At 65.2% G+C, this 56759-nt stretch carries 50 protein-coding genes and 1 tRNA gene (2 of these 51 cut by a window edge); 19 read left to right on the forward strand and 32 right to left on the reverse strand.

The genetic code is table 11. The features are described from left to right. The 3 genes from ASF77_RS14940 to ASF77_RS14950 all read right to left on the reverse strand — a co-directional run. Positions 1-231 carry the 5' portion of a phosphoheptose isomerase gene (locus tag ASF77_RS14940; RefSeq protein WP_056340902.1) on the reverse strand. Its footprint begins 366 nt before the window's first position, so 231 of the gene's 597 nt are visible here — the first part of the coding sequence; it begins with the start codon at positions 229-231; its stop codon lies beyond the left edge, outside the window. Positions 232-309: 78 nt separating this feature from the next. Continuing rightward, on the reverse strand, positions 310-666 hold the full coding sequence (locus ASF77_RS14945) for a YraN family protein (protein WP_056340903.1): 357 nt from the start codon (positions 664-666) through the stop codon (positions 310-312). Position 667: 1 nt separating this feature from the next. Further along, positions 668-1936, reverse strand: a complete 1269-nt coding sequence (locus ASF77_RS14950) for a penicillin-binding protein activator (RefSeq protein ID WP_056340905.1) — start codon at positions 1934-1936, stop codon at positions 668-670. A gap of 19 nt (positions 1937-1955) precedes the next feature. Here ASF77_RS14950 and rsmI point away from each other — a divergent pair, with 19 nt between their 5' ends. After that, positions 1956-2861, forward strand: a complete 906-nt coding sequence (gene rsmI / locus ASF77_RS14955) for a 16S rRNA (cytidine(1402)-2'-O)-methyltransferase (RefSeq protein ID WP_056341241.1) — start codon at positions 1956-1958, stop codon at positions 2859-2861. A gap of 56 nt (positions 2862-2917) precedes the next feature. On the opposite strand, the gene ASF77_RS14960 is transcribed toward rsmI, so the two are convergent. Further along, the gene (locus ASF77_RS14960) at positions 2918-3538 is read right to left on the reverse strand and encodes a hypothetical protein (RefSeq protein WP_056340907.1); all 621 of its coding nucleotides are present in this window, start codon (positions 3536-3538) and stop codon (positions 2918-2920) included. 83 nt (positions 3539-3621) lie between these two features. On the opposite strand from ASF77_RS14960, the gene ASF77_RS14965 reads away from it, so the two are divergent. Next, positions 3622-3698 (forward strand) — tRNA-Pro (locus ASF77_RS14965). 132 nt (positions 3699-3830) lie between these two features. Here the strand turns inward: ASF77_RS14965 and ASF77_RS14970 are convergent. The 14 genes from ASF77_RS14970 to ASF77_RS15035 all read right to left on the reverse strand — a co-directional run bounded on the left by ASF77_RS14970 (position 3831) and on the right by ASF77_RS15035 (position 21130). After that, the gene (locus tag ASF77_RS14970; RefSeq protein WP_056340909.1) at positions 3831-4751 is read right to left on the reverse strand and encodes a hydroxymethylglutaryl-CoA lyase; all 921 of its coding nucleotides are present in this window, start codon (positions 4749-4751) and stop codon (positions 3831-3833) included. Position 4752: 1 nt separating this feature from the next. After that, complete coding sequence (locus tag ASF77_RS14975) at positions 4753-5691, reverse strand: glyoxylate/hydroxypyruvate reductase A (protein WP_056340911.1); 939 nt, start codon at positions 5689-5691, stop codon at positions 4753-4755. Then, complete coding sequence (locus ASF77_RS14980; RefSeq protein WP_056340912.1) at positions 5691-7742, reverse strand: acetyl/propionyl/methylcrotonyl-CoA carboxylase subunit alpha; 2052 nt, start codon at positions 7740-7742, stop codon at positions 5691-5693. The genes ASF77_RS14975 and ASF77_RS14980 overlap by 1 nt, the downstream gene beginning before the upstream one ends. A 43-nt stretch (positions 7743-7785) precedes the next feature. Further along, positions 7786-8817: a biotin synthase BioB gene (gene bioB / locus ASF77_RS14985; RefSeq protein ID WP_229445453.1), complete on the reverse strand. Its 1032-nt coding sequence runs from the start codon at positions 8815-8817 to the stop codon at positions 7786-7788. A 21-nt stretch (positions 8818-8838) separates the two neighbouring features. After that, positions 8839-9630, reverse strand: coding sequence for a dethiobiotin synthase (gene bioD / locus ASF77_RS14990; RefSeq protein WP_056341243.1), 792 nt, complete (start codon positions 9628-9630; stop codon positions 8839-8841). Positions 9631-9668: 38 nt separating this feature from the next. Then, complete coding sequence (gene bioF / locus ASF77_RS14995) at positions 9669-10850, reverse strand: 8-amino-7-oxononanoate synthase (protein WP_056340914.1); 1182 nt, start codon at positions 10848-10850, stop codon at positions 9669-9671. Then, positions 10850-12193 (reverse strand): adenosylmethionine--8-amino-7-oxononanoate transaminase, encoded by a 1344-nt coding sequence (bioA, locus tag ASF77_RS15000; RefSeq protein WP_056340915.1) that lies wholly within the window; start codon positions 12191-12193, stop codon positions 10850-10852. The genes bioF and bioA overlap by 1 nt, the downstream gene beginning before the upstream one ends. A gap of 20 nt (positions 12194-12213) precedes the next feature. Then, the gene (locus ASF77_RS15005; protein ID WP_056340917.1) at positions 12214-12999 is read right to left on the reverse strand and encodes an enoyl-CoA hydratase/isomerase family protein; all 786 of its coding nucleotides are present in this window, start codon (positions 12997-12999) and stop codon (positions 12214-12216) included. 12 nt (positions 13000-13011) lie between these two features. Then, positions 13012-14619 carry a carboxyl transferase domain-containing protein gene (locus tag ASF77_RS15010; protein WP_056340919.1) on the reverse strand — a complete coding sequence of 536 codons (1608 nt, stop codon included), beginning with the start codon at positions 14617-14619 and terminating at the stop codon, positions 13012-13014. 34 nt (positions 14620-14653) lie between these two features. After that, on the reverse strand, positions 14654-15100 hold the full coding sequence (locus ASF77_RS15015) for a YchJ family protein (protein ID WP_056340921.1): 447 nt from the start codon (positions 15098-15100) through the stop codon (positions 14654-14656). Between the two features lie 56 nt (positions 15101-15156). Next, positions 15157-17220 (reverse strand): PAS domain S-box protein, encoded by a 2064-nt coding sequence (locus ASF77_RS15020; protein ID WP_056340923.1) that lies wholly within the window; start codon positions 17218-17220, stop codon positions 15157-15159. 114 nt (positions 17221-17334) lie between these two features. Next, complete coding sequence (locus ASF77_RS15025; protein WP_056340925.1) at positions 17335-18393, reverse strand: AI-2E family transporter; 1059 nt, start codon at positions 18391-18393, stop codon at positions 17335-17337. Positions 18394-18445: 52 nt separating this feature from the next. Then, positions 18446-19687: a D-amino acid dehydrogenase gene (locus ASF77_RS15030; protein ID WP_056340927.1), complete on the reverse strand. Its 1242-nt coding sequence runs from the start codon at positions 19685-19687 to the stop codon at positions 18446-18448. A gap of 117 nt (positions 19688-19804) precedes the next feature. Next, a complete protein-coding gene (locus ASF77_RS15035; protein ID WP_056340928.1) occupies positions 19805-21130 on the reverse strand; it encodes a serine hydrolase in 1326 nt (441 codons plus the stop codon). A 121-nt stretch (positions 21131-21251) separates the two neighbouring features. On the opposite strand from ASF77_RS15035, the gene ASF77_RS15040 reads away from it, so the two are divergent. The 10 genes from ASF77_RS15040 (at position 21252) to ASF77_RS15085 (ending at position 31584) form a co-directional block, all read left to right on the forward strand. Further along, positions 21252-21989 carry a GntR family transcriptional regulator gene (locus ASF77_RS15040; protein WP_056341245.1) on the forward strand — a complete coding sequence of 246 codons (738 nt, stop codon included), beginning with the start codon at positions 21252-21254 and terminating at the stop codon, positions 21987-21989. Between the two features lie 136 nt (positions 21990-22125). After that, complete coding sequence (murQ, locus tag ASF77_RS15045; RefSeq protein ID WP_056340930.1) at positions 22126-23007, forward strand: N-acetylmuramic acid 6-phosphate etherase; 882 nt, start codon at positions 22126-22128, stop codon at positions 23005-23007. 58 nt (positions 23008-23065) lie between these two features. Next, positions 23066-24331, forward strand: coding sequence for an MFS transporter (locus ASF77_RS15050; RefSeq protein WP_056340932.1), 1266 nt, complete (start codon positions 23066-23068; stop codon positions 24329-24331). Then, the gene (locus ASF77_RS15055) at positions 24328-25473 is read left to right on the forward strand and encodes an acyltransferase family protein (protein ID WP_056340933.1); all 1146 of its coding nucleotides are present in this window, start codon (positions 24328-24330) and stop codon (positions 25471-25473) included. Before ASF77_RS15050 ends, ASF77_RS15055 begins: the two co-directional genes overlap by 4 nt. 15 nt (positions 25474-25488) lie before the next feature. Beyond that, positions 25489-27093, forward strand: a complete 1605-nt coding sequence (locus ASF77_RS15060) for a glycoside hydrolase family 10 protein (RefSeq protein ID WP_056340936.1) — start codon at positions 25489-25491, stop codon at positions 27091-27093. A 158-nt stretch (positions 27094-27251) separates the two neighbouring features. Further along, entirely contained in the window at positions 27252-28175 is a 924-nt protein-coding gene (locus ASF77_RS15065) for an N-acetylglucosamine kinase (protein WP_056340937.1), read from the forward strand. Positions 28176-28196: 21 nt separating this feature from the next. Beyond that, positions 28197-29147, forward strand: a complete 951-nt coding sequence (locus ASF77_RS15070; protein ID WP_082493796.1) for an N-acetylmuramoyl-L-alanine amidase — start codon at positions 28197-28199, stop codon at positions 29145-29147. A gap of 78 nt (positions 29148-29225) precedes the next feature. Next, positions 29226-30131 (forward strand): LysR family transcriptional regulator, encoded by a 906-nt coding sequence (locus ASF77_RS15075; protein ID WP_056340940.1) that lies wholly within the window; start codon positions 29226-29228, stop codon positions 30129-30131. Beyond that, complete coding sequence (locus ASF77_RS15080) at positions 30128-30745, forward strand: M15 family metallopeptidase (RefSeq protein ID WP_056340942.1); 618 nt, start codon at positions 30128-30130, stop codon at positions 30743-30745. Before ASF77_RS15075 ends, ASF77_RS15080 begins: the two co-directional genes overlap by 4 nt. A gap of 215 nt (positions 30746-30960) precedes the next feature. After that, on the forward strand, positions 30961-31584 hold the full coding sequence (locus ASF77_RS15085; RefSeq protein ID WP_156648906.1) for a hypothetical protein: 624 nt from the start codon (positions 30961-30963) through the stop codon (positions 31582-31584). A gap of 66 nt (positions 31585-31650) precedes the next feature. Here the strand turns inward: ASF77_RS15085 and ASF77_RS15090 are convergent, their stop codons facing one another. The 3 genes from ASF77_RS15090 to ASF77_RS15100 all read right to left on the reverse strand — a co-directional run bounded on the left by ASF77_RS15090 (position 31651) and on the right by ASF77_RS15100 (position 37128). Beyond that, positions 31651-34152 carry a TonB-dependent siderophore receptor gene (locus ASF77_RS15090; RefSeq protein WP_056340946.1) on the reverse strand — a complete coding sequence of 834 codons (2502 nt, stop codon included), beginning with the start codon at positions 34150-34152 and terminating at the stop codon, positions 31651-31653. Between the two features lie 211 nt (positions 34153-34363). Next, positions 34364-35866: a D-alanyl-D-alanine carboxypeptidase/D-alanyl-D-alanine-endopeptidase gene (gene dacB, locus ASF77_RS15095; protein ID WP_056340948.1), complete on the reverse strand. Its 1503-nt coding sequence runs from the start codon at positions 35864-35866 to the stop codon at positions 34364-34366. A gap of 23 nt (positions 35867-35889) precedes the next feature. Then, the gene (locus tag ASF77_RS15100) at positions 35890-37128 is read right to left on the reverse strand and encodes a nucleoside recognition domain-containing protein (RefSeq protein WP_056340950.1); all 1239 of its coding nucleotides are present in this window, start codon (positions 37126-37128) and stop codon (positions 35890-35892) included. A gap of 245 nt (positions 37129-37373) precedes the next feature. On the opposite strand from ASF77_RS15100, the gene ASF77_RS15105 reads away from it, so the two are divergent. The 3 genes from ASF77_RS15105 to ASF77_RS15115 all read left to right on the forward strand — a co-directional run bounded on the left by ASF77_RS15105 (position 37374) and on the right by ASF77_RS15115 (position 43303). Then, positions 37374-39173 (forward strand): ABC transporter substrate-binding protein, encoded by a 1800-nt coding sequence (locus ASF77_RS15105; protein ID WP_056340952.1) that lies wholly within the window; start codon positions 37374-37376, stop codon positions 39171-39173. A 187-nt stretch (positions 39174-39360) separates the two neighbouring features. After that, positions 39361-42132, forward strand: a complete 2772-nt coding sequence (locus ASF77_RS15110) for a TonB-dependent receptor (protein WP_082493797.1) — start codon at positions 39361-39363, stop codon at positions 42130-42132. An 82-nt stretch (positions 42133-42214) separates the two neighbouring features. Then, positions 42215-43303, forward strand: a complete 1089-nt coding sequence (locus tag ASF77_RS15115; RefSeq protein ID WP_056341247.1) for an LD-carboxypeptidase — start codon at positions 42215-42217, stop codon at positions 43301-43303. A 95-nt stretch (positions 43304-43398) separates the two neighbouring features. Here ASF77_RS15115 and ASF77_RS15120 read toward each other — a convergent pair whose 3' ends face one another. The 7 genes from ASF77_RS15120 to ASF77_RS15150 all read right to left on the reverse strand — a co-directional run bounded on the left by ASF77_RS15120 (position 43399) and on the right by ASF77_RS15150 (position 50749). Next, a complete protein-coding gene (locus tag ASF77_RS15120) occupies positions 43399-43953 on the reverse strand; it encodes a GNAT family N-acetyltransferase (RefSeq protein ID WP_056340954.1) in 555 nt (184 codons plus the stop codon). Further along, the gene (locus tag ASF77_RS15125; protein ID WP_056340955.1) at positions 43953-45080 is read right to left on the reverse strand and encodes an acyl-CoA dehydrogenase family protein; all 1128 of its coding nucleotides are present in this window, start codon (positions 45078-45080) and stop codon (positions 43953-43955) included. The genes ASF77_RS15120 and ASF77_RS15125 overlap by 1 nt, the downstream gene beginning before the upstream one ends. Positions 45081-45119: 39 nt before the next feature. Continuing rightward, the gene (locus ASF77_RS15130; RefSeq protein WP_056340957.1) at positions 45120-45788 is read right to left on the reverse strand and encodes an SDR family oxidoreductase; all 669 of its coding nucleotides are present in this window, start codon (positions 45786-45788) and stop codon (positions 45120-45122) included. Between the two features lie 109 nt (positions 45789-45897). Continuing rightward, a complete protein-coding gene (locus ASF77_RS15135; RefSeq protein WP_056340959.1) occupies positions 45898-47097 on the reverse strand; it encodes an acetyl-CoA C-acyltransferase in 1200 nt (399 codons plus the stop codon). Beyond that, on the reverse strand, positions 47094-48914 hold the full coding sequence (aceK, locus tag ASF77_RS15140; RefSeq protein ID WP_056340961.1) for a bifunctional isocitrate dehydrogenase kinase/phosphatase: 1821 nt from the start codon (positions 48912-48914) through the stop codon (positions 47094-47096). The genes ASF77_RS15135 and aceK overlap by 4 nt, the downstream gene beginning before the upstream one ends. 104 nt (positions 48915-49018) lie before the next feature. Continuing rightward, positions 49019-50203: an isovaleryl-CoA dehydrogenase gene (locus tag ASF77_RS15145; RefSeq protein ID WP_056340963.1), complete on the reverse strand. Its 1185-nt coding sequence runs from the start codon at positions 50201-50203 to the stop codon at positions 49019-49021. Positions 50204-50317: 114 nt separating this feature from the next. After that, positions 50318-50749: a MerR family DNA-binding transcriptional regulator gene (locus ASF77_RS15150; RefSeq protein WP_056340965.1), complete on the reverse strand. Its 432-nt coding sequence runs from the start codon at positions 50747-50749 to the stop codon at positions 50318-50320. Positions 50750-50892: 143 nt separating this feature from the next. Here ASF77_RS15150 and ASF77_RS15155 point away from each other — a divergent pair, with 143 nt between their 5' ends. The 3 genes from ASF77_RS15155 to ASF77_RS24690 all read left to right on the forward strand — a co-directional run bounded on the left by ASF77_RS15155 (position 50893) and on the right by ASF77_RS24690 (position 52940). Then, positions 50893-51945: an MBL fold metallo-hydrolase gene (locus ASF77_RS15155; protein WP_056340967.1), complete on the forward strand. Its 1053-nt coding sequence runs from the start codon at positions 50893-50895 to the stop codon at positions 51943-51945. A gap of 292 nt (positions 51946-52237) precedes the next feature. After that, positions 52238-52651, forward strand: a complete 414-nt coding sequence (locus ASF77_RS15160) for a hypothetical protein (RefSeq protein WP_056340968.1) — start codon at positions 52238-52240, stop codon at positions 52649-52651. A gap of 115 nt (positions 52652-52766) precedes the next feature. Further along, positions 52767-52940 carry a hypothetical protein gene (locus ASF77_RS24690; protein WP_200934186.1) on the forward strand — a complete coding sequence of 58 codons (174 nt, stop codon included), beginning with the start codon at positions 52767-52769 and terminating at the stop codon, positions 52938-52940. A 109-nt stretch (positions 52941-53049) separates the two neighbouring features. On the opposite strand, the gene ASF77_RS15165 is transcribed toward ASF77_RS24690, so the two are convergent. Beyond that, positions 53050-53634, reverse strand: coding sequence for a UbiX family flavin prenyltransferase (locus tag ASF77_RS15165; RefSeq protein ID WP_056340970.1), 585 nt, complete (start codon positions 53632-53634; stop codon positions 53050-53052). After that, the gene (grxD, locus tag ASF77_RS15170) at positions 53627-53944 is read right to left on the reverse strand and encodes a Grx4 family monothiol glutaredoxin (protein WP_056340972.1); all 318 of its coding nucleotides are present in this window, start codon (positions 53942-53944) and stop codon (positions 53627-53629) included. Before grxD ends, ASF77_RS15165 begins: the two co-directional genes overlap by 8 nt. A gap of 158 nt (positions 53945-54102) precedes the next feature. Here grxD and ASF77_RS15175 point away from each other — a divergent pair, with 158 nt between their 5' ends. Next, complete coding sequence (locus ASF77_RS15175) at positions 54103-54411, forward strand: hypothetical protein (protein ID WP_056340974.1); 309 nt, start codon at positions 54103-54105, stop codon at positions 54409-54411. Positions 54412-54417: 6 nt separating this feature from the next. Here the strand turns inward: ASF77_RS15175 and ASF77_RS15180 are convergent, their stop codons facing one another. Further along, positions 54418-54864: a GNAT family N-acetyltransferase gene (locus ASF77_RS15180; protein ID WP_056340976.1), complete on the reverse strand. Its 447-nt coding sequence runs from the start codon at positions 54862-54864 to the stop codon at positions 54418-54420. A gap of 3 nt (positions 54865-54867) precedes the next feature. Continuing rightward, a protein-coding gene (locus ASF77_RS15185; RefSeq protein WP_056340978.1) for a Tex family protein crosses the window boundary here: on the reverse strand, positions 54868-56759 show its 3' portion. It continues 463 nt past the right edge of the window; only the last 1892 of its 2355 coding nucleotides appear in the window; its start codon lies beyond the right edge, outside the window; it ends in the stop codon at positions 54868-54870.

A 56759-nucleotide genomic window follows, 5' to 3' on the forward strand; every position in this document is an offset into this window, starting at 1 on the left:
GGCGGGCAGCGGAAAGCGCTCGCGCTCGAAACGGCCGACCAGCTCGGCAGCGAAGTGCTGGCAGTCGGCGGCGGAACCGCCGTTACCGCAGGCCAGGATCTTGTTGCCGTTGGACAGGGCGCCGAACATCAGTTCGATCGCCTGCGAAATAGGTTGCGACAGAGCCGCGGCCGACTTCAGTTTCAAATCGGCGCTCTCCTGGAAGTGCGCGAGGATGCGTTGAGTATTCATAGCCGAAGATTATAGTGCAGTAGGGAGTGCGGGCGGCAAAGCAACGTAAAGTTTGCTTACAAAGTAGGCGGCGGATGCTCAGACCTGAATCGCGTCGCGCAGCCAGTCGAGTTCCTCGCCGTCGATGGCGACGACGTCGAAGCGGCAGGGCGGCAATGTCGGCAGGCGCTGCAGGTAGACCTGGGCGGCCCTGATCAACCTGCGAATTTTGTTGGGGGTGATGCTGGCGGCGGCTCCGCCGTGGCGGCGGTCGGCGCGCTGGCGCACTTCGACGAAGACGAGCGACTCGCCGTCGCGCATGATCAGGTCGATTTCTCCGCCTTTACAGGTGAAATTCGCTTCGACCAGGGTCAGGCCATGGCGGCGCAGGTAGCGCAGCGCCGTCTGCTCCCAGTCGCGGCCTTGCGCCTGCTTCTCGGACAGGTGCGAACCCATCTCATTTTCCGGCAACCGCTTCGTAGCCGATGCCGTCGCGGTAGACGGCGGCCGCTTCCATGCGCCGCAGCGACCAGGCGCCATTTTCCTGGCGCACCGTCAGGCGCCCGGTGACGCCATCGAGCTCGAACCCCGTGCCCGGCCGCTGCGCCAGCGTGCGCGCCACCTGGAAGGCGTCGATACCGAGCGCATATAAACGCTGCATGTCGAGCGATTCGGCCTCGACCGGGCGCGGGTAGACCATCACTTGCGGATGATCCGGCTGCACCGTCCAGGGCAGGTCGACCAGGCGCACGCCGTCCAGTTCCGGCACCGACAAACCGGGAGAACGGCCCGGATTGGCGGCCGAGATCGCATAGGTCGGCAGCGAGGTGCCGAGGGCGCTGCGTACCTGGCGCAGGGCGCCGGCGTCGAGCGCGGCGAAGACCAGCTGGGGACGGTCGATCTCCATGCGCGAGCGCAGTTCCGCCAGCGCGTTGGCGTCGACATAGCCGTCGACGATCGGCAGTTCGACGCTCGCGTTGTTGTGGCCCAGACGCGCCCAGCGTGCGGTGAAGGCGCCGGCGGCGCGCTGTTGCCAGGCCGCTTTGCCGCCCAGCACCAGGGCGCGTCCGCTCGGGTGTTCCTGCGCGGCCCAGTCGGCCACTTGCCGCGCTTCTTCTTCCAGCGACAGGCCCACCACCAGCAGTTGCGGCGGCAGCGGACGATCCGTTTGGGGGTGGTTCAATGCCAGCGTCGGTTTTGTCACCACATTGCCGGCAATCAGGGCGGCTACGCTCGAGCGTGCCAGCGGGCCGACGACGATGTCGTTCTGCCCGACGGCGCGGGCATAGGCCTGCAAGGTCGATTCAGGGGAATCTCCGCTGGGAATGACGTCGACCTCGATCCCGGCGCGGTCGCGTTCGTGGCCGGCGAGAAAACCCGCGCGCACGGCTTCGGCGGCCTGGCCCAGGCCGGGCGACTGCAGCGGCAGCAGCAGGGCGATGCGCGCCGTGCCGCCGGCCGGTTGAGACTGTGCTTGCGGCGTGCCCGTGCCCGGATACAGTTCCACCGGCGACGTCCGGGTTTCCGATTCGGCCGGCCGCGGCGCTGGCGGCGGCGAGACCGGCTCCTCGGTGCGCGCCCTTGTGTTTGGTTCAAGGGGCGCGCACAATCCGCCCGGTACGCCGCACCCCAGATCGGGCGGCATGGGTGAAGTACAGCCCGCGGCCAGGGTCGCGGCAGCGGCGGCCAGCAGGCCCTTCACAAGATTGAATGTAAGACTTTTCATGAGCACCGACTCCTCCAACATGACCGACAACCAGTCCATCGATATCGCCCAGCTCCCCGTGATGGCCGAGGCAGCTCAACAGTCTTATCCTACAGCAACTTTATATGTGGTGGCCACTCCCATCGGGAACGCCACCGACATCACGCTGCGCGCGCTGCACCTGCTGGCGCTGGCCGACGTGGTCGCCTGCGAGGATACCCGCAAAACCGGCGCCCTGCTCACCCGTTACGGCTTGAACAAGCAGATGGTCGCGGCGCATCAGCATAACGAGCGCGAAGCGGCCGACAAACTGGTGGCACGCCTGCGCGCCGGCGAGCGCGTGGCCCTGGTGTCGGACGCCGGCACCCCCGCCGTCTCCGATCCCGGCGCGCGCATCGTCGACGCCGTGCGGGAAGCCGGCCTGCGCGTGCTGCCGCTGCCGGGCGCCTCGGCCTCGGTCACCGCCCTGTCCGCCTCCGGCCTGGTCAACGACCGTTTCAATTTTGTCGGCTTTTTACCCGCCAAGGCCAAGCAGCGCGAAGCGGCCTTGCAGGAACTGGTGCGCGAACCGGCCACCCTCGTCATCTACGAGGCGCCGCACCGCATCGTCGATTGCGTCGAAGGCTTGATGGCCGTGTTCGAAGGGACGCGCCAGGTGGTGTTCGCGCGCGAACTCACGAAACTGTTCGAAGAGGTGCACCGCTGCCCGCTGCACGAAGCGCTGGCCTGGGTGAAAGCCGACCAGCACCGCGAGCGCGGCGAATTCGTGGTGCTGGTCGAAGGCGCGAGCATCGAGACCGATGCCCAGGATGCCGAGGCCGAACGCATCCTGAACATTTTATTGAGCGAATGCAGCGTCAAGCAGGCGGCGAACCTGACCGCGCAGATTACCGGGCGCAAGAAGAACGCCTTGTACGAGCGCGCCTTGCAGATCAAGGGAGAATGATCCACGCCGGCCACGGATGTAGGGTCGACTCCCGAGTCCACGCGCTAGGCTGGAGGTCACCACTTGCACCCGCTATCCTTCTTGTCCGCCAACAGGATCAGCGGCGCCAACAGCCCGCCGGGAATGCCGTCCTTGCAATTGCGGCGCTTGGCCGCCCCGATCGCGCGCGCGGCGCGGGTTTCCGTTTTCAAAGGGGGATCGGGGAACTGGCCGATCGCCGTACCTTCTTTCGCCGGATCGCGGATATTGGCCAGCGAGCGCGCCATCCGGCGTGCGCCCTCGCGGTCGAAGCGTGGCGTTTCCGGTTCCGATTCCGATTCCGATTCCGGCGCAGCTTGCGGGGTTTGCTCCACGGTGAACGGATCGGGTTGCGCCGGTGTCGGCGCCGGATCGACGGCGATCACGGGCCGCGCCGTTTTGCGCACGCGGCGCGCAGGCTGCGCGGCCGGAGCAGCAGGCGGCGGCGCTGCTTCGACCCGCGGCGCTGGCGGCGGACGCAGGCGCACGGCGAGCGGACGCGGCGCCGCTGCGGGTTCCCGCTGCACGCTGCCGCGCTGCATGCCCAGCACCAGCACATGCAGCAGCAGCGACAGCGCGACACCGGCCGCGATGCGCCGGTGCGTGGCGCCGGCATCGGCCGCAAAGGCCAGGCTGTCCGCGCTTGTCGATCTCACCATTCGCGCTCCCGCTGCACGAAAAATCCACAAAATGAAAACCCGACCTTGACCAAAGGAATCTCAACCGCTATGATGCGTGTCTTCGGAGTGTAGCGCAGCCCGGTAGCGCACCTGGTTTGGGACCAGGGGGTCCAAGGTTCGAATCCTTGTACTCCGACCAGTATGAAGAGAAAAGCCGACAACATCAGTTGTCGGCTTTTTTCGTTTACAAAGCCGGATTCGGATCGCCGATGATCACGCGTGGACGGCAGAGCCGCCCATGCTACGTTCGATTCGCGACGATGCCGATGGTTCAGCCCAAGCGCTTGGCGGCGAGCGCATTCCCCGCGCGGCTGGCGCCTTTGCGGCCGAGCTGCTGCGAGATGAACTGGCCGGCGTCCACCACCTGGTCGAGGTCGATCCCGGTCTCGATGCCGAGGCCGTGCAGCAGGTACAGCACGTCTTCGGTTGCCACGTTCCCGGTCGCGCCCTTGGCATATGGGCAGCCGCCCAGGCCCGAGACCGACGAGTGGAAAATCTGCACGCCGACTTCCAGGCTGGCGTAGATGTTCGCCAGCGCCTGGCCATAGGTGTCGTGGAAGTGGCCGGACAGTTGTTGCAACGGGAATTCGCGCGCCGCTGCCAGCATCACCTCTTGCGTCTTGCGCGCGGTCGAGACGCCGATGGTGTCGGCGATGTCGATCTCGTCGCAGCCGAGGTCGCGCATGCGGCGCACTACGTCGGCCACGGCGTCCAAAGGCACCTCGCCCTGGTAGGGGCAGCCAAAGGCGGTGCTGATGCTGCCGCGCAGGCGCAAACCGTTCGCCTTGGCCGCTTTCGCCACTGGCTCGAAGCGCGCGATCGATTCCGCGATCGAGCAGTTGATGTTCTTTTGCGAAAAGGCTTCCGAGGCCGAGCCGAAGATAACGACTTCATCCGCCTTGGCCGCCAGCGCTGCCTCGAACCCCTGCATGTTCGGCGTCAGCGCCGAATAGATGGTGCCGGGCAGGCGCGTGATCTTCGCCATGACTTCGCTGCTGGTGGCCATCTGCGGCACCCATTTCGGCGACACGAAGGACGCCGCTTCGACATTGCTGAAACCCGCGCGCGAGAGGCGGTCGACCAGCTCGATCTTCACCTCGGCGCTGATGGTTTCCTTTTCGTTCTGCAGGCCGTCGCGCGGACCGACTTCGACCAGTTTGACCTTCTTGGGCAGGCTAGTGTGGCTGTTCATCTCAGTATCCCAGGTTGCGGTCGACGATATCGTCCACCGGTTGATCCGCCTCGAAGGCGGCGATTTTATCGGCGATCTGGCGCACCGCCTCGCTCCGTACCGTCAGCGCCGAGATGTGCGGCGTGATCGTGATGCGCGGCTCGTCCCAGAACGGGTGCGGCGCCGGCAGCGGCTCGTTGCGGAACACGTCGAGCGTGGCGCCGGCGATGTGGCCGCTGCGGATCAGGGTCAACAAATCCGGCTCGGCCAGCTGCGCGCCGCGCGCGACGTTGATCACATACGCGCCTTGCGGCAGGGTGGACAAGCGCCGGCGGTCGAGCAGGTTGTTGGTTTCGCTTGTGAGCGGCAGCAGCGAGACCAGCACCCGTGTGCCGCGCAAAAAATCGTCGAGCTGTTCCATGCCGGCGAAGCAGTCGACGCCATGTAGCTCTTTCGGCGTGCGGCTCCAGCCGCGCACTGGAAACTCGAAGGCGCGCATGGTCTCCACCACGCGCAGTCCCAGCTTGCCGAGGCCCATCACGCCCACCGTAAACTCTTCCTTGGCGTAGACCGGCAGCGGCGACCACAGGCCGTGCCTGGCCTGCTGCTCGTATTCGTCGAAGCGGCGGAAGTAGCGCAGCGTCGCATGGGCGACATATTCCGCCATCTGCACCGCCATGCCGGTGTCGCCCAGGCGCACGATCGGCGCGCTGGGTAGGGCGTCGCCGAATTTCAGGATGGTGTCGGCACCGGCGCCCATCAGGAAGATCGCCTTCAGTTGCGCCGCTTGCGCGAGCTGGGCCAGCAGGCCATGCGAGGGGTTCCACAGCACCGCGTAGTTGCAGGCGCCGAGCTGCTCGCCCTCCTGCCAGCCGAGCGTCTGCACGCCCGGCATGGCGCGCGCCAGACCCTCGGCCCAGGCCGCAATCTGGCCGTCGCCGCGGTACAGCAGCACGCGCATCAGGCAGCCTTGAAGGCCAGCAGCGGCGCCCCGTCCGCGACCTGGTCGCCCACCGCATACAGCACCTCTTCGACCAGGCCGTCGCTCGGCGCGGCGATGGTGTGCTCCATCTTCATCGCTTCCATGATGACCAGCGCCTCTCCCTTTTTCACCGTCTGGCCGCCCTCGACCATGACGGCCACGACCTTGCCCGGCATCGGCGCGGTCAGACGGCCACCGGCGGCTTCGGCTTCGCCGGCATGGGCCATCGGGTCGTTGTAGGCCAGCGTGTGGTGTTCGCCGTTCGTGAACACGTGGAACAGGTCGCCGTCGCGGCGCACGGCGCCGTGCATCGACTGCTCGCCCAGGCGCACCGACAGCGTCGCGCCGTCATGGCCGCTGACGGTCAATGGCTGCTTGAGGCCGTCGATCTCGAGTTCCCAGCCCTGCGGGTGGTACACCACGCCGACCTGGTAGGCACCGCCCGGAAGCGTGGCTGCGTACTCGTCGCCAAAGGAGAGCACGCGGCGGTAGTCGCCGTTCAGGCGCCAGCCCTGCGCCTGGCCCCATGGGTCGGCCGCGTTCGCGGAGGCGCCGGCCGATTGGCGCTTTTCCGCTTCGATCAGCGCCACCGCCGCCAGCGCCAGCGCGCCAGGCGACGCCGCCTTCGAGGGCGGGAACAGGGTCGCGCCATTGCGCTCGATGAGACCGGTGTCGAGATCGGCCGTCGAAAACGCTTCGCCCTCAACCAGGCGTTTCAAGAAGGCGATATTCGTCGCCAGGCCGACGATCTGAAATTCGGCCAGGGCCTGCGACAGGCGCGCCAGCGCTTGCGTGCGATCCACGCCCCAGACGATGAGTTTCGCGATCATCGGATCGTAGAACGGAGAAATCGCATCGCCTTCGCGCACGCCGGAATCGATGCGCACGGCGGCCGGTTCGGTACCCGTCGCACCGGCCACGCCGCCCAGCTCGAAATTCACGGCGGCTGGCGTGTCCATGTGGCGCAGCGTGCCGATCGACGGCAGGAAGCCCTTCTCGGGATTCTCGGCATAGATGCGCGCCTCGATCGCATGGCCGTGGATCGCCAGTTCCGATTGTTTTTTCGGCAGCGGCTGGCCGGCGGCCACGCGCAGCTGCCATTCGACCAGGTCAGTACCGGTGATCATTTCGGTGACCGGGTGTTCCACCTGCAGGCGCGTGTTCATCTCCATGAAGTAGAACGAACCGTCCTGGTTGGCGATGAATTCGACGGTGCCGGCGCCGACATAGCCGACGGCGCGCGCCGCATTCACCGCCGCTTCGCCCATCGCCGCGCGGCGATCGAGCGTCATGCCCGGCGCCGGCGCTTCTTCCAGCACCTTCTGGTGGCGGCGCTGCACCGAGCAGTCGCGCTCGTGCAGGTAGACGCAGTTGCCGAGCGTGTCGGCGAATACCTGGATCTCGATGTGGCGCGGACGGGTCAGGTATTTTTCGACCAGCACCTTGTCGTCGCCGAAGGAACTGATCGCCTCGCGCTTGCAGGAGCCGAGCGCGGCGACGAAGTCCTCGCTGCGCTCGACCACGCGCATGCCCTTGCCGCCGCCGCCGGCGCTCGCCTTGAGCAGCACCGGATAGCCGATGCGGTCGGCCTGCTGGCGCAGGAATTCCGGATCCTGGTTCTCGCCGTGGTAGCCCGGCACCAGCGGCACGTTGGCGCCTTCCATCAACTGCTTGGCGGCCGATTTCGAGCCCATGGCGCGCATCGAGGAACCCGGCGGGCCGATGAAGACCAGGCCGGCGCGCGCGCAGGCTTCGGCGAATTCCGCGTTCTCGGACAGGAAGCCATAGCCCGGGTGGATCGCCTGGGCGCCGGTGGCGAGCGCCACCTCGATGATCTTCTCGCCGCGCAGATAGCTTTCCTTGGCCGCGGCCGGCCCGATCGCCACTGCCTCATCGCAGACCGCAACATGCTTCGACCCGGCGTCCGCTTCCGAATACACGGCGACGGTGCGGATACCCATGCGGCGCGCGGTGGCGGCGACACGGCAGGCGATTTCGCCACGGTTGGCGATGAGGATTTTGGTGAACATGCGTGTGGTCTCGCTTAATTATTAGTGTTTGTCGAATGAATGCTCAGCAGCCGCAAGCTTCTTTCGGCGCCGATTCCAGCGTGGCCGAACGGGTCTTCAGGCCCAGTTTCGCCAGCAGCGCGCGGTCGTCCTCGGCTTCCGGATTGCCCGTGGTGAGCAGCTTGTCGCCGTAGAAAATCGAATTCGCGCCGGCCATGAAGCACATCGCCTGCACGGCTTCGCCCAGCTGGCGCCGGCCGGCTGACAGGCGCACGCGCGCCTGCGGCATGGTGATGCGCGCGACCGCGATGGTGCGCACGAATTCGAGCGGATCGAGCGGATCGAGGCCGTGCAGCGGCGTGCCCTCGACCTGCACCAGGTGGTTCACCGGGACGGACTCCGGATACGGATTCAGGTTCGCCAGCTGCGCCAGCAAACCGGCGCGCTGCTCGCGCGTCTCGCCCATGCCGACGATGCCGCCGCAGCAAACCTTCAGCCCGGCCTGGCGTACGCGGCCCAGGGTATCGAGGCGATCCTGGTATTCGCGGGTCGAGATCACGTTGTTATAGAAGTCCGGCGCGGTGTCGATGTTGTGGTTATAAAAATCGAGGCCGGCGTTTTTCAGCTGTTCGGCCTGGCCCTCTTCGAGCATGCCCAGCGTGGCGCAGGTTTCCATGCCCAGCGCCTTTACTTCGCGCACCATCTCTTCGACCTTGGCCATGTCGCGCTCTTTCGGGCTGCGCCAGGCGGCGCCCATGCAGAAGCGGGTGGCGCCGTTGGCTTTCGCCTGGCGCGCGGCATCGAGCACGGTGTCGATATCCAGGATCTTCTTCGCTTCGACGCCGGTGTCGTAGCGCGCCGCCTGCGGGCAGTAGCCGCAGTCTTCCTCGCAGCCGCCGGTCTTGATCGACAGCAGGGTCGCCAGTTCGACGTCGCCGTCCGGGAAGTGGGCGCGGTGCGCTTCCTGGGCGCGGAACATCAGGTCGTTGAACGGCAGTTCGAACAGGGCCAGCACGTCGGCCAGCGGCCAGGTGGCGTCAAGCCGTTCCTTGATGGCGGTCGGGCGGTGCAGGGCGACGGTATGGGGAGCATTCATGGTAGTCCTTCAGCTTGGGTGTTACGGAGCCCGCGTCGACGGCCAGCCCGGCAGTCCCGCGAGATCGATGAATCGGGCCGCGTTGGCGGCGGTCGCTTGTTCGAGGCGCGGCACGATGCCGAGCAGGGGCGCGGGAATGCGCGCGGCCAGCGCCTCGATGTTCTCGTCAAAAAAGCGCATCTCCGGATCGGCCGTGTTCGCGACCCAGCCGGCCAGCACCAGGTTGCGGGCCACGATCGCCTCGACGGTGAGCAGCGCATGGCTGATGCAGCCCAGGCGCATGCCGACCACCAGGATCACCGGCAAGTTCAGCTGCTCGGCCAGTTGCGCGCTGTCGAAGCTGTCGGAGAAGGGCACGCGGAAGCCGCCCACGCCTTCGACCACGACGGCGTCCGACGCGCCCAAAATTTCGGCATAGGCGGCGATGATCGGCACCGGCTCGATGGTGACGCCTTCCAGCCCGGCCGCGATATGCGGAGCGCAGGCCGCGCGCAGCATGTAGGGCGTGGTGATGTTCTGCGGCAGGTGCACGTTGCCGGCGGCGGCCAGCATGTCGGCGTCCTCGTTGTGCAGCTCGCCGTCGACGATCTCGGCGCCGGCCGCGACCGGCTTCATGCCGCAGGCGCGCTGGCCGCGCTCGACCAGTTTATGCAGGATCGCGCTCGAGACCAGGGTCTTGCCGATCTCGGTGTCGGTGCCGGTGACAAAGCAGCAAAAGCGGGTCGGCAGGCCTTCGCCGGCCAGCGCCTCGGCGGGCGCTGCGGCCGGTTCCGTCGCCGGTTTCGGCAGGGTCGTCGTGCGGCCGGCCACCATTTCGGCGGCCGGTTCCAGGGGCTCGTTCAGGTTCTTGATCACATGGCCTCCAGTTCGTTCAGTGCGTTCGCCAGTTGCGCGACCTCGTCGTGGGTGTGCGCGGCCGACAGCGTCACGCGCAGGCGCGCCGTGCCCTGCGGGACAGTCGGCGGGCGGATCGCCGGCACCCACAGGCCGCGCGCATGCAAGGCCGCGGCCACACGCAGCGCCTCCTCGTTGGCGCCGATCAGGATCGGCTGGATCGGCGTCGCCGATACCGGCCGCTGCCAGCGCGTCAGCTTCAGTTCGGCGTCGAGCTGGGCGATCAGCACGGCCAGGTGGCTGCGCAGGCCCGCGCCTTCGTCGCTGGTGATGATGTCCAGGCTCGTTAACAGCGCATGGGCCAGCGCCGGCGGCGCCGCCGTCGTGTAGATGTAGGGACGCGCGCGCTGGATCATCAGCTCGATCACGCTGGCGTGCGCCGCGATGAAGGCGCCGCCCACCCCAGCCGCTTTACCGAGGGTACCGACGTACACGAGGTTCGGTGAGCGCAAACCGAAGTGTTCGAGGGCGCCGCGTCCCTGCGCGCCGAGCACGCCGAAGCCGTGGGCGTCGTCGACCACCAGCCAGGCGCCGTGGCGCTCGCACAGGGCCAGCAGTTGCGGCAGCGGCGCGAGAATGCCGTCCATGCTGAAGACGGAATCGGTGGCGACGATTTTGACGGGCGCGCCGCTGGCCGCCAGCAAGGCGTCGAGCGCCGCCACGTCGCCGTGCGGATAGACGGTGACGCCGGCACGCGCCAGGCGCGCACCGTCGATCAGCGAGGCGTGGTTCAACGCCTCGGAAAAGATCATCGCATCGGCATCCTGCCCGAGCGCGGTCAGGACGGCCAGATTCGCCATGTAGCCGGTGCTGAAGTACAGCGCGCGCGCATCCTCGATATGGGGCGCGGCGAATTCGGCCAGGCGTTCTTCCAGGATGGCGTGGGCGCGGCTATGGCCGCTGATCAGGTGCGAGGCGCCGCTGCCGGCGCCGTAGAGTTGGGCGCCGGCGCGCAACGCTTCGACCACGCGCGGGTGCGCGGCCAGGCCAAGATAGTCGTTGCTGCAAAAGGCCAGCATGGCGCGGCCGTCGACCACCTGCAGCGGCGTGCAGCGGGTGTCGGCGATGCGCCGGCGCCGGATCAGGCTACCCTGTTCCAGCGCGGCCAGCTTGCGGTTGACGCTGTCGATCAAGTCCATCATGACCCTGCGATCACCGATTCGAACACCGATTTCACCCGCACGCCGAGCAGCTCGATTTCTTCCTCGTCGAGCACGTAGGGCGGCATCACGTAGACGGTGCGGCCGATCGGGCGCAGCAGCAGTTCGTTCTCGACGGCGCTGGTAAAGAAGCGGCGCGCGAAGGCGGCGGCGCGCGCCGGATCCGGCTCGATCGCGTCGAACGCGAAGATCATGCCGCGCTGGCGGAAATGATGGGTGCGCTCGTGCTCGGCCAGCGGCGCCATGGCGATGGTCAGCTTGGTCGCCAGCTCGCGGTTGCGGTTCAAGACGTCGTCGTCGCGGAAGATCTGCAGGGTCGCCAGAGCCGCGCGGCAGGCCAGCGCATTGCCCGTGTACGAGTGCGAGTGCAGGAAGCCGCGCGTGATGTCTTCGCTGTAGAAGGATTGGTAGATGGCGTCGGTGGTCAGCACCAGGGATAGCGGCAGGTAGCCGCCGCTGATGCCTTTCGACAGGCACAGGAAGTCCGGCCAGATCGCCGCCTGTTCGCAGGCGAAGAAGGTGCCGGTGCGGCCGCAGCCGACCGCGATCTCGTCGGCGATCAGGTGCACGTGGTGGCGGTCGCACAGTTCGCGCAGCAGTTCCAGATACAGCGGGTCGTACATCGCCATTCCGGTCGCGCACTGCACCAGCGGCTCGACGATCATGGCGGCGATCTTGTTGCCGCGCTCTTCGAACAGGCGTTCCACGTCTTTCAAGGCGCGGCGCGCCACGTCCTGGCTCGATTCGCCCTCAACGGCGTTGCGCGCGTCGGGCGAGGCCACCACGTGGGCGGCGCGCAGCAGCGGGCCGTAGGCATCCTTGAACAGCGGGACGTCGGTGACGCTGAGTGCGCCGATGGTCTCGCCGTGGTAGCTGCCCTGCAGGCAGACGAATTCCTGCTTGTCGCTGAAGCCGGCATTGCGCCAGGCGTGAAAACTCATCTTCATCGCGATCTCGACCGCCGAGGCGCCGTCGGACGCATAGAAGGCGTGGCCGAGCGCGTGGCCGGTGAGGGCGGCCAGCTGCTCCGACAGTTCGATCACCGGCTCATGCGTAAAACCGGCCAGCATCGCGTGCTCCAGCGTGTCGAGCTGCTCCTTCAGGGCCGCGTTGATGCGCGGATTGGCATGGCCGAACAGGTTCACCCACCAGGAGCTGATCGCGTCCAGGTAGCGTTTGCCTTCATGGTCGTACAGCCACGGCCCCTTGGCCCGCTGCACGGCGATCAGCGGCACCTCTTCGTGGTGCTGCATCTGCGTGCAGGGATGCCACACGCTGCGCAGGCTGCGTGCGATCCAGTCGGACGATGTCTGGTGCTTCACGATGAATCCTCAATACCTTGCTAGTTGAGCCAGTTCGGCTTGCGTTTCTCGAGGAAGGAAGCCACGCCTTCGCGTCCTTCGGTCGAAGCGCGGATGGCCGCGATGCGCTCGGCGGTGTCTTGCAGCAGCGCGTCGGTGACGGGCTGGCCGACGACCTCGCGCACCAGCTTTTTCGCTTCCACGACGGCGTTCGGGCTGTTCGCGACCAGCGCTTTGACCAGGCCCGCCACCGTCGTATCGAGCGCGTCGGGCGCGACCACTTCGTGCGCGAAACCCATGCGCAGCGCCGCGGCGGCGTCGAAACGCTCGGCCGTCAGGAAGTAGCGGCGCGCGGCCTGTTCGCCCATCGCCTTGATCACATACGGCGAGATCGTCGCCGGGATCAGTCCGAGTTTGACTTCGGACAGGCAGAAGTTTACTCCTTCGGCCGCGACCACGATGTCGCAGGCCGCGACCAGGCCCATGCCGCCGGCATAACAGTCGCCCTGGACTTTCGCCACGGTCGGCTTCGGGCACAAATAAATCGTGCGCAGCATGTCGGCCAGGCGCGAGGCGTCGGCGCGGTTCTCGTCATGCGAGTAGCCGGCCATCTTCTTCATCCAATTCAGGTCGGCGCCGGCGCAAAAGGCCGGGCCGTTCGCGGCCAACACCACGGCGCGCACCAGTTCGTTGCGGCCGAGTTCATCGAAGGCCAGCGCCAGCTCGGCGATCGCCTGTTCATTAAAAGCGTTGCGCAGATCCGGACGGTTCAGGGTGACGGTGGCGACCTTGTCGGCGATGCCGACCGTGAGGGTTTCGTAGTTCATTTTTTACTTCCCTTACATCCGGAACACGCCGAACTTCGTCTCTTCGATCGGCGCGTTCAGCGCGGCCGACAGACCCAGGCCCAGCACCATGCGCGTGTCGGCCGGGTCGATGACGCCGTCGTCCCACAGGCGCGCCGACGCGTAATACGGGTGGCCCTGGTGCTCGTACTGTTCCTTGATCGGCTGTTTGAACGCCGCCTCCTCGTCGGGCGACCATTGGCCGCCGCGCGCTTCGATGCCGTCGCGTTTCACGGTGGCCAGCACCGAGGCCGCCTGGTCGCCGCCCATCACCGAGATGCGCGCGTTCGGCCACATCCACAGGAAGCGCGGAGAAAACGCGCGGCCGCACATGCCGTAGTTGCCGGCGCCAAACGACCCGCCGATGATGACGGTGAACTTCGGCACCGAGGCGGTGGCCACCGCAGTCACCATCTTGGCGCCATTGCGGGCGATGCCCTCGTTTTCGTATTTGCGGCCCACCATGAAGCCGGTGATGTTCTGCAGGAACACCAGCGGGATCTTGCGCTGGCAGCACAGCTCGATGAAGTGGGTGCCTTTTAAGGCCGACTCCGAGAACAGGATGCCGTTGTTCGCGATGATGCCGACTTTGACGCCGTAGATATGGGCGAAGCCGCAGACGAGCGTAGTGCCGTAACGGGCCTTGAATTCGTCGAATTCGCTGCCGTCGACCACACGTGCGATCACTTCGCGTACGTCGAAAGGTTTGCGGGTGTCGACCGGAATCACGCCGTACAGCTCTTGCGGCGCATATTTTGGTTCGATGGACTCGCGGGTGGCGCCCTGCACCAATTTGGTGCGATTCAGGTTCGAAACGATGGTACGGGCCAGCGACAGCGCATGCAGATCGTTCTGGGCCAGGTGGTCGACCACGCCAGATAAACGGGTGTGGACGTCGCCGCCACCCAGGTCTTCGGCGCTGACGACTTCGCCCGTCGCCGCTTTCACCAGCGGCGGGCCGCCCAGGAAGATGGTGCCCTGCTCCTTGACGATGATCGACTCGTCGCTCATCGCCGGCACGTAGGCGCCGCCCGCCGTGCACGAACCCATCACGACGGCGATCTGCGGGATGCCCTTGGCGGACAGGTTCGCCTGGTTATAGAAGATGCGGCCGAAATGGTCGCGATCCGGGAAGACGTCGTCCTGGTTCGGCAGGTTGGCGCCGCCAGAGTCGACCAGGTAGATGCACGGTAAATTGTTCTGCTCGGCGATTTCCTGGGCGCGTAGGTGTTTTTTGACCGTCATCGGGTAGTAGGTGCCGCCCTTGACCGTGGCGTCATTACAGACGATCACGCATTCCTGGCCGGCGACGCGGCCGATGCCGGTGATGATGCCCGCCGCCGGCGCCGCATTCTCATACATGTCGTAAGCGGCCAGCTGGGAAAATTCGAGGAAAGGCGTACCCGGATCGAGCAGCATCTGCACGCGGTCGCGCGGCAGCAGTTTGCCGCGTGCGACGTGCTTGGCGCGGGCCGCTTCGCCGCCGCCCTCGCCGATCGCCGCGACTTTCGCGCGCAGGTCGTCGACGATGGTTTGCATGGCTGCGGCGTTGGCTTTGAAATCCTCACCGCGCGGGTTGAGTTTGCTCTCGATATGGGGCATGCCGTCCTCTATGTTGATCTGTTCTTGCTGTCTCTTACTTCGGAAATGTGCCGTCCAGATAGAACCAGCGCGGCTGGCCGCCGAGATCCGGGTCGGGTTCGCGCTGGAAGCGGCTCAGCTCGTGCAGCCGGTGCGCGCGGCCACCCACTTTATAACGCGCGACGAATTCCACAGTATCGCTATCTGGATGATCCGGCAATTCTGCTTTACGTTGACGTAAACGTAAAGCAGATTTTATCTCCAAGCCGAGCCAGCGCAGCTGTTCGTCGGGGTCGAGGATGGCGTCTTGCGGGCGGGTGCTGGGGTGCCAGGTGGCGCGCAGATAGGCCTCGTCCCGCTGGGTATAGGCCGTATAGCGCGAACGCATCAGGGCCTCCGCTGTGGGCGGCAGCGCGTCGCCGGCGATGTACGGGCCGCAGCAGCTGGCCAGCGCGCCGCCGCCGCAGGGGCAGGGGGCGGAAGAGTGGGTCGGTGTGGACATCCCGCGATTATCCGCGATTTTGGCAGGCGCCGACGTGGCTGCGAACCCGGCGCTGCCTACAATGTGTGCAGCGACACCGTAAACGTGCTGCCCTTGCCTGCACCTTCGCTATGGGCCGTCACCGTGCCGCCATGCAAACCAACCACGTTTTTCACCAGCGCCAGGCCGATGCCGAGTCCGCCCTGCGAACGGTCCGGCGTGCGTTCCGCCTGCGTGAACAGGTCGAACACCTGCGGCAATAGCAGGCTGTCGATGCCGATCCCGTTGTCCTGTACGCGGATGCGCACCTGGCTGCCCTCGCGCTCGACGGCCAGCAGGATGCGCCCGCCGCGCGGCGTGTACTTGGCCGCATTGTTGAGCAGGTTGGCGACCACCTGCACCAGCCGGTTCGGATCGCCCATGACCCTGGCGTCATCGGCCGCCTGGTGGATGACCAGGGCGTGTTCGCGCGCCTCGATCAGGGGCCGCGACTGTTCGACGGCGCTGCGGATGGTGGCGTCGATGTCGACCTCGACCTGCTCCAGCTGGATCAGGCCGCGCGTCACGCGCGAGATGTCGAGCAAATCATCCACCAGCGAGGTCATGTGCCTGACCTGGCGGCTGATGACTTCACTGGAGCGGCGCACCCGGGCCTCGTCGAAGCTGCCGATTTTCAGCAGTTCGGCGGCCGAGGCGATCGGCGCCAGGGGATTGCGCAGCTCGTGCGCGAGCATGGCGAGGAATTCGTCCTTGCGCCGATCCTGCTCTTTCAGCGAACTGTAGAGACGGGCGTTTTCGAAGCCGTTGGCGGCGATCGAGGCCAGCTGCACCAGGATCGCTTCGTCCTGTTCGGTGAACTCGCCCTCGCACCTGTCCGAGGCCTGGATCAGGCCGATGTTCTTGCCCTTGCGGTCGACCAGGGGCACGGCCAGCCAGCCGCGGATCGGCGGATGCTGCGCCGCGTGCGCACCGAAACCCTTCCAGGCCGGATGGGCTTCCAGCTCGGCCTGGGTCAGGCGCAGGGTCTGGTTGGTTCGGCACACATGGGCATAGATGCCGCTGCCGTCCGGTTTGACCTCAAAGCTGCGGTAGCGCGCGTACTTGTCCGACATCGAGATCGCATTGATCTCCTGGGCGCCGCCGACGTTGAGCGACACCACCGCCTGGTGCACTTCGAGGATGTCGCGCACCACCTCGACCAGCCCGGCGGCGATGTCCTGGCTCGAGAGCGCGCTGCCGAGCGTGCGCGAAGCCTGCGCCACCTTCACCAGCAAGGCCGAATGGCGCTGCTCGCGTCCCAGCCGCTCGGCCAGTTCGGCCTGGGCCGTGACCATCTCGTGGATGTCCTTGTTCGAGCCGATCCACTCGCGCACCGCGCCGTCGGCGTCCAGGATCGGCACGCCCTTCACCGCCGTCCAGCGGTAGCTGCCGTCGCGCTGGCGCAGGCGGTAGTTGATCTCGTAGACGGAACCGGTGGCGGCGCAATCGAGCCAGGTGCGGCGCGCCAGTTCGCGGTCGTCGGGGTGCACGGCGTCGAGCCAGCCGTATTCCTTCCACTCCGCGTAGCTCTGGCCGGTGACTTCGCGCCAGGTCGGCGAATCCTCCAGCACGCGGCCGTCGGGCGTGGTGCTCCAGATGATCTGGGACGTCGCCATCACGAGCGAGCGGAAGCGCTCTTCACGCTCACGCAGGGCTTGTTCGGCTGCCACCCGTTCGGTGATGTCCTCGTGCATCAGCATCAGTTCGAGGATGCGGCCATCGGCATCCTTGATCGGGTGCGCGCGCGCCGTCACCCAGCGCGCGCGGCCGCTGCCGCCGAGGACGACGACGTCGTAATAAATGGCGGGAATTTCGACCGATTCCCCGGCCAGTGCGCGCCGCAGGTAGCCGACGATGCCGCTGTCGATCAGCTGCTGGTCGCTCAGCAGGTTATAGGCGTCGCTCAGGACAAAGGCGTGCAGATCGGTGCCGGCGCGGATCTCCCACAGGTCTTCCCAGGCCTGGTTCACGCGCAGGGTGCGGCCGTCGGGGCGCACGATCTGGATGCTGGTGGGCGCCTGCTCGAACAGTTCCCGGAACCGCGTCTCGGAACTGGGATGCTGGTCGAGTCCTGGCAAGGTGGGTGTGGAGTTGATCGACATGGAGTCCGGGCACCGCGACCGCGCGGGCCGTCAGGGAATTATTGTTATGCGCGGCATGATGTCATAGTTTTACGCCGCCTGCTCGACTATTACGGCGGGCGGCGCTCCCCGTGCTCAGTGCAATTGAAACTCGTCGGTCGCCACGAATAGATCCCAGCACGCGATGAACAGGGCGGCGATCACCGGGCCGATCACGAAGCCGTTCAGCCCGAACAAGGCCATGCCGCCGATGGTCGACAGCAGCACCAGGTAGTCCGGCATCTTGGTGTCCTTGCCGACCAGGACGGGACGCAGCACGTTGTCGACCAGGCCGATCACGATCACGCCGAAAGCGATCAGCACCACGCCCTGCCAGACGGCGCCCGTCACCAGGAAATAAATCGCCACCGGCGCCCAGACGATGGCCGCGCCCACCGCCGGCAGCAGCGACAGGAAAGCCATCACCACCGCCCACAGCAGCGGCGCCTGCACGTCCAGGAACCAGAAGATCAGCCCGCCGAGCGCGCCTTGCGCGGCCGCCACCAGCACATTGCCCTTCACGGTGGCGCGGATCACGGTCGTGAAATTGGTGAACAGGCGCTGCTTGTACTTGCTGCCCAGCGGGAAGGCGTGCTTGATGCGGGTCGCCAGCGACTGGCCGTCGCGCAGCAGGAAGAACAGCAGATACAGCATCACGAACAGCCCGACCAGGAAGTCGAAGGTTTTACTGCCGATGTTGAGCGCCTGGCGCGCCACCGTCTGGCTGACTTGCGCCGCGCCTTCCGACAGCTTTTGCTGGAGCGAAGCGAGATCGGTCAGCTCGAAGCGCTCGAGCAGATTGACCATCCACTGCGGCAGCGAATGCACGATGCGCAGGAAATAGGCGCCGAAATCGATCTGGCCCGAACCGATCATCGCGTAGACGGCAAGCGCCTGCTTGACCAGCGAGGCCGTGATCAGCGACAGCGGCAGGATCACCATCACGATGATGAGCAAGAGCGCGATCAGGGCCGCCGGCGTCGGCTTGTACTTGGTGGCGCGCAGCAGGCGCCGGTACAGCGGCGCGAACAGGATCGCCAGCACGACGCCCCAGAACACGGCGCCGGAATACGGCAGCAGGATCCAGCCGAAGGCGAGGGTGACGAAGGCCAGCAGGAACAGGAAGACTTTTTGCTGCAGGGTGTACTGGGTCATGATGCCGATGCTCTTTTTATAATGTTGGGCTCATGATAGTGCATCGCACCGGTCAGCGCCTCAGCGCCAGCATCTCGAGCGCAAACGGCGGCGCTTTCCCTTGCATCAGATCGGCCAGCACGCGCGCCGTGCCCGCGGCAAACGTAAAACCAAGCGGCCCGTGGCCGACGTTCAGCCACAGGTTCGACAGCGAGGTCGCGCCGATGAGGGGCGCGCTGTTGGGCGTGGCCGGACGCAGGCCGGCCCAGGCCGAAATGCGTTCGTAGTCGGCCGCGTGCGGCATGGTCTCGCGCACCTGCCGCGTCAGGCTGCCGATGCGTTTCGGGTTCAGGCGCAGGTCTTCGCCGACCATGTCGACCATCGCCGCCACGCGCAGCTTGTCGCCGATGCGCGCATACAGGACTTTGCGCTCGAAATCGGTCACGCTGATCTCGGGCGCGGTATCGCCCGCACGGATCGGCGCCGTCAGACTATAGCCTTTCAAGGGATACAGGGGCAGCTTGACGCCGGCATGCGCGGCCAGGTTGCGGCTTTCGATGCCGGCCGCCAGCACGAAGGCGTCGCCGCCGATCGCCCCGACGTTCGTGTCCAGGCCCACGACCTTGCCGCCGGTGGCGGCAATGCCCAGCACCTCGGCCTGCACGAAGCCTTTGAATAAGGGATGGGCGCGCACGCGCTCGGCCAGCTTGAGGCAGAAGGCGTGGCAGTCGGCCACCGCTTCGCCGCCGTTATAGATGCCGCCGGCCAGCTGCGAACGCGCCGCGCCCAGGGCCGGTTCGCGCGCTGCGCATTCGGCGCCGCTCCAGATTTCGCCGGCAGTGGCCTTGCCGGCCGCCTGCTCGAACACCTTCGAGGAACGGTAGACGACCAGTTTGCCGGCGTCGCGCCAGGCGAAATCGTCGGGAGAGACGATGTTGTCGAGCTGCTTCATGCCGGCGCGCGAGAGTTCGCCCAGTTCCAGCAGTTTCGCCGTGGTGCGGCGGTTCGCCGCCGCCGTGCACTGGCCGAGGAAGCTGGCCAGCCAGCGCCACTGGCGCAAGTCGAACTCCGGCCTGAAGCGCAGCGGGCCGTGTTCCTGGAACAGCCAGGAAATCGCCTTCAGGGGCACGCCGGCATCGGCCAGGGGCGAGACATAGCGGTAGCTCAGCTGGCCGCCATTGGCGCCGCTGGCCCCGCTCGCCACCTGCGGCGCGCGCTCGACCACGGTCACGCCGAAGCCCGCTTCCAGCAGCCACCAGGCCGAGGTCAGGCCCACCACGCCGCCGCCGATGACGATTACTTGCTGCTTCCCCATATGTTATTTGCTGACATTAGCTGACATAAGGGAAGAGCTTAGGGGCAGGCGGCGCCGGGGGCCAATGAAAGTGGAAGGTCACGCCATAACCAACGGTGATGAGGATTTTGGTGAACATCAGCCCTGGGCGGCGATCGTATGCCGGTACAGGCTCGTCAGGATGCGTTCCTCGAAGCGCGCCAGGGCAGAGTATTGCCCCGGCTCCAGGGCCGGGTCGACCGAGCTGCCGCCGACCAGCACGATCATGCCATTTCTCCGTTGGGCATCGAAGGCGAACACCGAGCGCAGGCCGTAGGCGTCGCCCAGGTGGCCGGCCGCATCGAAACCCTCGACCAGGCGCCGCCCCGGCACGTCCGGAAACTGGGCGTTACCCAGACCCCAGTCGTGGAAGAAGCCGCCCATGGTGTCGCCATTGATTCCCTTGCCGTCGGCCGACCACTGGCGCGCGAACATGCGCGCCAGGGTCGCCGGCTGCAGGATGCGCTGGCCCGCGTGCAGGCCGCCGTTCATCAGCATCAGCATCAATGTGCCGAGGCCGCGCGCGGAAATGCGCAGGCCGCCCGTGGGGCTGAAGGGCGTGGCATTCTCTCCGATCACATAGCGCTCGATGCCGGGCGGCGCACTCGGCGCCTTGGCGCGCACATCGTCGACTTGCGCGATCCAGGGGCCGCTTGCATCCCAGATCTCGGTGTCCGTGGTGCGCTTGCGGTAGAGGGTGGCGAGATTGGCCAATGCCGCCGGCGGCAGTTCGGCCACGTTGTAGCCGGCATCCAGCCCGAGTGGGCGCAGCAGCAGGCGGCCCATCAGCCGGTCGAAACGCTCGCCCGTCACCCGCTCCATCAGGGTGCCGATCAGGCCCCAGCCGAGGTTGCAATACGTGAAATACTCGCCGGGGCCGGCTCGATTGGCCCACATCGCCCCTGTGCCGTACAACCTGGCGCCCGGCGTCAGCACCTCTTTCAAGGTGCTGCCGGCGGGGAAGGAGTAGCCGCCGTCGTCGCGCAGCGAGGCCGTGTGCGTGAGCAGGTGACGCAGGGTGATGGCGCGCTCCGGGAAATGCGGGTTGCGCACACTAAAACCCAGGTAGGCGGAAACATCGGTGTCGAGCTCGACCTTGCCTGCTTCGATCAGGCGCATCAAACCCAGGGTCGTGACCATTTTGGAGACCGAGGCGATCCGATACAGGGTGTCCCGGTTCGCCGGCAAGGCCGGCGCCGGCTGCGCGCCGCTGTCGATCCAGCGCGCGCCGAAGCCGGCTTCATAGACGATTTCGCCGGCGCGGATGGCCAGTACCGACAGGCTGGCCAGCTGGCAGGCGGGATCGTGCACGATCCCATTCAGCTCGCGCTCGACGGCCGGATGCGCGACCAGCATGCCCGCGAATCCTGGCTTGAACGCCCCGAGCAGGGCCATGCCGAGTAGCGTCCTCCTGTAATCATTCATGCCGTCTCCTTGTGCTCGCTGCGATGAGCATACAATCATAATCGATGCCAACCGCACAATTTCCGGGCTGCCGGGCCCAGGCTGCCCTTACACTGGCGGCAAGCCCCCGATGCATACGAACATGAACCAAGCCACACCCGATTTCAAGATCGATCTCAACGACAACTCGCCGCTGTACCTGCAGCTGGCGCGCAAGCTGATGCAGGACGTGCGCGACGGCCGCTACCAGGCCGACCAGGCGCTGCCCTCGGAGCGCACCCTGTCCGAGCAGCAGGGCGTCTCGCGCGTCACGGCCCGTAAAGCCATCGATCAGCTGGTCGAGCAGGGTCTGGTGGTACGCCGCCGCGGTTCCGGCAATTACATTGCACCGCGCATCGAGCAGCCCTTGTCGACCCTGTCGAGCTTTTCCGAGCAGTTGCAGCAGCGCGGCTATACGCCGAATTCGCGCTGGCTGAAACGGGAAGTCGTGGCAGCCGATGCCGACGAGCAGCTGGCGCTGGGCCTGTCGCCCGGGGCGCGGGTGGCGCGCCTGGAGCGGCTGCGCCTGGCCGACGAGGTCGTCATGGCCTATGAAACGAGCGTGATCCCGGCCAGCGTGCTGCCCGATCCGCAGGCGGTCGACCATTCGCTGTACGCGCACCTGGAACGGGGCGGGCAGATGCCGGTGCGCGCCCTGCAGCACATCCGCGCCATGAACGCGCCCGCCGCGCTGGCGCAGCAACTGGGCGTGCCGGAAGGGCAGGCGGTGCTGTTCATCACCCGGGTCGGCTACCTGGAATCGGGCGTGGCCGTCGAGCTGACGCATTCGTATTGCCGCAGCGATTACTATGATTTCGTCGCCGAGCTGCGCCGTGGATAAGCTTACCTGCCCGACGTGACTAGGCTGCATAACTTTTTGCTATGAGCGCGTCCTTTCCTTTCATGGGAACACTTGCTCAATTGGTATTACACTGGTTTTATCTTTTCATCGCTCCATCCGCTGCCGGATCGCCATCATGCTGAAAACCGAAACCCCCGCCCAGGAGCACGTCCTGCTCGACCAGTATCCGACCGAGGAGCTGGTCAATGCGCTGGTGGACGACCAGGTCAATGCGGTGAAGGCCGTGCGCGCCGCCGCGCCGCGCATTGCCGCTGCCGTGGCCGCCGCGCTGCCGCGGGTGCAAGCGGGCGGGCGCCTGATCTATGTCGGCGCCGGCACCTCGGGCCGCCTGGGCGTACTCGACAGCGTGGAACTGTATCCCACTTTTTCCTGGCCCCATGGCCGCGCCGTGGCACTGCTGGCTGGCGGTAACGACGCCATGTTCGTCGCCGTCGAAGGGGCGGAAGACGACGAGGTGCAAGGCGCGGCCGACCTGCAGTCGGTGAACGTGACGGGCGAGGATGTCGTGCTCCTGATCGCCGCTTCCGGCGCCACGCCCTATGTGCTGGGCGCCCTGCGCGCTGCCCGTGCGGCCGGCGCCCTGACGATCGGCTTCGCCAACAATGTCGACGCGCCGGTCGCGCTCGAGGCCGAGATCGGCGTGACGCTGGACACCGGCGCCGAGATCGTTTCCGGCAGCACCCGCCTGAAAGCGGGCACCTCGCAAAAGATTGCCTTAAACACTTTTTCGACGGCCTTGATGGTGCGTTTGAACAAGGTTTATGGCAACCTGATGGTAGACTTGAAGGCGACCAACGCCAAGCTGGTGCGGCGCGCGATCCGTTTGACCGCTTTTGCCACCGGCGCCAGCGAGGACGCGGCGCGCGCGGTGCTGGAACAATGCGATTTCCACGTCAAGACCGCGATCGTGGCCTTGTCCAAGCAGACCGGTGTCGAGGAAGCGCGGGTTCTGCTCGAACAGGCCCACGGCAGCGTTCGCCAAGCCCTAGCGTCGTAAAGCCGTGACTGGGAAGGCATGCCGGCCACTAGACATTCTTCCCGATCACGAAAGCCTTATGAAAACATCCGAAGTGAAAACTCCCTGGCTGTGGGTGCCGTCGCTGTATTTTGCCCAGGCGATTCCCTACGTCGTCGCCATGCAGTTGTCGGTCATCATGTACAAGGATCTGGGCGTGTCGAACTCCGACATCGCCTTCTATACGAGCCTGCTGTACCTGCCCTGGGTGATCAAACCGCTGTGGTCGCCCGTCGTGGACATGTTCGGCACCAAGCGGCGCTGGACGGTGCTGCTGCAGCTGGTGGTGGCCGCTTCTCTGGCGGCGGTCGGCACGGTGCTGCACCTGCCCGCCTTCTTCAGCGTCAGCCTGGCCGTCATGTGGCTGATGGCGTTCAGCTCGGCCACCCACGACATCTCGGCCGACGGCTTTTATATGCTGGGCCTGCGCCAGAAAGACCAGGCCGCCTTTGTGGGCGTGCGCAGCACCTTTTACCGGCTGGCGACGCTGGCCGGGCAGGGGCCGCTGGTCGTGCTGGCCGGCTATCTGGCCGTCTCGCTGGGCGACACCCATCAAGCCTGGTCGATCGTGTTCTTCGTGCTGGCCGGCCTGTTTGCCGCCGCCTTTGCCTGGCACCAGCTGGTGCTGCCGAAGCCGGAGGCCGACCATGCCGTTGCCGCCGGCGCCAACCCGCTGCGCGAATTCTTCGGCACCTTCGCCTCCTTCTTCGGCAAGCGCGACATCTGGCTGATCCTCGGTTTTATTTTGACCTTCCGCCTCGGCGAAGCGCAGTTGCTGAAACTGGTCGCCCCGTTTTTAAAAGATCCGTTGGAGCAGGGCGGACTCGGCCTCACCACCGCCCAGTACGGCTGGGCCTACGGCACCATCGGCATCATCTCGCTGACCCTGGGCGGCCTGGCCGGCGGCTTCCTGATCTCGCGCCTGGGACTGAAACGCTGCCTGTGGCTGATGGTGTTCGCCGTGCACCTGCCCGATCTCGTGTTCGTCTACCTGTCGCAGGCGCAGCCGACCAGCCTGGCGCTGATCTCGGTTTTCCTGGCGATCGAGCAGTTCGGCTACGGCTTCGGTTTCACGGCGATGATGCTGTACATGATCATGGTCTCCGACGGCGAACACAAGACCGCGCACTACGCGATCTGCACCGGCCTGATGGCGCTGGGCATGATGGTGCCGGGCATGTGGAGCGGCGACTTGCAGGAATACCTGGGCTATAAAAACTTCTTCATCTGGGTGTGCATCGCGACGCTGCCGGCCTTCGTGATGGCGGCGCTGGTAAAAATCGATCCGGAGTTCGGGAAGAAGTGAACCGCGACGTCCCCGGCCGCCTTACTTCGCTCGACGCCTTCCGCGGTTTTACCATCGCCGCCATGGTGCTGGTGAACAACCCCGGCGACTGGAACCATCTGTATTCGCAACTGGCCCACGCCAAATGGCATGGCTGGACTTTCACCGACACCATCTTCCCCTTCTTCCTCTTCATCGGCGGCGTGGCGATGGCGCTCTCGCTGGGCCGCCTCGCCGCGGCCGGCGCCGACAAGCCGCAGTTACTCATCAAGCTGGCGAAACGGGCCTGCCTGATCTTCCTGATCGGCTTCCTGCTGAACCTGATCCCTTACTTCAATTTCGACAAGGTGCGCATTCCCGGCGTGCTGCAACGGATCGCCCTGTGCACCCTGCTGGCCGCGCCCATCGTCGTGTATTGCGGCTGGAGAATGCAACTGGCCATCATCGCGGGGCTGCTGAGCGTGTACAGCGGCTTCATGCTGTTCTATCCGGTGCCCGGCAGCGGCGCCGGCGTGCTGGAGCCGGGCCAGGATGTCGGGGCGTATATCGACCGCACCCTGCTGGGTGGCCACCTGTGGGTGCAATCCAAAACCTGGGATCCGGAAGGATTGTTCAGTACGCTGCCGGCGCTGTGCAGCCAGCTGTTCGGCGTGCTGGCCGGACGATTTTTGCTGAATAGGCTGAGCCGCATGGAACAAACCGTCTGGCTGCTGCTGGCCGGCCTGCTGCTGCTCTGGCTGGGTGTCATCTGCGACGCCATCCTCATGCCGATCAACAAAAGCCTGTGGACGCCTTCCTATTGTTTCCTGATGACGGGCTGGGCTTTGCTAATATTCAGCGCCTTCTTCTGGCTGCTCGACGTGACTCCCCATGCGGCGGTGCGCGCAGCAGCGGCGCGCTGGACGCGGCCGTTCCAGATCTACGGCATGAATGCGCTGTTCATTTTCGCGTTCTCGGGACTGGTGGCCAAGATGCTGGGTTTTATCAAACTGGCGCAGCCCGATGGCAGCACGGTCTCGCTGGGACGCACGCTGTACGCGCCGATCCGCGACCTGCCGATCGGTGCCGTGAACAGCTCGCTGCTGTATGCGCTGCTGTTCAACGCCTGCATGTTCGCGCTGGCCTGGGCCATGTGGCGCAAAAGATGGTTCGTTAAAGTATAAAAATTAGGAGCGGTAGTGGTTGATTTGAAAAAACGCGCGTTGGCGCTGGCGGGTGTGGCGGGCGTCTTGTCCCTGAGCGGTTTCCTGGCGAGCTGCTCGACCCCGAAGGGCGCGACGACGCCGAAAGGCACGATCGTCGCCAGCGGCAAGCTGCCCCCGGCCGCGCCGCGCGAATTCCGCGCCGCCTGGGTCTCGACGGTGGCCAACATCGACTGGCCGAGCCGGCAAAATCTGAAGGCGCCGCAGCAGCAGGCCGAGGCGATCGCCATCCTGGACCGCGCCAAGGCCATGAACCTGAATGCGATCGTGCTGCAGGTGCGTCCGTCGGCCGACGCCATCTATGCCTCGCCGCTGGAACCGTGGTCGGAATACCTCACCGGCACCCAGGGCCAGGCGCCGCAGCCCTGGTACGACCCGCTGAAATTCTGGGTGACCGAGGCGCATGCGCGCGGCCTCGAGCTGCATGCCTGGTTCAACCCCTACCGGGCGCGCCACGACGGCGCCCGTTCGCCGGCGGCCAGCAACCACATCACGCGTTCGAACCCGGCCGCAGTCAAACGCTACGGCAAGTTCATGTGGATGGATCCGGGCGAGGAATCGGCCTCGAAGCAGACCCTGGACGTGGTGCTGGACGTGGTGCGCCGCTACGACATTGACGGCGTCCACATCGACGATTATTTTTATCCGTACCCGATCGAGGCCAACCTGAGCGTCGCCGGCAACGAGGCGGCGCTGGACGGCAAGCCGGCGGCCAAGGTCGAGCTCGATTTCCCGGATACGCCGGCCTGGGAACGGTATCTCGCCCGCGGCGGCAAGCTCGATCGTGCCTCCTGGCGCCGCCAGAACGTCAACGAGCTGATCCAGGACATGTACCAGGGCATCCACCGCGAAAAGAGCTGGGTGCGCTTCGGCATCAGCCCATTCGGACTCGGCCGGCCGGATCGGCGCCCGCCCGGCATCGCCGGCTTCTCGCAGTACGACAAGCTGTACGCGGATGCCGAACTCTGGCTGCAGAAGGGCTGGCTCGACTATTTCACGCCGCAGCTGTATTGGGCGCGCAGCCAGCAGGCGCAGGCCTATGACGTGCTGCTCGACTACTGGATCGGCCAGAACACGCAGGGCCGCCACATGTGGCCGGGCCTGTTCACCAGCCGCATCGGCGCGCCGACCAAGGATTACCAGCCGCAGGAAATCCTCGACCAGATCGAAGCGACCCGTGCGCGCCCGCAGGCCGGTGGTCACGTACACTTCAGCATGGTTGCCCTGATGCAGAACCGCAAGGGCATCACCGACCAGCTGAGCACCGCCAGCTATGCGACCCCGGCCCTGGTGCCGGCCACGCCCTGGCTCGGCAACGTGAAACCCGGCCTGCCGCGCGTAAAGGCGCTGCGTAACGGCAATGCGGTCGATTTGAAACTGACGGCCGGCAAGGCGAACGCGCTGTACACGGTGTGGGCGCGCCATGGCAACGAATGGCGTTTCAATGTGGTGCCGGCCACCAAGCTCGACTGGAAGGTGCAGGACGACGCCCAGCTCGGCGCACCGGACGCCGTGTTTGTCGGCGCCGTCGACCGCCTTGGCATCGAGAGCGAACGCATCCAGGTGTGGGGCAAGCCTTAACGCATGATGTAGGGTGGACGGCTTGCCGTCCACGCGTTCAAGCAGCCGCCGGTCAGCCGCGCCGCGATGCAAATGGTCGCGCCACACATAAGCTTTGTTCATGCATTGACAGCCAGCTTTCATTCGCATCATTTGTTCTCAAGCTCTAAACTCGCAGCATGTTGAATTCCCCTGAACATCCTGGCATCGGCCTCGGCATCGACGCCGGCGGCACCCAGACGCGCTGGGCCTTGGCCGCTGCCGACGGTGCGCTCCTGGCTGAAGGCCATGTCGCCGGCCTCTCCGCCCTGCAGATGGGGACGCCAGAGGGCCGCGCCGCCGTGCACGCCACGTTCAGCACGCTGGCGCGCGCCGTGCTGGCCCATGCACGGCCGGCCCGGGTGTGCGCCGGGCTGACCGGCTTCGGCGGCGACGGCGCCCAGCTCACCAGCTGGCTGGCTGATCTGCTCGGCATCGACGCGGCGGCGATCGCCATGTGCAACGACATCGAGATCGCCTACCGCGCCAGTTTCGCGCCGGGAGAAGGTTATCTGGTCTATGCCGGCACCGGCTCGATCGGCGCCTTTATCGACCACGACGGCGGGTTCCACCGTGCCGGCGGCCGCGGCGTCGTGCTCGACGATGGCGGCGGCGGCTTCTGGATCGCACGCGCGGCGCTGCGCCATATCTGGCGCCGCGAGGACGAGGCGCCGGGCAGCTGGGAAAGCTCGCCGCTGGCGCGCGCCGCGTTCGAGTACGTGGGCGGCGCCGACTGGGCGTATTCGCGCCAGTTCATCTACGGCCAGGAACGCGGCGAAGTCGGCAAGCTGGCGTTGGCTGTGGCCGCCAGCGCCGGGGAAGATCCGGCCGCTGCCGCCATCCTCGAGGAAGCCGGACGCGAACTGGGACGCCTGGCGCTCGCCCTGATCCGCCGTTTCGGGCCGCGTCCGGTGGTGCTGAGCGGCCGCGCGGCCGAGCTGCACCCGGCGATCGCGGCAAGCATGCGCGCCTGCCTGCCGCAAGGCAGCATCATGACGCAAAGCGCCACGCGCGCCCATCACGCCGCCGCCCGCCTGGCCGCGCGCGATGCCGCCCCTTATTGACTCATTTTTGAACGAATCGCCATGATCACCAAATCGCTTGCCGCCACCCTCCTTCTTGCCCTGCTCGCCGGCTGCGTCACCGCACCGGGCGGCATCGACAAGACCTATACGGCCAAGGGCCAGGGCAGCCGCGTGCGCTTCCTGGTGCTGCACTACACGGTGGGCGACAAGCCGTCGTCGCTGAAGACGCTGACCGAGCAGCAAGTAAGCGCCCACTACCTCGTCACCGACGATCCGCGCCCGATCGTCTACGGCCTTGTCGACGAGACCCGCGCCGCCTACCACGCCGGCAATTCGAGCTGGAAAGGTTTTACGCAGCTCAACAACAGCTCGATCGGCATCGAGATCGTGAATGCCGGCTGGAAGGACACGCCGCAAGGCCGCGTCTTCGCCCCCTTCCCGCAAACCCAGATCGACGCCCTGATTCCCTTAGTGAAGGACATCGTGGCGCGCCACGGCATCCTGCCCGAAAACGTCGTGGGCCACAGCGACATCGCGCCGCTGCGCAAACAGGATCCGGGGCCATTGTTCCCCTGGCGCCAGCTGGCGCAAGCGGGCCTCGTCGCGTGGCCGGACGCCAACCGCGTCGCCGCCGTGCGCCAGGTATTCGACATCCAGGTGCCGGACGCGCTCTGGTTCCAGAAAAAGCTCGCCAGCCACGGTTTTGGATTGACGCAAACCGGCCAGTTCGACCAGGCCACCCGCACCGTGCTGGCCGCTTTCCAGATGAAATACCGGCCGGCGAATATCGCCGGCGAACCGGATGCGGAAACGGCGGCCATGCTGGAAGTGCTGACGACGCCGGCCAACGCGCCCTTGCCGCCGGTGCCGCCCGCGCCGCTGCCGGAGATGCGGCCGGTGCAGCCGGAACCTGTGATCCAGCCGACCCCGCCCGTGCCGCCGGTCACGCCACCGACGCCGTCGCTGCCGCCGACCACGACGCCGGCCGCGCCGCTGCCTGCCGGCCAGTGACGGTCGCCGTGCCTCGAGATTCCCTGTATCCTGCGGCCTGCCCCCCACGCGCGGGCATTCCCTCGGAGGATTGACGACATGCGCCTGCGCCACATCGAAGTATTCCACGCCATCATGCAGGTCGGCACCATCAGCGGTGCCGCCCAGGTCTTGCACATCTCGCAACCGGCCGTCACCAAGGTGCTGCAACACGCCGAACTGCAACTGGGCATGCCGCTGTTCGAGCGCGTGCGCGGCAAGCTGTATCCGAAGCCGGAAGCGCACCGCCTGTTCGCCGAAACCGAAAAACTCAACCGTGATCTGCAGGGCATCCGCCGCCTGGCCGCGAGCTTGAAAGGGCGGGCGGTGGAAACCGTGCGCTTGGTGTCGACGCCGACCCTGGCGATCAGCGTGCTGCCGCAGGCGATGACGGCCTGGCGCCGCGATTTCGCCCAGACCCGCTGCGAGCTGGCCACCTACCACACCAGCGAAATCGTCAACGCCCTGCGCCTCGGCGAGGCCGACCTGGCTTTATCGTTGCAGGATCCGCGTCATCCCGGCATCGTCGCCGAACCGATCGCCTCCGGCATGCTGACCGTGATGGCGCCGACAGGCACCTGGAGCGAGGCCGAGTGCGCGCAGCCGATCGGCCCCGAAGGGCTCACTGGCGAACTGATCGGCCTGGCCGACAACGACCCGATCGGAGAAATCGTCGTCGCCGCCTGCGAGGCGCAGGGCGTGCAGCCGGTGTTCCGCACCGTGGTGCAGACCTACCAGATTGCCCGCTCGCTGGTGGAAGCGGGCGCCGGCACGGCCGTCGTCGATCCGTTTACTGCGGCCTCGGCGGCGCCGGACAAGGTGCAGCGCCGCCCCTGGACGCCTGCCATGCCGGTGCAGTTATATCTGCTGACGGCGAACCACGCGCCGCTCTCGCACGGTGCGCGCGAACTGGCCAACTGCATCGGCGCCACGGCCCGCGCCTGCCTCGACCAGGGATGTGCATGAGTCCATTGCTGTCGATCGCCAGCGAGGACGTCGCCTCCAGCGCGGAGTTCCGCCACCTGTCGACGATTCCCGGCATCGCCGTCGACCTGCGCTATGCCGGGCCGAACAATTTCGTCGGGCGCGACCTGTACTCGCCCTACGACTGCGCCTGGCTGCATGTCGAGGCGGCTGCGGCCCTGGAAAACGCGGTGGCCTGGCTGATGCGGCAGGCGCCCGGCCACACCCTGCTGGTGCTCGACGCCCTGCGTCCGCAACGGGTGCAGGAACAATTATGGGATGCGCTGGCCGGCACCGGGCTGCAGATGTACCTGGCCAACCCGGCGCGCGGCTCGATCCACTCGTATGGCATGGCGCTCGACGTCACCATCCTCGATCCGCAGGGTGCCGAACTCGACATGGGCACCGGTTTCGACGACATGACGGATTTGTCGCACCCGGCACTGGAAGAAGGTTTTATTGCCGCCGGCCGCCTGCGCCAGGCGCAGCTGGACAACCGCCGCCTGCTGCGCGGCGCCATGTTCGCCGCGGGTTTTCAAGGCATCAACACCGAATGGTGGCATTTCGACTGCGGCGACCGCGACCGTGTGCGCGCCGGCTTCAAGCGCGTGCTCTAGCCTCTCCCGCGGCGCGCTCATCGTTCCGCGCGCACACTTGAGTTTTCTCAGCCTTTCCCCCTTTTGATGCCGGGACAATCCTCTGGTACCGACGAGAGATTGATGCCATGGCTTGACGAGTTCGCTTCGGGTCTGCTTCCCGAGTCTGCGTCTTCGAGCCGGCTTCAATTTTTTCGCGCGATAACCATTCTTCCAACCGGACAAAGAGGTGCGCAATGAAACGATTCATGATGGCCGCTGCCGTGGGAGCGGCGCTGGCGGGCTGCAGCACGGGGGCGGGCGAGATCTTCGCCGCGCGCGACCGGACGGTCGAGTATGTCCGGGTGTTCGACATCAAGACGGAGGCGCCACCGCCGGCCGTGGCGCGCGCCGCGAGCGAGGGCATCAGCCGCAACATCAACAACGCCACGCTGGCCACGCCGCTGTCCGAGACGGCCGAGGTGCTCGACCAGCCAGGCCGCTTCAAGCTGGCCGACGCCCCGGGCGCGGCGCGCGGCCCCAGCTGCGACGGCGCCAGCTGGACGGCCAAGGCGCGCCCCGACGTGCGCGGCGGCCAGGACATGCACATCGTCGCCTGCCTGTACCCGTACAAAACCGGCTACCACCTTGACATGTATGCCGCGTTCACCAAGAAAGAGGGAGGCTGGCTCGAATGGCCGCGGCGCGCCACCGGCATGGTGCTCGGCACGCCGGAAAAATTCGCCGAGAAGACGATGCTGGATCTCGTCCGCACGATCCGCGAAACGACCAAAGCGCAGGTGTCGCTGGTGGAAGCGAAACCCGAGGTGGCGGGCGCGCCCTGGCTGGAGCCGGCCGGCACGCAAACCTCGAAACCCTGAGTTTGCGCGCCTCGGCGTGACGATGCATCCGCGTTGCCGGGGCGGCAACGCGGGTTGCTGCCTAGCTTAAAACGCCCAGTCTACGCGTGCATACATTTGACGACCGTTAATGCCGATCGGGCAGGTTTCCCAGCAGTGCGTAAAGCCGAGGGACGGGAAAGGATTGGCGGCGCTCGGCGCCCACTTGGTCGGATAGGTGTCGAACAGGTTGTTGGCACCGACTGCCAGCGACAGGCGCTTGGTGAAGGCATAGCGCACGCTCAGGTCGACCAGCCATTTTCCTTCCCAGGTATCCAGAATGCCCGTGAAGCCCTGACCCTGCACATCGCCGAAATAGCTGGCACGGCTGTTCACGTTCCAGGAGCCGGTCGTATAGTCGGCGGCCACCACATGGTGCTGGCGTGGCTGGCCGCGTTCGATCAGCGTTACCTGGGCATCGTCGAACAGCTGGGCGCCGGTCAGCACCGGCGACTGCGAGCGGCGCGCCTTGACCTCGGTTTTATTGAAACCGAGCTGACCGGACAGCACCAGGGTCGAGCCGGGCCAGCGCGTGGTGTGCTCGGCGACGACATCCAGGCCATTGGTGCGGGTGTCGATGGCGTTGGTGAAGAACTGTGCCTGGCCGACGTTCAGAGGCGCGAGGATGGCCCGGATCGGGCAGGCACCCGGTACGGCGCAGGCGCCCCCTTCTGTCGGTTCGGCCCCGATGTTGCTGGAGAAAACAATACGGTCGTCGATGTCGATGCGGTACAAGTCGGCCGTGACCGAGAAGTTCGGCAGCGGACGCAGCACGATGCCGACGCTGGCGTTCTTCGAGGTCTCCTCCTTCAATGGGGCGATGCCGAAGGCGCGGGTGACGGCGCTGCCTTCACGCGCGGTCAGGGTCTCGGTCAGCACGCCGGAGTTGTTCAAGTTGGTCGACACCGAGCTATAAAACTTCTGCTGCACCGAAGGCGCGCGGAAACCGGTCGAGACGCTGCCGCGCAGGCCGACCGTGCGCGATGGATCGTAGCGCATCGAGAGTTTGCCGGTCGTGGTGCTGCCGAAGTCCGAGTATTTTTCGTAGCGGATCGCGCCCGCCACCAGCAGCTTGTCGGTCAGATTGTGTTCGGCGTCGAGATAGAGCGCGATGTTGTGGCGGCCGTCGTCGACTTCGGTGCCTGGCGTGTAGCCTGGGAAGCCCTGGATACCCGAAGGAGCGACCTCGCCGTTCTGGCCGCGGATGAGGATTGCTGGATTATTGGTGCGGCCGTATTGGTAAGAGACTGGCTCSCCCGCCTCGATCTCGTAGTTGTCGGTGCGGTACTCGAAGCCGGCCGCCAGCGAGACCTTGCGTCCGCCCAGCTCGAGCGGGCCGCGCAGGTCGGCATTAAAGGTGGTCTGGTTGAACTTCAGGGTGCCGGTATCGGCGTCCAGGGGCGATTCGGCGTAGATGCCGCCGCTTGGCCTCGGTTCGTACCAGTAGCTGACGTTGATCGAGTTACGCTCATGGAAACCCAGTTCGCTGCGGCCATGGTTGACGCTGGTGTCGAATTTCCAGTCATTGGCCAAGCTATGGCGGTAGCCGACGGCAAAGGAGGCGTCTTTGACGGTCGTCTTGATGTTCGGCAGGAAGCCGTCCGGATAGATGGCCGGCACGTTGCGGTTGTCGCCGGCTCTGCGGTAGAAGCCGCCCGAGTCGCCGGTACGCTTCGACACGCCGCCAAAGGCGTAGAATTCGCTATCCTTGTCGATCGGCAGGCCGGCATTGACCCACAGGAAGGCATCCTTGGCCAGGCTGTCGCCGATGCGCTGGGTGACGCGTGGCGGATTGACCTCCCCCGACGTGTTCAGGCCGGCGCGGTTGGTCTCGCCGCGGCGGCGGCCTTCGGCCGACAGGTTCACGTAGCCGCCGTCGCCGATGGCGAAGCCGGTATTCGCGCTGGCCGAGATCATGTCGCCGTCGCCTTCGGCCGTGGTGCCGATCGAGGTGCTGGTCTGGGTTTCCTTGACCTGCGTTTTGAGGACGATGTTGATCACGCCGGCGATCGCATCCGAACCGTACTGGGCGGCGGCGCCGTCGCGCAGCACCTCGATGTGCGAAATGGCCGACATCGGGATCGCATTGATGTCGGTACCGGCCGAACCGCGGCCGATGGTCTGCTGCACGTTCACCAGCGCCTGCTGGTGGCGGCGCTTGCCGTTGACCAAGACCAGCAGCTGGTCGGGGCCGAGGCCGCGCAGGGTGGCCGGACGAATGATGTCGGTGCCGTCGCTGATGAAGGTGGTCGAAAAATTGAACGACGGGTCGAGCGTTTGCAGCAGCTTGCCCAGTTCCAGCGGGCCGGCGGTCTGCATGTCCTTCACATTGATCAGGCCCACCGGGTTGGCGGTATCGAGCGCCGTCTTGGCACTCGAGCGCGAACCGAGCACGACGACGCGGGCCGGATTGGCCTCATCGGCGCCCGTGCTGGCAGTAGCGGTAGCGGTGCTGGTGGTGTCCTGGGCGCTGGCGGGGTGGAGCACGGCCAGCAGGGCGGCGGCAAGCAGGGTGCGGCGGAAGGGATGGCAGGCAGGGTGACTCGTCATGTTCTCTCTTTTCTTGGAAAGCGAAACGGAATACGTACCATAACGTGTGGATATGTTTCCATACGTGCAATTCATATTAACAATTGACGTTTGTCCATACAACGCGCACGGCATAAGCGTTGTATTTGCGTGTCATCACAGCAATATTGGGTGCGAAGCAAGAGGAAAGGCAGTAAGCTCGATTGCTTGAGCCCGTTTTTGGTGCATGCGTTTATGGTTGCGCAGCCACCGGCGTCGGCGCCACGTTCGGCACCACTGCGGCACCCGACCGCGCCACCCAATCCACCAGCGCATCGACCACCGCGCGCCCGCGTCCTTCTCCCGCGAGCTCGTCGTTGACCATCGCCACCACCACGTTCTGCACCCCATTCGCATCCGGCACATAGCCGGCCACGGCCACCACATTGCGCAACGTGCCCGTCTTTAAACGCGCGCGGCCGGCGGCCGGGCTGCCGCCGAGGCGGCGGCGCATGGTGCCATCCAGCGCGGCGATCGGCATGCTAGCCAAGAATTCCGGCGCCCAGTTGCTGCGCAGGCCGGCGCGCAGCAAGCCCCCCATTTGCACCGGGCTGATGCGTTCGATGCGCGACAGGCCGGAGCCGTTCTCGATCACGAAGCCGCTGTCGTCGATGCCGCGCGCGCGCATCCAGCTGCGGATCGCGGCGTCGGCGCGGGTATACGTCGTCTGATCCGCCAGCGGCGGCAGCGGCCGGCTGCCCAGCACGGGATCGGCTTCCAATGCGCCCAGGCTCAGGAACAGGGTGCGCGCCAGCGCGTTGTCGGACGGCTTATTGGTATCGCGCACCACTTCCGGCAGCGCGCGCGCGCGGTGCTCGGCCAGCAGGCGCGCGTCGAGCGGCGCCGTTCCGGTGACCGTCTTGCCGCTCAGCTTGCCGCCCAGCTGTTTCCATTGCAGGCGGAACAGGCCGTCGATATAGTCGTCGCGTTCGAGCACGTTGACGCTGTTGCTGCGGGCACAGTTCTTCGGATAGGTGCCCTGCAGCAGCACTTTGAGTTTGCCGTCGGCGCCGCGCACCGTCTGCGGCAGCTTCCAGCCGTTTTCCCATGTCATGCAGTCGGCGTCGATCAGGGTCATGGCCGAGGCGACCGTGACGCCGGCCAGCGCCGGCTGCATCTCCAGTTGCAGGCGCTTATCGGTCGAGCGCATGTCGAGCTGCAGCATGTTCTTGTTGATCAGGAGCGCATCGGGGATGACGTTGTAATACGCCTCGGGCGACTCGTCGAAGGGCGGCAGGCCGACGTCCAGGCGCGCCGGCTGGAACAGGCTGCGGTCGAGCACCAGGTTGCCGGCAATGCGCTTGATGCCGGCATTGTGCAGGGCGCGCAGCATCCCTTCCAGCACTTCGTCCGAGAGGTCGGCATCGGCGCCGCCGCGCAGCACCAGGTCGCCCTGCAGCACGCCGTTTTTCAGTTCGCCATTGCTGAGCAGCTCGGTACGTCCCCTGAACACCGGCCCCAGCTGTTCCAGGCTGACCAGGGTCGTCACCAGCTTCATGGTCGAGGCCGGCTGCATCGGGCGCTCGGCACCGTGCGCCAGCACCACCTGGTCGCCGCGCAGCACGAGGGCGCCGACGGCATCCGGCGTCATGCCGTTCTGCGCCAGCAGCTGCGCCACCGGTTCCGGCAGCTGGGCGCGTGCCGCCTGTGAAAAGCAGGCGAAGAGGACGGTGGCGAGGGCGAGCTGACGCAGCATGGGCATCCTTGATGATTGTTCCATCATCCGAAGAACAGGTAAGCGACGAAAATGGCGGCGATCACGCCGGCGAGATCGGCCAGCAGGCCGTAGCCGATGGCGTAACGGGTCTTGCGGATACCGACCGAGCCGAAATACAGTGCGACGATGTAGAAGGTGGTGTCGGCCGCGCCCTGCAGGATCGACGCCAGGCGTCCGACGAAGGAATCGACGCCATAGGTCGTCATCGCATCGATCATCATCGCGCGCGAGCCGCTGCCCGACAGGGGTTTCATCAGGGCGGTAGGCAGGGCACCGACGAAATCGGTCGGCAGGCCGAGCTGGGTGAATACCCAGCTGAAGCCGCTGACGATCAGGCCGAGGATGCCGGAATTGCGCACCACGCTGATGGCGACCAGCATGCCGACAAGATAGGGAATGATCTTCAGCGAGGTCTCGATGCCGCCCTTCGCACCCTCGATAAAGGCTTCGAACACATTGACCCCCTTGCGCAGCGCCGCCACCATGAAGGCCGCGATGATCGAAAACAGGATCAGGTTGGCGGCCACCACCGAGACCAGCTCGATCTCCGATTTCGCCAGGTAATTGGTGAGATAAAACACGAGCGCGCCGATGATCGCCGTCAGGCCGCCGATCCAGCCGAACACGACCGGGTCGAGCAGGTTGATGCGCTGGCGCAGGCTGACGGCGACGATGCCGGTGAAGGTCGAGCAGAAGGTGGCGATCAGGGTTGGAATGAAGATGTCGGCCGGGTTGGCGGCGCCAAGGATGGCGCGCTGGGCCATGATCGCCAGCGGAATCACGGTCAGGCCCGAGGTCTGGATCACCAGGAACATGATCTGGGCATCGCTCGCTTCATCCTTGCGCGGGTTCAGCGTTTGCAGGCTCTCCATCGCCTTCAGGCCGAACGGGGTCGCGGCATTGTCGAGCCCGAGGATATTCGCCGAAAAATTCATCACCATGTGGCCATTCGCGGGATGCTCGCGCGGCACGCCCGGGAAGATGCGGGAAAAGAACGGGGCAATGATGCGCGCGAACAGATTGATGGCGCCGGCCTTCTCGCCGATGTTCATGATGCCGAGCCAGAGCGTCATCACGCCGGCCAGGGGCAGGGCGATGTCCATCACTGCCATCTTGGCCGAGCTGAAGGTGCCGTCGATGACGCGCTTGAAGATTTCGCTGTCGCCGAGGAACAGCCATTGGGCAAGTGCGGCGATAAAACCGACGAGGAAAAAACCAGTCCAGATGTAATTGAGTGCCATGAATCATTCCGATCAGCGCGCGGGCCGTTCAGGCGTTTGGCCCGGATGACGCCGCTTGTTCAACAGCCGCAGACGAATCACGGCATGCATGCGCACGATTGTGCAGCGCAGAGTATAGGCGCAGAGCAAGGTGCAAGGATGAAAGAATGCAAGCGCGCCATGTACAAAAGTTATGCGCGCGGTGTTTCGTTTGCCTGCACACCACAGCGCGCCTATGATACGCACGCTCAACCAGGACTTGCACCATGACACTTCGCACCGCCCTTTCCGCCTTGCTGCTCGCCGCCGGCGCCACCTGCACGCTGGCGGCCGGCGCGGCGCCGGCGACGCCGGCCAAGGGCGAAAAAGTGCTGCGCCTGTTCCTGTCCACGAGCGAAACCGGCCTCGACCCGGCCGCCGCCTCCGACATCGCCACCTTGTCCCTGTTGGAAAACCTGTTCGACCCGCTGCTGCGCTACGACTACCTGGCGCGCCCGGTCAAGCTGCGACCCAACACGGCGACCGCCATGCCGGACATCAGCGCCGACAAGCGCACCTATACCTTCCGCATCCGTCCGGGAATTTACTTTACGCCCGACCCCGCCTTCAAAGGCGTCAAACGCGAGATGACGGCCCAGGATTACGTCTACAGCATCCGCCGCCTGTACGACCCGGCCATCAAATCGCCCTGGTCGTACATGTTCGACGGCAAGCTCGAAGGCGACGAGGCCTTCAAACAGCGCTTCAGCCACGCCACCCAGATTCCCGGCCTGCAGGCGCTCGACCGCTACACGCTGCGCATCCGCCTGAAGGAAGCGGACAATAATTTCCTCTTTTATATGGCGACACCCGCATCGAGCGTGGTGGCGCGCGAAGTGATCGAGGCCTATCCGGGCCAGGCCGGGAATCACCCGGTCGGCACCGGCCCCTTCATGATCGGCGAGTGGAAGAGAAGCGACCGCATCGTCTTGCTGGCCAATCCGTATTCCACCGCGGTGTTTAACGCCACACCTGGCGATGATCCGCAGGACAAGGCCATCGCGGCGTCCTTGCAGGGCAAGCGCCTGCCGCGCGTGGATCGTGTGGAGGTCAAAATCGCCGAGGAATTCCAGGGCCGCATGCTCGGCTTTCTGAACAGCGAATACGATTACCTGGAGCAGGTGCCGGAATCGATGACCGACATGGTGATCCGCGAGGGCGCCCTGAAGCCGGAGCTGGGCGCACGGGGAATCACCTTGTCGCGCTTCCCGGTGCTGCAGACCTATTACATGTGGATGAACATGAACGATCCGGTAGTCGGCGGCTATACGCCGGATCGGATCGCCCTGCGCCGCGCGATTTCGCTGTCCTACAACAGCCGCGAGGACATCGCGCTGTTAAAGAAAGGGTTTGCGATCAAGGCGGAGTCGCCGCTGCCGCCGAACGTGCTCGGCTACGATCCCGCTTACCGCAGCCCGGTGCCCTACGACCCGGCCCTGGCGAATGCTCTACTGGATCGCCACGGCTACGGCAAACGCGATGCGGACGGGTTCCGCCGCGCACCCGATGGGAAACCGTTGACGCTCACCATGCACAGCGAAGCGACGGTCGGTGGCCGCCTGCGCGACGAGCTGTGGCGTAAATGCCTGAATGCGATCGGCCTGCGCGTCGTCTTCAAATCGGACAAGAAGACCGAGATCATCAAGGCCTCCCGCCTGGGCAAGGTGACGATGTTCGAGAGTAACTGGATTGCCGACTTCCCCGACGGCGACAATTTCTATCAGCTGCTGTACGGCCCGAACGCCGGCCGCGCCAATTACGCCCGTTTCAATTTGCCCGCGTATAACGAACGCTACGAGCAGGCGCGCCTGCTGAGCGACGGCCCGGCGCGCCAGCGCCTGTATGGCGAGATGAACCAGCTGATCCATGCCTATAACCCCTGGGTGCCCCTGACCCATGCGGTCTCGGCCGATTTGCGCCATCCGTGGCTAAAAAACTACAAGCGCCACCCGGTGGAATTCACGTCCTGGCGTTATCTGGACGTCGATGTTGCGGAAAGGGCACGTTTGTCACGGCAGGCACGCTAGTACGCGTCGGATTTCCGCATATAAATATTCCCGAAAGTTATACTTCCCGCCAGATATTTCATTGGCTGGCCTTACCTGCCTTGCGTAGTCTCGGCACGAGAACATAGCGTAATGCCATGACATTACGATGACCAGCACCGCATTGCCGCCTTTATTAAAAATAGACGGAAACCCTTAGGAGAGACGCGTGAAGTTAAAGAAACTGGCCCATCTGATTGCCCTGATCGGCGTGGCAAGCCCGGCGGTGGCGCAGCAGCTGCAACCGAATACCCCGATGGCACGCGTCGAAGTGACCGGCTCGAGCATCAAGCGCATCGCCAAGGAAGGCGCGCTGCCGGTGCAGGTGATCAATTACGAGCAGATCGAAAAACAGGGCATCACCACCACCGAAGAGCTGGTACGCACGATCTCGGCCAACGGCACCGGCGCCGACAACATGACCTCGGGTAACAACGTGTTCGGCGCCGACGCCGACCGCGTCAGCGGCGGCGCCTCGTTCGCCTCGCTGCGCGGCCTCGGCCCGAACAGCACCCTGGTGCTGCTGAACGGCCGCCGCATCGCCACCCACGGCGGCAGCGGCAAGGCGGTCGACCTGAATTCGATCCCGCTCTCGGCCATCGCGCGCGTCGAAATCCTGAAGGACGGCGCCTCCGCCATCTACGGCACCGACGCCGTCGGCGGCGTGGTCAACTTCATCCTGCGCACCAATTACCAGGGCGTCGAAGCGTCGGCCAACATCAATGCCACCGAAGAAGGCGGCGGCACCACCCACCGCGCCACCCTGCTGGCCGGTCATGGCGACCTCGAAGCCGACCGCTTCAACGTGATGGCGTCCGTCACCGTCGACAAGACCGACATGCTGCATTCGCACCAGCGCAAGTTCGCCAATGGCTTCCAGCCGTCGCGCGGCCTGTCGCCGGACACCACCGGCACCCCGTATGCGAACCAGCTGACCGGCGCCGGCACGGCCCTGGGCGCCAACTTCACGGTGCCGGGCGATGCCACGCGCTACCTGCAGGCCAACCTGCTGAGCTTCCAGAACAAGTGCGATTCGATTCCCTACATGTCGCAGTACCAGAGCCAGCTCTGGGCGGACGTGACGCCGGTGACGCGCACGCGCTTCTCGTGCGCGTATGACTATGGCGCCGACTACGTCATGATGCCGCCGGCCGAGCGCGCCAATGCGATCGCGCGCGGCTCGTTCCAGATCGCGCCGAACCACCGCCTGTTCGTCGAAGGCATGGCCTCGCATTCGAAGGTGACGTCGATCCTGACCCCGATGCAGATCTCGACCTCGCTGGCAACTGGCAGCGCCTACCCGGTCGGCGGCGCCTACTACCAGGATCTGTCGCAGTACGTGTCGACCTTCGACCGCACCAAGCCGATCATCTATAAATGGCGCGCCACCGATTTCGGCAACCGCGAGATGGACAACACCACCGAGAGCGCGCGCCTGCTGGTCGGCCTCGAGGGCACGCTCGATCGCTGGGACTATAAACTCGGCCTGGCGCGCGCAATGAGCAAGACGCAAACCACGCTGACCGACGGCTATGCCTTTACGACGCCGATGTACCAGGCGCTGGGCACCGGCAAGATCAACCCATGGCTGGCCCCGGGCCAGACCCAGACCGCCGAAGCGCTGGCGCTGATCGAGTCGACCAAGTTCCGCGGTGACCTGCAGCACGGCCGCACCACGTTGACCCAGCTCGACGGCTCGATCTCGGGCGAGGTGTTCAACCTGCCGGCCGGCGCCGTCGCCGCCGCGGTCGGCTTCGACCTGCGCCGCGAAGGCTACGAATACGGCCAGGACGCCGACGCCACCATCGTCTGGCAGGCGCCGGGCAATGCCGCGCTGAAGGAAGCCACGCGCGACATCAAGGCCGTGTACGCCGAACTGATCGTCCCGGTCTTCAAAGATTTGGAAGTTCAGCTGGCCGTGCGCCGCGACGACTACAGCGTGATCGGCGCCACTACCAATCCGAAGATCGCCTTCCGCTACCAGCCGACCAACTGGCTGCTGTTCCGCGGTTCGGCCAATAAAGGCTTCCTGGCGCCGAGCTTCACCCAGCTGTACTCGGCCTCGCTCGACGGCGAACTGCCGAACGGCGTGATCGACCCGATCGGCTGCCCGGCCAATCCGGGTAACCCGGAATACTGCGCGATCGCGCGCCTTGACTTCAAGGCCGGCGGCAATTCGTCGCTGCGTCCGGAGACCTCGAAGCAGGGCACGCTGGGCATGGTGATCGAGCCGTTCAAAGGCTTCTCGGCTTCGCTCGACTACTGGATGATCAACACCCAGGACAAGATCCTGAACCGCACGCCGCAGATCATCCTGGCGAACCAGCCCGCGCTGGCCGAGAACGTGATCCGCAACGCGCCGAATGCCAGCGGCATCGGCACCATCGACTACGTGCGTTCGGGCTGGATCAATGCCGGCGGCGCCAAGACCCGCGGCGCCGATCTCGGCCTGCGCGGCGATGGCCGCGTGAGCGACGTCAAGTGGAGCGCCGCGCTGGACGGCACCTGGACGCAAAGCTTCAAGTTCGCCGAACTGGCGGGCCAGGAGTACAAGGAATACGTCGGCAAGTTCTACACCCGCGACCTGTACCTGCGCTGGAAGCACAGCGCCACGCTGACCGTCAGCCGTGGCGACTGGAGCGGCATGCTGAGCCAGTTCTTTGCCAGCGGCTACAAGGATCAGGTGCCGAACAAGGGTATCGGCGCACCGCCGGCCGGCTTCGATCCGGATGTGTCGAGCTACACCCGCTTCGGCCTGTCGGCGACCTACACCGGCTTCAAAAACACGTCGCTGACCTTCGGCATCCAGAACCTGTTCGACCGCGATCCGCCGTTCACCGCGCACAACGTCGATGAAGTCGTGGGCGCCGGCTGGGATCCGCGCGTGGCCGATCCACGCGGCCGTTCGTTCTCGCTGACCTTGAAGCACAAGTTCTTCTGATTCCGATCGGAGAATGAGCAGAAGCTGCCGGCCGGATGCATGCGCATCGGCCGGCAGTTTTTTTATCTGGATGACGACCACCATGTTCCGTAGCGATCTTCCCGGCCGGCGCGCCTTTTGTACTTTGCTGGCCGCCGCCGTGCTCGCTCCCGCGCTTGCTCCCGCTCATGCCCTGGCCGCGCCGCGCCGCAGCGCGCGCCGTTCTTTCGCTTCCATGAAAACCCTGATCAAACCGCCGCGCCTGCAGCCGGGCGACACGGTCGCCCTGATTGCGCCGGGCGGCTACGCCACCGAAAAGTCGATCGCCAAGGCGCGCCGCAACATCGAAGCCCTGGGTCTAAAAGTGCGCGAAGGCGCCTCCCTGCGCGCCGTGCACGGCAACTACGGCGGCACCGTGCCGCAGAGATTGGCCGACCTGCACGCGATGTTCGCCGACCCGGAAATCAAGATGATCTGGCCGATCCGCGGCGGTTCCGGCTGCATCTCGCTGCTGGCGCACCTGGATTACGCGCTGATCCGCGCCAACCCGACCATTTTGTTGGGCTACTCGGACATCACCGCGCTGCACCTGGCCATCCACAAGCATGCCGGCCTGGTGACCTTCCACGGCCCGGTGGCCTCGTCGACCATGACCGAGTATTCGATCGAGCACATGATGGCGGTGTTAGGCGACCCGCAGCCGACCTACACGATCCCGATGGCGCTGGAAAACAGCCGGCGCGCGCTGGAGAAGCCCCATTTCGCAATGCGCACCGTGCACGGCGGCGTCGCCACCGGCCCGCTCATGGGCGGCAACCTGAGCCTGGTCGCGGCGCTGGCCGGCACGCCGTATGCGGCCGATTTCAAGGACAGCATCCTGTTCCTGGAAGAGGTCAACGAGGCGCCGTACCGGATCGACCGCTGGATGACCCAGCTCGATCTGTCCGGCGGCTTTGCCAGGGCGGCGGGCGTCATGGTCGGCATCTGCGACGACTGCGGGCCGGAACACGAGGACATTTCGCTGACCCTCGACGAGACCCTGGACATCCATTTGCAGCCGCTGTCGATCCCGGCCGTGACCGGCTATTCGGTCGGCCACATCCGCGACCAGTTCACGATTCCGATGGGGATCCGGGCCACGCTCGACACGGGGCGGCAGACGGTGACCCTATTGGAGCCAGCGGTGAGTTGAAAGGTTTTGCTGCTGTTGTACGGCGTGGAGTCAGGACTCCACTCTACGAAATCAGGTAGCTGTAGGGTGGAGTCCCGACTCCACGCGGTTCATCGTCAGCGCAGGCTATGGGTCATGTACACATACCCATGCCCTTCGCCATCGATGCGAAACAAATCAGGCAGTTCGCCGGCAAAGGTGAATCCACAGCGTTCGTAGAGCCGGCGCGCGGGCAGGTTCGAGGACAGCACCTCGAGGTCGACCCAATCGAGGCCTGGCTGCGTATGCGCCCAGTGGAGTGCGGTTTGCATGAGCCGTTCGCCCAGTCCTTGACGACGAAAGTCGCGGTGCACGCCCATGCCGAGCAGGCAGCGGTGGCTTGACGCCCGTTCCGGGCGCGCGCGCAGGTCGACATGGCCGCAGATGGCGCCGTCGGCATCGAGCGCCATCCAGGCGCGGCGCCAGCCGGGGGCGCCGACCGCCGCGCCGAGGCCGATAGCGAAGGCCGCGCGCTTATCGACTGGAAAACGCGAATCGGCGCGCGCCATCGGCTGAAACAGGGGCGTGCCGGCGCGGCCGTTGTCCTGCAGGTGGTCGTCGAGGTAGACGAACAGGGCCGGCAGGTCGGCGGCGCCGACGCCCTGGATCAGCGGCGGCGCCGCGCCGTTCATCACAGTGCCCGTGCGATCAGGATTTTCTGGATGTCGCTCGTGCCTTCATAAATCTGGCAGACGCGCACGTCGCGATAGATGCGTTCGATCGGGAAGTCGGCCACATAGCCGTAGCCGCCGAAGACCTGCATCGCGCTCGACACCACGCGCTCGGCCATCTCGGAAGCAAACAGCTTCGCCATCGCCGCCTCCTTCAGGCAAGGTACGCCGGCGTCCTTCAGCGAGGCCGCATGCAGGATCAGCTGGCGCGCCGCTTCGATCTGCATTGCCATTTCCGACAGGCGGAACTGCACCGATTGATGCTCGAAGATGGCCTTGCCGAAGCTCTCGCGCTCTTTCGCATAGGCGAGGGCCGCCTCGAAAGCCGCACGCGCCATGCCGACCGATTGCGAAGCGATGCCGATGCGCCCGCCCTCGAGGCCGGACAGGGCGATCTTGTAGCCCATGCCCTCTTCGCCGATCAGGTTACGTGCCGGGACGCGGCAATTCTCGAACACGATCTGCGCCGTGTCGGACGAGTGCTGGCCCATCTTCTGTTCCAGGCCGGCGACGATGTAGCCGGGGGTATCGATCGGCACCCAGAAGGCACTGATGCCTTTTTTACCGGCTGCCTTATCGGTGACCGCCATGACGATGGCGACGTCGCCGTATTTGCCGCTGGTGATGAACTGTTTCGTGCCATTCAGGACGTAGTCGTCGCCGTCGCGCGTGGCCGTGGTGCGCAGTGCGGAGGCGTCGCTGCCGGTGTGCGGCTCGGTCAGCGCAAAGGCGCCCAGCATCTCGCCCTGCGCCAGCGGCCGCAGGAAGCGCTCCTTCTGCTCTTCGTTCGCATACATCATGGCGATGCTGCAGACCGGGCAGTTGTTGACCGAGATGATGGTCGAGATGCCGCCGTCGCCGGCCGCGATTTCTTCCAGCACCAGCGCCAGCGACACGTAGTCGAGACCCGCGCCGCCGTACTGTTCCGGCACCGCCACGCCGAAGGCGCCGAGCTGGGCCAGCTCCTTCAGTTCCGCTTTCGGAAAATAGTGTTCCTTGTCCCAGCGGGCGGCTTGCGGAGCGAGGCGTTCCTGCGCATAGCTGCGCAGGGCGTCGCGGATCATCTGGTGTTCTTCGGTCAGGATCATGGTGTCTCGTGTGTCGTTGTCGTATTGGGTGGAAGCGGCTTACCAGGGAAGCGGATCGCCGTCGTGGTTCAGGAAGCTGCCGTTGGCCTCGGGCGTGGCCGCGGCCAGGGTCGCGCGCAGGTCGCGCACGCTCTCTTCGACCGTGATCTGCGCGCCTGCGCCGCCCATGTCGGTCTGCACCCAGCCGGGGTGGAAGGCGATGCAGGTCGCGCCTTGCGGGCCGAAGTTAATAGCCGTGTCGCGCAGGACGGAATTCAGGGCCGCCTTGCTGGCGCGGTAGAGCGAGCCGTTGGCACCGGTGCGCCCGCCGATGGAGCCCATACGCGAGGACAGCACGCCGAGCTTGCCGCGCGTGGATGCGACCAGCGGCGCGACGATCGGTAGCAGGCGCATCGCGGCCAGCACGTTCGTGTGCATGACGGCGTCGAAGTCGTCCTGGGTCGGAAAGCCGTCATGGCGCGGGCCGTACAGGCCGGCGACCAGCCAGGCAGTGTCGATCTTTTCGTCGTCGAGTTTCCAGCCGAGGCCGGCGATGGCCTCCGTGTTCGTGACGTCGAGCGCGTGCGGCTCGGCGCCGAGCTGCTTCAGATCGTCCAGGTCGTGCGGTTTGCGGGCGGTGGCGATCACGCGCCAGCCATCAAGACGGTATTGGCGCGCCAGTTCGTGGCCGATGCCGCGCGAGGCGCCGATGATCAAAGCGGTTGGCATGGTGTAGCTCCCGGCCAGAAATGATGTTGCGGTTTTTTGGGGTTCGAACGCGGGCATGCCCGCCCTACGTTACGGCGGCCGCGCGTACATCGCGCGGCCGCCGTCTAACTTACACCATCTCGATCGCCATCGCGGTCGCTTCGCCGCCGCCGATGCACAGCGAGGCCACGCCGCGCTTGCCGCCGGTCTTCTTCAGGGCGCCGAGCAGGGTGACGATGATGCGCGCGCCCGAAGCGCCGATCGGGTGGCCCAGCGCGCAGGCGCCGCCATGGATGTTGACCTTCTCGTGCGGGATTTCGAGGTCGCGCATGGCGGCCATCGGCACCGCGGCGAAGGCTTCATTGATCTCGAACAGGTCGACATCGTTCGGCATCCAGCCGGTCTTTTTGAACAGCTTGTGCATGGCGCCGATCGGGGCGGTCGTGAACAGGTTCGGTTCCTGGGCGTGGGTGGCGTGGCCGATGACGCGGGCGATCGGGGTCAGGCCGAGTTCCTTGGCCTTCGATTCGCGCATCATGACCAGGGCGGCGGCGCCGTCGTTGATCGACGAGGACGAGGCGGCCGTCACGGTGCCTTCCTTCTTGAAGGCGGGCTTCAGCGACGGGATCTTGTCGATCTTCGCCTTCATCGGGCCTTCGTCCTTTTCGACCAGCAGTTCGCCGGTGCGGGTGGCGACCGACACGGGAGCGATTTCCCAGTCGAAGGAGCCGTCGCTGTTGGCGGCCTGGGCGCGTTTTACGGAGGTGATGGCGAAGTTATCCTGGTCTTCACGCGAGAACTGGTAAGTCGCGACGCACTCTTCGGCGAAGGTGCCCATCGAGCGGCCCTCTCCCGTCTTCTCGTTGCGCGAGTAGGCATCTTCCAGACCGTCGTACATCATGTGGTCGAACATCGGCGCGTGGCCGATGCGGTAGCCGCCGCGTGCCTTCGGGATCAGGTAAGGGGCATTGGTCATCGACTCCATGCCGCCGGCAACGACGATGTCGGCGCTGCCGGCCACCAGCTGGTCGTGGGCGAAGATCGCCGCTTGCATGGCCGAGCCGCACATTTTCGACAGGGTGACGGCGCCGGTCGACAGCGGCAGGCCGGCCTTGATCAGCGCCTGGCGCGCCGGGGCTTGGCCCTGGCCAGCCATCAGGCAGTTACCGAAATAGACGTGTTCGACCGACTGGGCATCGACGCCGGCGCGCTCGACCGCGGCCTTGATTGCCACCGCACCGAGGTCGCTCGCCGACTTCGACGAGAAATCGCCCTGGAAGGCGCCCATCGGGGTACGGGCGGCGCCGACGATAACGACTGGATCATTCATTGTAGGTTCTCCAAAAGGGATGGCGCTGTTTTCTCAGGCGCCGGGGTGGTGATCGGGTGGTGAAAACGGATGTGCTGCGGGTAAGGAAAAATGTCCTGCACTTCGCCCGCCAGAATGCGGTCTTGCTGCGCCTGCCACCACGCGCGCGTCAACAGTTCCGCGTGGTGCTGCATGAAATGGTGGCGGATCTTGGAATTTCCAAGAAGAAAACGCCCGAATTGTTCAGGAAAGATATCGTGCTTGCCGATCGGGTACCAGGGCTCGGCCGCCATTTCTTCTTCCTCGTTGCGCGCCTCCGGAATATCGCGGAAGACGCAATCGGTCAGGTATTCGATCTCGTCGTAATCGTAAAACACGACGCGTTCCTGGCGCGTGACGCCAAAGTTTTTATACAGCATATCGCCGGGAAAAATATTCGCGGCGACCAGGTCGCGGATGGCATTCCCGTATTCGCGCACGCCGTGTTCGATGCGCGCCGCGTTGCCCGCCTTTTCCGCCTCTTGCAGATAAAGATTCAAGGGCACCATGCGGCGCTCGATATACAAGTGCTTGATGATGATACGCTCGCCTTCGATCTCGACCAGCGAAGGCGCATGCTGGCGCAGGTCGGCCAGTAATTCCTCGCTAAAGCGCTGCAGGGGAAAGGCGACATCCGAATATTCCAGGGTATCGGCCATGCGTCCGACCCGGTCATGGTGTTTGACCAGTAAATACTTTTCCTTGACCTGGGCGGGTGTCGTTTCTTTCGGCGGCGGAAAGAAATCCTTGATCACCTTGAACACATACGGGAAAGAGGGCAGTTCGAACACCAGCATCACCAGGCCACGGATGCCGGGCGCGCTCTGGAAGCGATCCGAGCTGTGTTTTAAATGCTGCAGGTAATCGCGATAAAACAGGGTTTTGCCCTGTTTTTGCAGGCCGAGCAGCGTATAGATCTCGCTTTTCGGCTTCCGCGGCATCAGGCTGCGCAGGAATTGCACATAGGCCGAGGGCACTTCCATGTCGACCAAAAAGTAAGCGCGCGTAAACGAGAACAGGATGGCGATCTGTTCCGGATCGGTGAGCACGGTGTCGAGCACCAGTTCGCCGCGGCGGTTGTGCAGCACCGGAATCACGAAGGGATAATCGCGCGCGCCATTCACGGCGCGGCCGACGATGTACGCGCCCTTGTTCCGGAAGAACAGGTTCGACAGCACCTGGAATTGCTGGTTCGGCTCGGCTTTGTGCAGCTTGAACGCCTCGTTCATACGCGCCTCGACCAGTTCCACGTCGCGGTCGAGCGCCGCGAAGGGGCAGGCCAGCTGGAAATTGGTGACGATGCGTTTTAATGCAAAGCGCAGGCCGTCCGCGGCCGGGTAATACACGCGATAGGTCGGCAGCAGTTCGTCGGTATCGATGTATTCGGTCGCGATCACCGGGCGCACGAACAGGAAATCGTTGTGGTAATAGCTGCGATGCAGGATGCGGCAGCTGACCGAATTGAAAAAGGTTTCGGCCAGTTCCGGCTGCTTGTGATCCGAGAGCAGGCCGATGTAATGCAGCTTGGTTTCGCGCCAGACGGCGTCGGTCAGTTCGGCGGAGGTGTAATCGGCCTCCAGCGCCGCGACTGCCTCGCCCACGCGTTGGTCGTAATAATCGATGCGCTCGCGCGCGGCGCGCTGGGCGACGGCCCAGTCGGCGCGCTCGAAATGGCGTTTGGCGGCCTGGCTCGCTTCGCGAAACAGGCGGTAGTGCTTGTCGAAACCGTCCAGGATGCTGCGTGCGATGTCGAATGCAATCTGGGAAGACAGCAGTTTGGGGAACGCAACTTGAGTCATCGTTCGTCTCGCGCCTGGGACTTGGTGATCGGCTATTTTATTGCAATGCAACGCGGCCGTGGATGTATGGTGGACGGGCTTCCCGTCCACCATACATTGGCGCATTACATCGTCTCGCCAAACAACTCGCGCCCGATCAGCATGCGGCGGATTTCGCTGGTGCCGGCGCCGATTTCGTAGAGCTTCGCATCGCGCCAGAGACGGCCGACTGGATACTCGTTGATATAACCGTTGCCGCCCAGGGTCTGGATTGCCTCTCCCGCCATCCAGGTCGCCTTTTCGGCGCTGTACAAAATCGCGCCGGCAGCGTCCTTGCGCAGGGCGCGCACCTGCTCTGGCGAGGTCGCGCGGTCGCAGGCCTGGCCGACGGCGTAGACATAGGCGCGGCAAGCCATCATGGTCGAATACATGTCCGCAATCTTGCCCTGCATGAGCTGGAATTCGCCGATCGCCTGGCCGAACTGCTTGCGCTCATGGATGTAGGGCACGACCGAATCCATGCAGGCCGACATGATGCCGAGCGGGCCGCCGGACAGCACGGTGCGCTCGAAATCCAGGCCCGACATCAGGACATTGACGCCCTTGCCGACGCCGCCCAGCACGTTTTCGACAGGTACTTCGCAATCCTGGAATACCAGTTCGCCCGTGTGCGAACCGCGCATGCCCAGCTTGTCGAGTTTCTGCGCGATCGAAAAACCTTTAAAACCTTTTTCGATCAGGAAGGCGGTCATGCCGCGCGGGCCTGCTTCGAGATCCGTCTTGGCGTAGACCACCAGGGTGTCGGCATCGGGGCCGTTGGTGATCCACATCTTGGTACCGTTCAGGACGTAGCGGTCGCCCTTCAGTTCGGCTTTCAGCTTCATGCTGACGACGTCGGAACCGGCGTTCGGCTCGGACATGGCCAGTGCGCCGACGTGTTCGCCCGAGATTAGCTTCGGCAGGTATTTGCGTTTCTGTTCTTCGTTGCCGTTGCGTTTAATTTGATTCACGCACAGGTTCGAGTGGGCGCCGTAGGACAGGCCAACCGAGGCCGAGGCGCGCGAGATTTCTTCCATGGCGACGATGTGCGCCAGGTAGCCCATGTTGGCGCCGCCGTATTCCTCGCTGACGGTGATGCCGAGCAGGCCCAGTTCGCCCATCTTCTTCCACAAGTCCATCGGGAACTGGTCGGTGCGGTCGATCTCGGCCGCGCGCGGAGCGATTTCGCTGGCCGCGAACTGTTGGACTGCTTCGCGCAGCGCGGCGATGTCTTCGCCATGGTCAAAGGTCAAGCCTGGGAGATGCAGCATGTCGTCCTCTCGGTGAACGGGTTAGCAGTGAAGAACCATCGCATGATACTCGCGTGTGACGTTAACGTAAACGTCAAGTAGCGAGGAAAGGAAGCCGGCTTGTTTCGTGTCGGATCAGGCCGCCTGGCTGGCGTCCGAGGCTGCCTGGCTGCCGGCCGGCGTGGCGCTGTCGGCCAGCAGGCGGCGGCATTCTTCCTCATGCGCGGAAATTTCTTCCAGCGCCATCTCGATATCGGCCCGTTGCTGCTCGAGCGTTTCGCGCTGGTGCGACAGCACGCCCAGGAAGCGGTCGATCTGTGCCACCGTGTCCTTCGGCGACTCGTACATGTCGACGATGCTCTTGATTTCCGACAGGGTCAGGCCAAGGCGCTTGCCACGCAGGGTCAGTTTCAGGCGCGTGCGGTCGCGCGGCGTGTAGACGCGGTTGCGTCCGCCCACGCCTTCGCGGCTGGGGCTCAACAGCCCCTGGTCTTCGTAAAAACGGATCGCGCGCGCGGTGATGTCGAATTCGCGTGACAGTTCGGCGATGGTGTAGGTCGTAGGCATTTCCGTAGAGTACTTCGTGCGGCTGAAAGTGGCAAAACGTGGAATCGCTTAGAATTCCTGTCTGGTGTTTCCGTTTACGTCAACGTCAACGTCGAACACATTGTAGCGTGCCCGCATTGCATAACCACGAAAGATTGTCGACCATGAATCCGCTCGAAGCCCAGCTCGCCTATCCCTTCGCCGACGAATTGCCCGCGCCCGGCAGCGTGCGCGAGGTGGCGCGGGGCCTGGGCTGGCTGCGCATGCCGCTGCCGTTCGCGCTTGACCACATCAACCTGTGGCTATTAAAAGACGAGCGGGAAGGGCGTAGCGGCTATACCGTGATCGATTGCGGCGTGGCCACCGACGCCACCCGCGCCAACTGGGAGCAAGTGTTGACCGGCCCGATGGACAAGCAGCCCGTGCTGCGCGTGCTGGCCACCCACTGCCACCCGGATCATGTCGGCCTGTCCGGCTGGCTGTGCGCGCGGTTCAAGGCGCCGTTCTGGCTGACGGCCGGCGAATTCGGCTTCGCGCGCATGATGGCGGCCGCCCTGCCGGGCGTCGATGGCCCCTCGGCGATTCCCCATTTCGAACGCCACGGCCTGCGCGACCCTGCCATGCTCGAGCAGATGCGCAGCCGCCGCAATTACTATCCCTCTTTGGTGCCGAGCGTGCCCGATGCCTATACCCGGCTGCAGGATGGCCAGCAGATCGCGATCGGGGATGTCGGCTGGCGTGTGATCACGGGTTTTGGCCATTCGCCGGAACATGCCTCGCTGTATTCGGAGGCGCTGAACGTGCTGATTTCGGGCGACATGGTGTTGCCGCGCATTTCGACCAATGTCTCCGTGTTCGCCGTTGAACCCGAGGGCAATCCGCTGCAGCAATACCTCGATTCGCTCGATAAATTCGCCGGCCTGCCGGACGACGTGCTGGTGCTGCCTTCGCACGGCAAACCCTTCCGCGGCCTGCACACCCGCATCGCCCAGCTACGCGAACACCACGTGGCGCGCCTGGCCGAAGTGCGCGAGGCTTGCCGGGTGCCGGTCAGCGCGATGGACATCGTACCAATCATGTTCCGCCGCCCGCTCGACGCCCACCAGCTCAGTTTTGCCCTGGGCGAGGCGCTCGCACACCTGCACAAACTTTGGAATGATGGTATGTTAAAGCGTGTAACCGACGTCGATGGAGTCTTCCGCTTCCACCTGACCTGACCCGAGCGTTTACGCTTCTTCGCTGGATCCGTCTGGGCGTCCTGCCCACCCGTATCCTGTACAACGGCTACCGGCCGGCGCGCATGTCGCGCACGCGATACATTTTTATTTCTGTTCGGATACGAATAAGCTACATTCATGCTTCGAGGAAATTTTGTGGCATGATTCGCTTTTACGCGAAAACTCTCTTCAATTTCCACTTCTTTGTTAAGTCATCGACCTATTTTGTGTCACAAGTGGTATTGACACCCCATTGACTGACATTTATGGTCGAGCATGAAATAGTGCCATCATGAATTCCACGAACGAACGGGAGAGCTTTAGTGAGCGTCTCCAGCAAGCGCTGAAAAACGCACATTATTCCCCGGATAGCCCGACCCGACTGGCCCGCGAATTTAACATTCGCTTCGAAGGCCGGCCGATCACGGTGCACGCGGCCCGCAAGTGGCTGGTGGGTGAAGCCATTCCGACCCAGGAAAAGCTGCGCATGATCGCCCAGTGGCTAGGAGTTCCTGCCGACTGGCTGCGTTTCGGCGGCGCCGAAGCACCCGGCGCGCAGGCCGAAGGCAGTGCCAGCGCGCGTTTCGAATCGGCCGACGTCAAACTGATCGCCGACCTGCAGCGTCTCGACGAACACCACCGCCAACTCGCACGCGAGTTCATCCGTATGCTAGTACGCCTGAACCACCCCACCCCCCAAAAGTAAGCCCGCGCCTTCTTCACGACTGCGTTTCCGCTTACAAATTTTCTTCCGAGTCAGGCAGTACAAATTGCCTGGACTGGCGCATAATCGACTTGTTACAGCCGAGGATAGTGCGCCAATGAAAAGCAATTACATGAACACCGCCCAGCTGAAAGAACTCATGACCGCGCCGCCGATGACGGCCGCGCGCCATGCCGAGGTGATGCGCAAGCGCATCGCCCAGCGCCGGATGCTGGAGGAAGCCAGGGAATTGAAAAAGGCCGGCGACAGCGACCATTTCGGGAAACGCTGAACGCCTGACAAGACCCTAGGGCGGCGTTGCATCCGTCTTGCCGTACTCGCGTACTGTCTTCGACGATGCGCCTTGCCCCAGGGCCTTGTCAGGCGTTCAGTCTAGATAGCTAAGCGTCCCGCATGCCGGGCCAGCGCGGCGCAGCGGTATTCTCGATATTCAATAAATCGAGCACGCGGTCGAGCGTGTGATCGACCATCTCGTCGATACTCGCCGGGCGGTGATAAAAGCTCGGTAGCGGCGGGAAGACAATCCCCCCCATCTCGGTGACGGCCGTCATATTGCGCAGGTGCGCCAGGTTCAACGGCGTTTCGCGCACCATCAGCACCAGCCGCCGTCTTTCCTTCAGGATCACGTCGGCCGCGCGCGCCACCAGATTATCGGCCAGGCCGTGCGCCACGGCGGCCAGCGTCTTCATCGAGCAGGGCGCAATCACCATGCCATCGGTCTGGAATGAGCCGCTGGCGATCGATGCACCGATTTCCCGATTCTTATGCACGACGTGGGCCAGCGCCTCGACGTCGCGCCGCTGCATGCCGACTTCCTGGTGCAGCGTCAGGGAAGCGGCGTCCGAGACGACCAAGTGGCTCTCGACGCCGGGAACCTGCGCCAGCCGTTGCAGCAGGCGCACGCCGTAAATCGCGCCGGTCGCGCCGGTGATGCCGACGACGATCCGGCGCGGACGATCAGCCATTCTTCGGGAACATCGCCTGCAGTTCGCCCGATTCGTACATCTCGTTCATGATGTCCGAGCCGCCGATGAACTCGCCGTTCACGTACAGCTGCGGAATGGTCGGCCAGTTCGAATAGTCCTTGATACCCTGGCGCACTTCCGGATCTTCCAGCACGTTGACGGTGGCGATGTTATCGACGCCGCAGGCTTTCAGGATCTGGATGGCGCGGCCGGAAAAACCGCATTGCGGGAACTGCGCGGTGCCCTTCATGAACAGCACGACCGGGGTGTTGGTCACGGTGTCTTTGATCCAGGTTTGTACGTCGCTCATGTGCTTGCCTTCGGTGGGAAATGGGGGAAATGGCGTCATTCTATAAGAAATCGACCGCGGCGGTGCAGCGCGGCGGCCCAGTTCCAGCGCTGGAGACAGGGCCGCGATTGCGGTATGATCATTCGGTTTATCTTCTGCCAACGATCCAGGGTTTTCTCATGCAACAAGCTCCCAAGGCCGCGCCGTCGGCCGCTTTCAATCTGATCCTGACCTTTGTCCTGGGTTTCATCGGCATCTTCGACATCTACAGCGGCCTCACGGGCGATGGCGCCGGCGTCTTCATCACCGGCCTGGCCCTGACGATCTATGCGGTCGTGCTGCTGCGCGACGCCCTGCACATCAAGAAGACCGGCCAGGCCTCGATGAGCCGCAAGCGCATGAACCATATCGGCTTGGCCTGCCTGGCGCTGTACGTGTTCGGCATCCTGGTGAAACGGGTGCCTGAGATGGCGCAGTTTTTCAGCTGACCGGATTCAATCCAGACGTTTGCCGAGGCAAGCCGATTCGGCACGCCCGGCATACTGGCCATAGGCGGCGATGGGCGCATAAGCACCGCGTTCGTAGAAGCCCAGCGCCCGCAGGTTGACGCGGCGGGTCGACAGCCACAGCTCCCGATACCCGAACGCCGCCGCCTGCGCTTCCAACGCCGCCAATAAACAAGGGCCGGCGCCGCTGCCGGGCCGCGCATACATCCGCTTGAGCTCCGCCACGCCCGGCGCCAGGGGCCGCAGCGCGCCGCATCCGACGGCGCTGCCTTGCGCGTCGCGCGCGACCAGAAATACCGAACCCGGCCCGCGCACGTCGGCCGGATCGAAGGATCCCGCGCCGCTGTCGCCGCAGATGGCCGCCAGCGCGGCATCGAGTTCGGCGATCAGCGCCCGCGCATCAAGGCTGTCCGGATCGAGCGGGGCGCAGACCACGGCTTACTTGCGCAGCTTGGCGAATGCCGCCGCCATCGCGCCGCCCGCATCCTGCGCGGCCGGGCGCTCCTGGCGCGCATGCTGGGCCACGCGCTTGCGATCCTCGCGGTCGGCGCGCTGCTGCGGCTGCGCGCCTGGCTGCGGCGCGGAGTCGGTCAAACGCATGGTCAGCGCGATGCGTTTACGTTTCGGATCGACTTCCAGCACCTTCACCTTGACGACCTGGCCGGCCTTGACCACCGTGTGCGGATCCTTGACGAAGGTGTTCGACAGCGCCGAGATATGCACCAGGCCGTCCTGGTGCACGCCGATGTCGACAAAGGCGCCAAAGGCGGCGACGTTGGTGACGACGCCTTCCAGGATCATGTCCGGGCGCAGGTCGCTGATCTCCTCGACGCCTTCTTTGAAGGTGGCGGTGGTGAATTCCGGACGCGGATCGCGGCCCGGCTTTTCCAGCTCCTTGAGGATGTCGGTCACGGTCGGCACGCCGAATTTGTCGTCGGCGTATTTGGCCGGATTGAGCGACTTGATCAAGCCGCTGTCGCCCACCACCGCCTTCATGTCGCGTTTCACGTCCGCCAGGATCTTCTGCACCACCGGATAGGATTCCGGGTGCACCGCCGAGGCGTCGAGCGGGTTCTCGCCGCCGATCACGCGCAGGAAGCCCGCCGCCTGTTCGAAGGTCTTGTCGCCCAGGCGCGGCACGGCTTTCAGGGCCGCGCGCGAAGGGAAGGCGCCCTTCATGTCGCGGTAGCTGACGATGCTCTGGGCCACGCTGCTCGACAGGCCGGACACGCGCGCCAGCAGCGGCGCCGAGGCCGTGTTGACGTCCACGCCGACCGCGTTCACGCAATCCTCGACCACGGCGTCGAGCGAGCGCGCGAGCTGCGTCTGCGAGACGTCGTGCTGGTACTGGCCGACGCCGATCGACTTCGGATCGATTTTCACGAGTTCCGCCAGCGGATCCTGCAGGCGGCGCGCGATCGAGACGGCGCCGCGGATCGACACGTCCAGATCCGGCAGCTCGCGCGAAGCGAATTCCGAAGCCGAATACACCGAGGCGCCCGCTTCGGAGACGACGATTTTCGTGAGCTTCAGCTCGGGGCGGGTTTTGATCAGATCCTGGGCCAGTTTATCCGTCTCGCGCGAGGCGGTGCCGTTGCCGATCGAGATCAGGGAGACATTGTGCTTGGCCGCCAGCTGGCCTAGCACGTGCAGCGAACCGTCCCAGTCATTTCTCGGCTGGTGCGGGTAGATGGTGGCGGTGTCGACCACCTTGCCGGTGGCGTCGACCACGGCGACCTTGACGCCGGTGCGCAGGCCCGGATCGAGCCCCATGGTGGCGCGCTGGCCGGCCGGCGCCGCCAGCAGCAGCGCTTTCAGGTTACGCGCGAACACGTTGATCGCATCGAGCTCCGCCTTTTCGCGCAGGGCGCCCATCAATTCGGTCTCGATGTACATGAAGCTTTTCACGCGCCAGGTCCAGCGCGCCGTGTCGAGCAGCCATTTGTCGGCCGGACGATTCATGCTCTTGATGCCGAAGCGGGCGGCGATGCGGCTCTCGCAGGGGTTGTGCGGCGCGTCCCACTTCGGCTTCTCAAGCTCGGTGTCCAGGCGCAGCACGACGTCGAGGATGCCTTCGCGGCGCCCGCGCATCAGCGCCAGCGCGCGGTGCGAGGGAACGGTGGCGAGCGGCTCCGAATACGCGAAGTAATCGGCAAACTTTTCGCCTTCCTCTTCCTTGCCGGCGACGACTTTCGATTCGACGACGCCATGCTCCTGCACGTATTCGCGCAGCGATTGCAGCAGGGTCGCGTCTTCGGCAAAGCGCTCCATCAGGATCTGGCGCGCGCCGTCGAGCGCGGCTTTGATGTCCGGCACGCCGGGGTTGTTCA

The sequence above is a fragment of the Massilia sp. Leaf139 genome (genome assembly GCF_001424165.1).
Lineage (GTDB): Bacteria > Pseudomonadota > Gammaproteobacteria > Burkholderiales > Burkholderiaceae_D > Telluria.

What these genes read in the sequence shown, in the direction of transcription:
- ASF77_RS14945 (WP_056340903.1), bottom strand. Translation starts at nt 666, where the DNA reads ATGGGTTCGCACCTGTCCGAGAAGCAGGCGCAAGGCCGCGACTGGGAG.
- ASF77_RS14950 (WP_056340905.1), bottom strand. Translation starts at nt 1,936, where the DNA reads ATGAAAAGTCTTACATTCAATCTTGTGAAGGGCCTGCTGGCCGCCGCT.
- rsmI (WP_056341241.1), top strand. Translation starts at nt 1,956, where the DNA reads ATGACCGACAACCAGTCCATCGATATCGCCCAGCTCCCCGTGATGGCC.
- ASF77_RS14960 (WP_056340907.1), bottom strand. Translation starts at nt 3,538, where the DNA reads ATGGTGAGATCGACAAGCGCGGACAGCCTGGCCTTTGCGGCCGATGCC.
- ASF77_RS14970 (WP_056340909.1), bottom strand. Translation starts at nt 4,751, where the DNA reads ATGAACAGCCACACTAGCCTGCCCAAGAAGGTCAAACTGGTCGAAGTC.
- ASF77_RS14975 (WP_056340911.1), bottom strand. Translation starts at nt 5,691, where the DNA reads ATGCGCGTGCTGCTGTACCGCGGCGACGGCCAGATTGCGGCCTGGGCC.
- ASF77_RS14980 (WP_056340912.1), bottom strand. Translation starts at nt 7,742, where the DNA reads ATGTTCACCAAAATCCTCATCGCCAACCGTGGCGAAATCGCCTGCCGT.
- bioB (WP_229445453.1), bottom strand. Translation starts at nt 8,817, where the DNA reads ATGAATGCTCCCCATACCGTCGCCCTGCACCGCCCGACCGCCATCAAG.
- bioD (WP_056341243.1), bottom strand. Translation starts at nt 9,630, where the DNA reads ATGGTGGCCGGCCGCACGACGACCCTGCCGAAACCGGCGACGGAACCG.
- bioF (WP_056340914.1), bottom strand. Translation starts at nt 10,850, where the DNA reads ATGGACTTGATCGACAGCGTCAACCGCAAGCTGGCCGCGCTGGAACAG.
- ASF77_RS15005 (WP_056340917.1), bottom strand. Translation starts at nt 12,999, where the DNA reads ATGAACTACGAAACCCTCACGGTCGGCATCGCCGACAAGGTCGCCACC.
- ASF77_RS15010 (WP_056340919.1), bottom strand. Translation starts at nt 14,619, where the DNA reads ATGCCCCATATCGAGAGCAAACTCAACCCGCGCGGTGAGGATTTCAAA.
- ASF77_RS15015 (WP_056340921.1), bottom strand. Translation starts at nt 15,100, where the DNA reads ATGTCCACACCGACCCACTCTTCCGCCCCCTGCCCCTGCGGCGGCGGC.
- ASF77_RS15020 (WP_056340923.1), bottom strand. Translation starts at nt 17,220, where the DNA reads ATGTCGATCAACTCCACACCCACCTTGCCAGGACTCGACCAGCATCCC.
- ASF77_RS15025 (WP_056340925.1), bottom strand. Translation starts at nt 18,393, where the DNA reads ATGACCCAGTACACCCTGCAGCAAAAAGTCTTCCTGTTCCTGCTGGCC.
- ASF77_RS15030 (WP_056340927.1), bottom strand. Translation starts at nt 19,687, where the DNA reads ATGGGGAAGCAGCAAGTAATCGTCATCGGCGGCGGCGTGGTGGGCCTG.
- ASF77_RS15035 (WP_056340928.1), bottom strand. Translation starts at nt 21,130, where the DNA reads ATGAATGATTACAGGAGGACGCTACTCGGCATGGCCCTGCTCGGGGCG.
- ASF77_RS15040 (WP_056341245.1), top strand. Translation starts at nt 21,252, where the DNA reads ATGAACCAAGCCACACCCGATTTCAAGATCGATCTCAACGACAACTCG.
- murQ (WP_056340930.1), top strand. Translation starts at nt 22,126, where the DNA reads ATGCTGAAAACCGAAACCCCCGCCCAGGAGCACGTCCTGCTCGACCAG.
- ASF77_RS15050 (WP_056340932.1), top strand. Translation starts at nt 23,066, where the DNA reads ATGAAAACATCCGAAGTGAAAACTCCCTGGCTGTGGGTGCCGTCGCTG.
- ASF77_RS15065 (WP_056340937.1), top strand. Translation starts at nt 27,252, where the DNA reads ATGTTGAATTCCCCTGAACATCCTGGCATCGGCCTCGGCATCGACGCC.
- ASF77_RS15070 (WP_082493796.1), top strand. Translation starts at nt 28,197, where the DNA reads ATGATCACCAAATCGCTTGCCGCCACCCTCCTTCTTGCCCTGCTCGCC.
- ASF77_RS15075 (WP_056340940.1), top strand. Translation starts at nt 29,226, where the DNA reads ATGCGCCTGCGCCACATCGAAGTATTCCACGCCATCATGCAGGTCGGC.
- ASF77_RS15080 (WP_056340942.1), top strand. Translation starts at nt 30,128, where the DNA reads ATGAGTCCATTGCTGTCGATCGCCAGCGAGGACGTCGCCTCCAGCGCG.
- ASF77_RS15085 (WP_156648906.1), top strand. Translation starts at nt 30,961, where the DNA reads ATGAAACGATTCATGATGGCCGCTGCCGTGGGAGCGGCGCTGGCGGGC.
- dacB (WP_056340948.1), bottom strand. Translation starts at nt 35,866, where the DNA reads ATGCTGCGTCAGCTCGCCCTCGCCACCGTCCTCTTCGCCTGCTTTTCA.
- ASF77_RS15100 (WP_056340950.1), bottom strand. Translation starts at nt 37,128, where the DNA reads ATGGCACTCAATTACATCTGGACTGGTTTTTTCCTCGTCGGTTTTATC.
- ASF77_RS15105 (WP_056340952.1), top strand. Translation starts at nt 37,374, where the DNA reads ATGACACTTCGCACCGCCCTTTCCGCCTTGCTGCTCGCCGCCGGCGCC.
- ASF77_RS15115 (WP_056341247.1), top strand. Translation starts at nt 42,215, where the DNA reads ATGTTCCGTAGCGATCTTCCCGGCCGGCGCGCCTTTTGTACTTTGCTG.
- ASF77_RS15120 (WP_056340954.1), bottom strand. Translation starts at nt 43,953, where the DNA reads ATGAACGGCGCGGCGCCGCCGCTGATCCAGGGCGTCGGCGCCGCCGAC.
- ASF77_RS15125 (WP_056340955.1), bottom strand. Translation starts at nt 45,080, where the DNA reads ATGATCCTGACCGAAGAACACCAGATGATCCGCGACGCCCTGCGCAGC.
- ASF77_RS15130 (WP_056340957.1), bottom strand. Translation starts at nt 45,788, where the DNA reads ATGCCAACCGCTTTGATCATCGGCGCCTCGCGCGGCATCGGCCACGAA.
- ASF77_RS15135 (WP_056340959.1), bottom strand. Translation starts at nt 47,097, where the DNA reads ATGAATGATCCAGTCGTTATCGTCGGCGCCGCCCGTACCCCGATGGGC.
- aceK (WP_056340961.1), bottom strand. Translation starts at nt 48,914, where the DNA reads ATGACTCAAGTTGCGTTCCCCAAACTGCTGTCTTCCCAGATTGCATTC.
- ASF77_RS15145 (WP_056340963.1), bottom strand. Translation starts at nt 50,203, where the DNA reads ATGCTGCATCTCCCAGGCTTGACCTTTGACCATGGCGAAGACATCGCC.
- ASF77_RS15150 (WP_056340965.1), bottom strand. Translation starts at nt 50,749, where the DNA reads ATGCCTACGACCTACACCATCGCCGAACTGTCACGCGAATTCGACATC.
- ASF77_RS15155 (WP_056340967.1), top strand. Translation starts at nt 50,893, where the DNA reads ATGAATCCGCTCGAAGCCCAGCTCGCCTATCCCTTCGCCGACGAATTG.
- ASF77_RS15160 (WP_056340968.1), top strand. Translation starts at nt 52,238, where the DNA reads ATGAATTCCACGAACGAACGGGAGAGCTTTAGTGAGCGTCTCCAGCAA.
- ASF77_RS24690 (WP_200934186.1), top strand. Translation starts at nt 52,767, where the DNA reads ATGAAAAGCAATTACATGAACACCGCCCAGCTGAAAGAACTCATGACC.
- ASF77_RS15165 (WP_056340970.1), bottom strand. Translation starts at nt 53,634, where the DNA reads ATGGCTGATCGTCCGCGCCGGATCGTCGTCGGCATCACCGGCGCGACC.
- grxD (WP_056340972.1), bottom strand. Translation starts at nt 53,944, where the DNA reads ATGAGCGACGTACAAACCTGGATCAAAGACACCGTGACCAACACCCCG.
- ASF77_RS15175 (WP_056340974.1), top strand. Translation starts at nt 54,103, where the DNA reads ATGCAACAAGCTCCCAAGGCCGCGCCGTCGGCCGCTTTCAATCTGATC.